This is a genomic window from Facklamia sp. P12955 (assembly GCF_050409565.1).
GTDB lineage: Bacteria > Bacillota > Bacilli > Lactobacillales > Aerococcaceae > Facklamia.
The window spans coordinates 57672-114252 of record NZ_JBNUPF010000001.1 but is presented as its reverse complement, the minus strand read 5'-3'; the positions used below and the strand labels follow the sequence as shown (position 1 = coordinate 114252).

At 35.4% G+C, this 56581-nt stretch carries 65 protein-coding genes and 2 pseudogenes (1 of these 67 running past the window's edge); 48 read left to right on the top strand and 19 right to left on the bottom strand.

The genetic code is table 11. From position 1 onward, the window contains the following. Nucleotides 1–93 precede the first annotated feature (93 nt). The 6 genes from ACQV2G_RS00625 (at nt 94) to ACQV2G_RS00600 (ending at nt 5358) form a co-directional block, all read left to right on the top strand. Nucleotides 94–1749, top strand: a complete 1656-nt coding sequence (locus ACQV2G_RS00625) for an ABC transporter substrate-binding protein/permease (protein WP_428875797.1) — start codon at nt 94–96, stop codon at nt 1747–1749. Then, nucleotides 1742–2494 carry an amino acid ABC transporter ATP-binding protein gene (locus tag ACQV2G_RS00620; RefSeq protein WP_428875796.1) on the top strand — a complete coding sequence of 251 codons (753 nt, stop codon included), beginning with the start codon at nt 1742–1744 and terminating at the stop codon, nt 2492–2494. Before ACQV2G_RS00625 ends, ACQV2G_RS00620 begins: the two co-directional genes overlap by 8 nt. 119 nt (nt 2495–2613) lie before the next feature. Next, entirely contained in the window at nt 2614–3354 is a 741-nt protein-coding gene (locus ACQV2G_RS00615) for a tRNA threonylcarbamoyladenosine dehydratase (RefSeq protein WP_428875795.1), read from the top strand. Nucleotides 3355–3381: 27 nt separating this feature from the next. Beyond that, complete coding sequence (locus ACQV2G_RS00610; protein ID WP_428875793.1) at nt 3382–4182, top strand: TatD family hydrolase; 801 nt, start codon at nt 3382–3384, stop codon at nt 4180–4182. 27 nt (nt 4183–4209) lie between these two features. Beyond that, the gene (locus tag ACQV2G_RS00605) at nt 4210–4746 is read left to right on the top strand and encodes a GNAT family N-acetyltransferase (protein ID WP_428875792.1); all 537 of its coding nucleotides are present in this window, start codon (nt 4210–4212) and stop codon (nt 4744–4746) included. Between the two features lie 168 nt (nt 4747–4914). Then, nucleotides 4915–5358 carry a hypothetical protein gene (locus tag ACQV2G_RS00600; protein ID WP_428875791.1) on the top strand — a complete coding sequence of 148 codons (444 nt, stop codon included), beginning with the start codon at nt 4915–4917 and terminating at the stop codon, nt 5356–5358. Nucleotides 5359–5419: 61 nt separating this feature from the next. On the opposite strand, the gene ACQV2G_RS00595 is transcribed toward ACQV2G_RS00600, so the two are convergent. From ACQV2G_RS00595 to ACQV2G_RS00585, 3 genes are all read right to left on the bottom strand, one after another. Further along, a complete protein-coding gene (locus tag ACQV2G_RS00595; RefSeq protein WP_428875790.1) occupies nt 5420–6496 on the bottom strand; it encodes a YeiH family protein in 1077 nt (358 codons plus the stop codon). Between the two features lie 105 nt (nt 6497–6601). Next, the gene (locus ACQV2G_RS00590; RefSeq protein ID WP_090289173.1) at nt 6602–6943 is read right to left on the bottom strand and encodes a hypothetical protein; all 342 of its coding nucleotides are present in this window, start codon (nt 6941–6943) and stop codon (nt 6602–6604) included. Nucleotides 6944–6954: 11 nt separating this feature from the next. After that, nucleotides 6955–7362 carry a helix-turn-helix domain-containing protein gene (locus tag ACQV2G_RS00585; RefSeq protein WP_428872707.1) on the bottom strand — a complete coding sequence of 136 codons (408 nt, stop codon included), beginning with the start codon at nt 7360–7362 and terminating at the stop codon, nt 6955–6957. A 242-nt stretch (nt 7363–7604) separates the two neighbouring features. On the opposite strand from ACQV2G_RS00585, the gene ACQV2G_RS00580 reads away from it, so the two are divergent. Both ACQV2G_RS00580 and ACQV2G_RS00575 read left to right on the top strand, forming a co-directional pair. After that, complete coding sequence (locus ACQV2G_RS00580; protein ID WP_428875789.1) at nt 7605–8423, top strand: class I SAM-dependent methyltransferase; 819 nt, start codon at nt 7605–7607, stop codon at nt 8421–8423. Between the two features lie 179 nt (nt 8424–8602). After that, the gene (locus ACQV2G_RS00575; protein WP_428872711.1) at nt 8603–9955 is read left to right on the top strand and encodes an MATE family efflux transporter; all 1353 of its coding nucleotides are present in this window, start codon (nt 8603–8605) and stop codon (nt 9953–9955) included. Between the two features lie 26 nt (nt 9956–9981). On the opposite strand, the gene ACQV2G_RS00570 is transcribed toward ACQV2G_RS00575, so the two are convergent. Genes ACQV2G_RS00570 through ACQV2G_RS00555 form a run of 4 tightly spaced genes read right to left on the bottom strand, consistent with a single transcriptional unit; the run spans nt 9982 to nt 13087 of the window. After that, entirely contained in the window at nt 9982–10590 is a 609-nt protein-coding gene (locus ACQV2G_RS00570) for an alpha/beta hydrolase (protein ID WP_428875788.1), read from the bottom strand. Nucleotides 10591–10599: 9 nt separating this feature from the next. Next, nucleotides 10600–11211, bottom strand: coding sequence for a flavin reductase family protein (locus ACQV2G_RS00565; RefSeq protein WP_428875787.1), 612 nt, complete (start codon nt 11209–11211; stop codon nt 10600–10602). Between the two features lie 13 nt (nt 11212–11224). Beyond that, nucleotides 11225–12124, bottom strand: coding sequence for a VOC family protein (locus ACQV2G_RS00560; protein ID WP_428872714.1), 900 nt, complete (start codon nt 12122–12124; stop codon nt 11225–11227). A gap of 3 nt (nt 12125–12127) precedes the next feature. Further along, nucleotides 12128–13087: a VOC family protein gene (locus ACQV2G_RS00555; RefSeq protein WP_428872715.1), complete on the bottom strand. Its 960-nt coding sequence runs from the start codon at nt 13085–13087 to the stop codon at nt 12128–12130. Between the two features lie 344 nt (nt 13088–13431). Between ACQV2G_RS00555 and ACQV2G_RS00550 the strand changes: the two genes are divergently transcribed. From ACQV2G_RS00550 to ACQV2G_RS00525, 6 genes and pseudogenes are all read left to right on the top strand, one after another. Further along, nucleotides 13432–13563, top strand: a complete 132-nt coding sequence (locus ACQV2G_RS00550; protein WP_428875800.1) for a FeoA family protein — start codon at nt 13432–13434, stop codon at nt 13561–13563. Between the two features lie 28 nt (nt 13564–13591). After that, nucleotides 13592–13813, top strand: coding sequence for a FeoB small GTPase domain-containing protein (locus tag ACQV2G_RS00545; RefSeq protein WP_428875786.1), 222 nt, complete (start codon nt 13592–13594; stop codon nt 13811–13813). A 588-nt stretch (nt 13814–14401) separates the two neighbouring features. Further along, a complete protein-coding gene (locus ACQV2G_RS00540; RefSeq protein WP_428874910.1) occupies nt 14402–15268 on the top strand; it encodes a D-alanyl-D-alanine carboxypeptidase family protein in 867 nt (288 codons plus the stop codon). A gap of 95 nt (nt 15269–15363) precedes the next feature. Continuing rightward, on the top strand, nt 15364–15510 hold the full coding sequence (locus tag ACQV2G_RS00535; protein WP_428875785.1) for a hypothetical protein: 147 nt from the start codon (nt 15364–15366) through the stop codon (nt 15508–15510). Nucleotides 15511–15570: 60 nt separating this feature from the next. Beyond that, nucleotides 15571–15801: pseudogene (locus ACQV2G_RS00530) on the top strand (hypothetical protein); the annotation flags it as partial. A 1851-nt stretch (nt 15802–17652) separates the two neighbouring features. Beyond that, nucleotides 17653–18591 carry a linear amide C-N hydrolase gene (locus ACQV2G_RS00525; protein WP_428872722.1) on the top strand — a complete coding sequence of 313 codons (939 nt, stop codon included), beginning with the start codon at nt 17653–17655 and terminating at the stop codon, nt 18589–18591. 102 nt (nt 18592–18693) lie between these two features. Here ACQV2G_RS00525 and ACQV2G_RS00520 read toward each other — a convergent pair whose 3' ends face one another. Next, nucleotides 18694–19347, bottom strand: coding sequence for a metal-dependent transcriptional regulator (locus tag ACQV2G_RS00520; protein WP_428872723.1), 654 nt, complete (start codon nt 19345–19347; stop codon nt 18694–18696). Nucleotides 19348–19576: 229 nt separating this feature from the next. On the opposite strand from ACQV2G_RS00520, the gene ACQV2G_RS00515 reads away from it, so the two are divergent. From ACQV2G_RS00515 to ACQV2G_RS00460, 12 genes are all read left to right on the top strand, one after another. Further along, entirely contained in the window at nt 19577–20308 is a 732-nt protein-coding gene (locus tag ACQV2G_RS00515) for a metal ABC transporter ATP-binding protein (RefSeq protein WP_428874908.1), read from the top strand. 1 nt (nt 20309) lies between these two features. After that, a complete protein-coding gene (locus tag ACQV2G_RS00510; RefSeq protein ID WP_428874907.1) occupies nt 20310–21149 on the top strand; it encodes an iron chelate uptake ABC transporter family permease subunit in 840 nt (279 codons plus the stop codon). Further along, complete coding sequence (locus tag ACQV2G_RS00505) at nt 21146–22078, top strand: metal ABC transporter solute-binding protein, Zn/Mn family (RefSeq protein WP_428874906.1); 933 nt, start codon at nt 21146–21148, stop codon at nt 22076–22078. The genes ACQV2G_RS00510 and ACQV2G_RS00505 overlap by 4 nt, the downstream gene beginning before the upstream one ends. 361 nt (nt 22079–22439) lie before the next feature. Beyond that, complete coding sequence (locus ACQV2G_RS00500) at nt 22440–22982, top strand: ribonuclease domain-containing protein (protein ID WP_428872726.1); 543 nt, start codon at nt 22440–22442, stop codon at nt 22980–22982. Nucleotides 22983–22995: 13 nt separating this feature from the next. Next, nucleotides 22996–23259 (top strand): barstar family protein, encoded by a 264-nt coding sequence (locus ACQV2G_RS00495; RefSeq protein WP_428872727.1) that lies wholly within the window; start codon nt 22996–22998, stop codon nt 23257–23259. 104 nt (nt 23260–23363) lie between these two features. Beyond that, nucleotides 23364–24491, top strand: a complete 1128-nt coding sequence (gene hemW / locus ACQV2G_RS00490) for a radical SAM family heme chaperone HemW (protein WP_428874905.1) — start codon at nt 23364–23366, stop codon at nt 24489–24491. Nucleotides 24492–24501: 10 nt separating this feature from the next. After that, a complete protein-coding gene (locus tag ACQV2G_RS00485; RefSeq protein WP_428872732.1) occupies nt 24502–24777 on the top strand; it encodes a hypothetical protein in 276 nt (91 codons plus the stop codon). Nucleotides 24778–24873: 96 nt separating this feature from the next. Further along, on the top strand, nt 24874–25110 hold the full coding sequence (locus tag ACQV2G_RS00480; protein ID WP_428875783.1) for a hypothetical protein: 237 nt from the start codon (nt 24874–24876) through the stop codon (nt 25108–25110). A 39-nt stretch (nt 25111–25149) separates the two neighbouring features. Beyond that, nucleotides 25150–25557: a GNAT family N-acetyltransferase gene (locus ACQV2G_RS00475; protein ID WP_428875782.1), complete on the top strand. Its 408-nt coding sequence runs from the start codon at nt 25150–25152 to the stop codon at nt 25555–25557. A 121-nt stretch (nt 25558–25678) separates the two neighbouring features. After that, nucleotides 25679–26056, top strand: a complete 378-nt coding sequence (locus ACQV2G_RS00470) for a GntR family transcriptional regulator (RefSeq protein ID WP_428872737.1) — start codon at nt 25679–25681, stop codon at nt 26054–26056. Next, entirely contained in the window at nt 26056–26919 is an 864-nt protein-coding gene (locus ACQV2G_RS00465; protein WP_428875780.1) for an ABC transporter ATP-binding protein, read from the top strand. The genes ACQV2G_RS00470 and ACQV2G_RS00465 overlap by 1 nt, the downstream gene beginning before the upstream one ends. A 1-nt stretch (nt 26920) precedes the next feature. Further along, nucleotides 26921–27544: an ABC-2 transporter permease gene (locus tag ACQV2G_RS00460; protein ID WP_428872739.1), complete on the top strand. Its 624-nt coding sequence runs from the start codon at nt 26921–26923 to the stop codon at nt 27542–27544. A 54-nt stretch (nt 27545–27598) separates the two neighbouring features. Here ACQV2G_RS00460 and ACQV2G_RS00455 read toward each other — a convergent pair whose 3' ends face one another. Next, nucleotides 27599–27994: a helix-turn-helix domain-containing protein gene (locus ACQV2G_RS00455; RefSeq protein ID WP_428875779.1), complete on the bottom strand. Its 396-nt coding sequence runs from the start codon at nt 27992–27994 to the stop codon at nt 27599–27601. A gap of 193 nt (nt 27995–28187) precedes the next feature. Between ACQV2G_RS00455 and ACQV2G_RS00450 the strand changes: the two genes are divergently transcribed. Beyond that, entirely contained in the window at nt 28188–28514 is a 327-nt protein-coding gene (locus ACQV2G_RS00450) for a hypothetical protein (RefSeq protein WP_428872741.1), read from the top strand. Nucleotides 28515–28603: 89 nt separating this feature from the next. Here ACQV2G_RS00450 and ACQV2G_RS00445 read toward each other — a convergent pair whose 3' ends face one another. Further along, the gene (locus ACQV2G_RS00445) at nt 28604–29911 is read right to left on the bottom strand and encodes a ClC family H(+)/Cl(-) exchange transporter (RefSeq protein ID WP_428875778.1); all 1308 of its coding nucleotides are present in this window, start codon (nt 29909–29911) and stop codon (nt 28604–28606) included. A gap of 223 nt (nt 29912–30134) precedes the next feature. On the opposite strand from ACQV2G_RS00445, the gene ACQV2G_RS00440 reads away from it, so the two are divergent. Then, nucleotides 30135–31034 carry a magnesium transporter CorA family protein gene (locus tag ACQV2G_RS00440; RefSeq protein ID WP_428874900.1) on the top strand — a complete coding sequence of 300 codons (900 nt, stop codon included), beginning with the start codon at nt 30135–30137 and terminating at the stop codon, nt 31032–31034. 42 nt (nt 31035–31076) lie between these two features. Here the strand turns inward: ACQV2G_RS00440 and ACQV2G_RS00435 are convergent, their stop codons facing one another. Then, nucleotides 31077–31559: a hypothetical protein gene (locus ACQV2G_RS00435; protein ID WP_428872744.1), complete on the bottom strand. Its 483-nt coding sequence runs from the start codon at nt 31557–31559 to the stop codon at nt 31077–31079. Between the two features lie 92 nt (nt 31560–31651). Between ACQV2G_RS00435 and ACQV2G_RS00430 the strand changes: the two genes are divergently transcribed. The 7 genes from ACQV2G_RS00430 to ACQV2G_RS00400 all read left to right on the top strand — a co-directional run bounded on the left by ACQV2G_RS00430 (nt 31652) and on the right by ACQV2G_RS00400 (nt 37934). Further along, entirely contained in the window at nt 31652–32170 is a 519-nt protein-coding gene (locus ACQV2G_RS00430; RefSeq protein WP_428872745.1) for a GNAT family N-acetyltransferase, read from the top strand. A gap of 108 nt (nt 32171–32278) precedes the next feature. Continuing rightward, nucleotides 32279–32776, top strand: a complete 498-nt coding sequence (locus ACQV2G_RS00425) for a methylated-DNA--[protein]-cysteine S-methyltransferase (protein ID WP_428874899.1) — start codon at nt 32279–32281, stop codon at nt 32774–32776. 14 nt (nt 32777–32790) lie between these two features. Beyond that, nucleotides 32791–33495, top strand: coding sequence for a hydroxyacylglutathione hydrolase (gloB, locus tag ACQV2G_RS00420; RefSeq protein ID WP_428872747.1), 705 nt, complete (start codon nt 32791–32793; stop codon nt 33493–33495). Nucleotides 33496–33509: 14 nt separating this feature from the next. After that, complete coding sequence (locus tag ACQV2G_RS00415) at nt 33510–34211, top strand: response regulator transcription factor (protein ID WP_428875777.1); 702 nt, start codon at nt 33510–33512, stop codon at nt 34209–34211. Beyond that, nucleotides 34195–35091: a sensor histidine kinase gene (locus ACQV2G_RS00410; protein ID WP_428872749.1), complete on the top strand. Its 897-nt coding sequence runs from the start codon at nt 34195–34197 to the stop codon at nt 35089–35091. The genes ACQV2G_RS00415 and ACQV2G_RS00410 overlap by 17 nt, the downstream gene beginning before the upstream one ends. A gap of 105 nt (nt 35092–35196) precedes the next feature. Then, nucleotides 35197–35955: an ABC transporter ATP-binding protein gene (locus tag ACQV2G_RS00405; protein WP_428872750.1), complete on the top strand. Its 759-nt coding sequence runs from the start codon at nt 35197–35199 to the stop codon at nt 35953–35955. Beyond that, nucleotides 35949–37934: an FtsX-like permease family protein gene (locus ACQV2G_RS00400; protein WP_428875776.1), complete on the top strand. Its 1986-nt coding sequence runs from the start codon at nt 35949–35951 to the stop codon at nt 37932–37934. The genes ACQV2G_RS00405 and ACQV2G_RS00400 overlap by 7 nt, the downstream gene beginning before the upstream one ends. Nucleotides 37935–37986: 52 nt before the next feature. On the opposite strand, the gene ACQV2G_RS00395 is transcribed toward ACQV2G_RS00400, so the two are convergent. Further along, on the bottom strand, nt 37987–39453 hold the full coding sequence (locus ACQV2G_RS00395) for an NCS2 family permease (RefSeq protein WP_428872752.1): 1467 nt from the start codon (nt 39451–39453) through the stop codon (nt 37987–37989). A gap of 191 nt (nt 39454–39644) precedes the next feature. Between ACQV2G_RS00395 and ACQV2G_RS00390 the strand changes: the two genes are divergently transcribed. The 8 genes from ACQV2G_RS00390 to ACQV2G_RS00355 all read left to right on the top strand — a co-directional run bounded on the left by ACQV2G_RS00390 (nt 39645) and on the right by ACQV2G_RS00355 (nt 45033). After that, nucleotides 39645–39974, top strand: a complete 330-nt coding sequence (locus ACQV2G_RS00390; RefSeq protein WP_428872753.1) for a hypothetical protein — start codon at nt 39645–39647, stop codon at nt 39972–39974. 65 nt (nt 39975–40039) lie between these two features. Then, nucleotides 40040–40867 (top strand): exodeoxyribonuclease III, encoded by an 828-nt coding sequence (locus ACQV2G_RS00385; protein WP_428872754.1) that lies wholly within the window; start codon nt 40040–40042, stop codon nt 40865–40867. 21 nt (nt 40868–40888) lie between these two features. Continuing rightward, a complete protein-coding gene (locus ACQV2G_RS00380; protein ID WP_428872755.1) occupies nt 40889–41620 on the top strand; it encodes a YebC/PmpR family DNA-binding transcriptional regulator in 732 nt (243 codons plus the stop codon). Between the two features lie 106 nt (nt 41621–41726). Next, nucleotides 41727–42260 (top strand): DUF1836 domain-containing protein, encoded by a 534-nt coding sequence (locus ACQV2G_RS00375; protein WP_428872756.1) that lies wholly within the window; start codon nt 41727–41729, stop codon nt 42258–42260. Then, nucleotides 42253–43104, top strand: coding sequence for a DegV family protein (locus ACQV2G_RS00370; RefSeq protein ID WP_428872757.1), 852 nt, complete (start codon nt 42253–42255; stop codon nt 43102–43104). Before ACQV2G_RS00375 ends, ACQV2G_RS00370 begins: the two co-directional genes overlap by 8 nt. A 126-nt stretch (nt 43105–43230) precedes the next feature. After that, the gene (locus ACQV2G_RS00365; protein ID WP_428875775.1) at nt 43231–44076 is read left to right on the top strand and encodes an NAD(P)H-hydrate dehydratase; all 846 of its coding nucleotides are present in this window, start codon (nt 43231–43233) and stop codon (nt 44074–44076) included. Further along, nucleotides 44060–44605: a hypothetical protein gene (locus ACQV2G_RS00360; protein WP_428875774.1), complete on the top strand. Its 546-nt coding sequence runs from the start codon at nt 44060–44062 to the stop codon at nt 44603–44605. Before ACQV2G_RS00365 ends, ACQV2G_RS00360 begins: the two co-directional genes overlap by 17 nt. A gap of 11 nt (nt 44606–44616) precedes the next feature. Continuing rightward, nucleotides 44617–45033 carry a hypothetical protein gene (locus tag ACQV2G_RS00355; protein WP_428872761.1) on the top strand — a complete coding sequence of 139 codons (417 nt, stop codon included), beginning with the start codon at nt 44617–44619 and terminating at the stop codon, nt 45031–45033. Nucleotides 45034–45081: 48 nt separating this feature from the next. Here the strand turns inward: ACQV2G_RS00355 and sdaAB are convergent, their stop codons facing one another. The 5 genes and pseudogenes from sdaAB to ACQV2G_RS00330 form a co-directional block, all read right to left on the bottom strand. After that, nucleotides 45082–45771, bottom strand: a complete 690-nt coding sequence (gene sdaAB, locus ACQV2G_RS00350; RefSeq protein ID WP_428874941.1) for an L-serine ammonia-lyase, iron-sulfur-dependent subunit beta — start codon at nt 45769–45771, stop codon at nt 45082–45084. A 57-nt stretch (nt 45772–45828) separates the two neighbouring features. Further along, nucleotides 45829–46698 (bottom strand): annotated as a pseudogene (gene sdaAA / locus ACQV2G_RS00345) (L-serine ammonia-lyase, iron-sulfur-dependent, subunit alpha); the annotation flags it as partial. Between the two features lie 113 nt (nt 46699–46811). Further along, nucleotides 46812–47768: a DUF697 domain-containing protein gene (locus ACQV2G_RS00340; RefSeq protein WP_428875773.1), complete on the bottom strand. Its 957-nt coding sequence runs from the start codon at nt 47766–47768 to the stop codon at nt 46812–46814. A gap of 83 nt (nt 47769–47851) precedes the next feature. Beyond that, on the bottom strand, nt 47852–48307 hold the full coding sequence (locus tag ACQV2G_RS00335; protein WP_428872763.1) for a threonine/serine exporter family protein: 456 nt from the start codon (nt 48305–48307) through the stop codon (nt 47852–47854). Beyond that, on the bottom strand, nt 48298–49089 hold the full coding sequence (locus ACQV2G_RS00330) for a threonine/serine ThrE exporter family protein (RefSeq protein WP_428872764.1): 792 nt from the start codon (nt 49087–49089) through the stop codon (nt 48298–48300). The genes ACQV2G_RS00335 and ACQV2G_RS00330 overlap by 10 nt, the downstream gene beginning before the upstream one ends. A 114-nt stretch (nt 49090–49203) precedes the next feature. Here ACQV2G_RS00330 and ACQV2G_RS00325 point away from each other — a divergent pair, with 114 nt between their 5' ends. Further along, complete coding sequence (locus tag ACQV2G_RS00325; protein WP_428875772.1) at nt 49204–50154, top strand: RecX family transcriptional regulator; 951 nt, start codon at nt 49204–49206, stop codon at nt 50152–50154. A 4-nt stretch (nt 50155–50158) separates the two neighbouring features. Further along, on the top strand, nt 50159–51358 hold the full coding sequence (gene mutY, locus ACQV2G_RS00320; RefSeq protein ID WP_428872766.1) for an A/G-specific adenine glycosylase: 1200 nt from the start codon (nt 50159–50161) through the stop codon (nt 51356–51358). 91 nt (nt 51359–51449) lie between these two features. Here mutY and ACQV2G_RS00315 read toward each other — a convergent pair whose 3' ends face one another. Continuing rightward, complete coding sequence (locus ACQV2G_RS00315) at nt 51450–52016, bottom strand: NADPH-dependent FMN reductase (RefSeq protein ID WP_428872767.1); 567 nt, start codon at nt 52014–52016, stop codon at nt 51450–51452. Continuing rightward, the gene (locus ACQV2G_RS00310) at nt 52016–53155 is read right to left on the bottom strand and encodes an LLM class flavin-dependent oxidoreductase (RefSeq protein ID WP_428875771.1); all 1140 of its coding nucleotides are present in this window, start codon (nt 53153–53155) and stop codon (nt 52016–52018) included. Before ACQV2G_RS00310 ends, ACQV2G_RS00315 begins: the two co-directional genes overlap by 1 nt. 205 nt (nt 53156–53360) lie before the next feature. Between ACQV2G_RS00310 and ntdP the strand changes: the two genes are divergently transcribed. From ntdP to glmS, 3 genes are all read left to right on the top strand, one after another. Next, nucleotides 53361–53906, top strand: a complete 546-nt coding sequence (gene ntdP, locus ACQV2G_RS00305) for a nucleoside tri-diphosphate phosphatase (protein WP_090289229.1) — start codon at nt 53361–53363, stop codon at nt 53904–53906. Between the two features lie 108 nt (nt 53907–54014). Further along, nucleotides 54015–55901: a type I pullulanase gene (gene pulA, locus ACQV2G_RS00300; RefSeq protein WP_428872769.1), complete on the top strand. Its 1887-nt coding sequence runs from the start codon at nt 54015–54017 to the stop codon at nt 55899–55901. A gap of 301 nt (nt 55902–56202) precedes the next feature. Further along, nucleotides 56203–56581 carry the start of a glutamine--fructose-6-phosphate transaminase (isomerizing) gene (gene glmS / locus ACQV2G_RS00295; RefSeq protein ID WP_428875769.1) on the top strand. The gene runs 1412 nt beyond the window's last position, so 379 of the gene's 1791 nt are visible here — the first part of the coding sequence; the start codon lies at nt 56203–56205; its stop codon lies off the right edge, out of view.

Genomic DNA, 56581 nt, shown 5'->3' with positions numbered 1-56581 from the left:
CATTTTAATAATAGTCTATACATTAAAACTTGACCAAATTTACTATAAAAGGTATATTTATTTTTTATAGTAAAAATTACGAGGAGGATCAGAATGGAACAGAATCAAGGACTGTTTAAAAAGCTCAGTGTCTTAATCTTAATGTTTATATTGCTTTTGCCTGTTAAAATGATTGTAGGTGCTGAAGACAAGAAGTTATCAACTATTAATAGTGAACAGATCCAAGAAGGACTTGAAGATCCTGGTGTTTTAAAAGTAGGAATGGAAGCTAATTATTCACCTTTTAACTGGTCGCAACCTTCTCTAGTAAATGGAGCGCTCCCTATTTCTAACTCTAAAGGAGAGTTTGGCAATGGCTATGATGTCCATATCGCACAAGAGTTAGCGCAACAGTTAGGTTTGGAATTAGAAATTGTAAAATTAGAGTGGGATGGTCTACCTCCAGCTTTAAATTCTGGTAAGGTAGATGCTATCATTGCTGGCATGTCGGTCACACCAGAGCGTAAGAAGGAAATTGACTTTTCTGATAATTATTATGAAAGTCAGATGGTCCTGGTAGTTCGCAAAGATTCTGATTTTGTCGATGCTCAATCCATCGAAGATTTTTCAAACGCTAAAGTAACCGCTCAGCTAAATACCTTCCATTATGGCTTAATCGATCAAATACCTAATGTCCAGAAAGGGACAGCTTTGGATTCTTTTCCAACCATGATTTCTTCCGTCTTATCAGGTAAAATTGATGCTTATTTATCGGAAGAACCAGGAGCCATGGCTGCTGTAGCTGCTAACACCGACTTAACTTATGTAAAATTTACTAAAGAGAATGGCTTTGATCTGAGTCAGGTAGATACAGGAATCGCGATTGGTTTACGTAAAGGAAGTCCTTTGGTGGAACCAATTAATCAAGTTTTAAGTCAGATTGATGAAGAGGAACGGATAGCATTGATGAAAGAAATGGTAGAACTCAATCAAAGTCAAGAAAACCTTAGCTTTTGGCAAGATGTTCAGGCTTTGTGGGCTAGTTACGGTAATCAATTTATTCGTGGTGCCTTGAACACTCTATTCATTGCGCTGTTTGCAACCATTGTGGGGTCCGTGATTGGACTCTTGATTGCAGTGATCCGTTCGATGAAGGACTTGTTCCAAAAAGGTCGCCCTTCTTATTATTTGTTTAAAGTAGTTGATTTTCTTTTAGTTACCTACATCGAAATTTTTAGAGGAACACCGATGATGGTTCAAGCCATGTTAATTTTTTATGGTCTAAAACTTTTCTTTGATATTGATCTTTCTTCAATGACAGCAGCTTTATTTATTGTTTCAATTAATACAGGTGCCTATCTATCTGAAGTCATGCGTGGAGGTATTCAAGGGGTGGATAAGGGACAATATGAAGGGGCCAAAGCAATTGGTATGACCCACGGACAAACCATGCGACATGTGGTATTACCGCAAGCTGTCTTATCGATTCTACCAACTTTAGGAAATGAGTTTGTGATTAATATCAAAGATACTTCCGTTTTAAATGTTATAGCAGTGACAGAATTGTTCTTTGTTTCCAAGTCTGTCGCAGGATCGACCTATCAGACTTTCCAGACCTTCTTGATTACCTCAGTGATTTATTTTGTTTTAACGTTTACGACCACTCGTATTTTAAATTTAATTGAGAGAAAGATGTCAGGTTCTCATTCTTATACAGTTGTTCAGTCTTCATCCACAGAAGCGGTCAAGGGGGTGAAAACACATGACTAATGAAAATAAAATCTTAGAGATTGCTCACTTATCTAAAAAATTTGGGGACAACTTAGTCTTAAAAGACATTGATTTTAGCGTGAAACAAGGAGAGGTCATCTCTATTATTGGCTCTTCAGGTTCAGGAAAATCAACCCTTCTGAGATGTCTCAATCTTCTAGAGCAACCGAGCGGAGGGGATATTCTTTATAAAGGCAAGTCAGTGATGACCAATCATTACCCTTTGAATCACTATCGAGCAGAAGTGGGAATGGTTTTCCAACAGTTTAACCTTTTTAATAATATGAATGTTTTGAAGAATTGTACCATTGGACAAGTTAAAATCTTGGGACGGACAAAAGAAGAAGCAGAGCAAATTGCTATGGCCAACTTGACTAAGGTGGGTATGGCTCCTTATGTCAATGCGCGTCCTAAACAATTGTCAGGTGGACAACAGCAAAGAGTTGCTATTGCTCGGGCTTTATCAATGGATCCAGAATTATTACTGTTTGATGAGCCGACTTCAGCGCTTGACCCAGAAATGGTAGGAGAGGTATTAGATACCATGACCCAATTAGCAAGAGAGGGTCTGACAATGATAGTAGTGACTCATGAAATGGCTTTTGCCCGTGATGTTTCTAGTCGGGTTGTTTTTATGGACAAAGGTGTAATTGTGGAAGATGGCTTAGCCCAGCAAGTGATTAATGAGCCCCAGCATGAGCGAACTAAATTGTTCCTAAGTCGTTTTCATAAAGAGCAAATGTAAAAATTAATAGACCTAAAAGAGGTGATCTTTATGACCACCTCTTTTAATAAGATCTAATTAGAGCGATGGTGTTATAATAAAAAAGCAGCTAATAAACTTAAAAGATTAAGGATGATGTTATGGAAGCAAAAATACCAACAAGACTCTCAAGGGTGAGCCTGCTCTTAAAAGAAGAGGGCCTAAGTCGGTTAGCTCAATCAAGAGTGGTAGTATTGGGGCTAGGCGGAGTAGGTTCTGCTTGTGCTGAGGCGTTAGCTCGAGGAGGAGTAGGCTATTTAACGATAATTGATGGAGATATTATTGAAGAAAGCAATATTAATCGTCAAGCTTTAGCCTTTTCATCAACCGTGGGTAAGGTTAAAGCAGATGTTATGAAAGCGATGATCGCTGAAATCAATCCGGACTGCCAAGTGGATGCCCGTCAAATATTTCTAACCAAAGAAAATATTGAGGAAATTTTAACTGATCTAGCAGGAGTGGATTATATAATTGATTGTATTGATACTATCTCTCAAAAATTAGAAATTGCAGCCTTTTGTCAAAAAGAAAAATTGCCCTTAATTTCATCTATGGGGGCAGCGAATAAATTAGATCCGACTTACTTAAACTTTAGTAAAATAGAAAAGACCTCTTATTGTCCCCTTTCAAAGATTATACGTCTAGAGTGCCGTAGAAGAGGCATTAAAAATTTAGAGGTTCTTTATTCTAATGAACAACCCTTCAAAGTTGAAAATCCTACTGGCAATACAAAATCACAAACCTTAGGTTCGATGAGTTATATGCCACCAATTATGGGAATGATGCTAGCAGGAAAAGTGATCCGACGTTTGGCAGGGAAGGAAGAATATAAAGTTTGGTAAATCGAAGTAAGAAGGAGAGGAGAGACTATGAATTTTTTAGATAGTCACTATCACTTTGATTTTATAAAAGACCAACAGGCTCGTCAGTTATTTTTAGAAACAATTGCTAAAGAAAAGCTTAAAATTGTGGCTCAAACTGTCACACCCTCAGGTTTTATTGAGTTAAAGGATAGCCTCAAAAAAATGGATTGTGATCAAAAGTTTCTGCCTTATTTATCTTTAGGTTTTCATCCTTGGTGGATTAAGTCTAAGGAACAAGCGAATAAGGAGTTAGCTATCTTTCAAGGGGAATTAGACCAATCTCTTTTAATAGGAGAAGTCGGTTTAGATTTTTCGACCAATGGATTGGAAAAAGCGGATGAGGACTTACAGATTTATGTTTTCTCAAACATTCTATCACTATTAGCTGAGCGTTTAAATAATCATTATGTGTTATCAATCCACGCAGTACAATCAGCTTCAAAAGTATTGGACTTAATAGAAAGTCATTCTGCTAAGAATATTACGGCAATTTTACACCGCTTTAATGGAACCAGTGATCAATTAACCAGACATCGAGATCAAGGAGGTTATCTATCTGTTCATCCGACGATGTTAAATACAAAAAAAGGACGCGCCTATGTTCAACAAATAGCTGGAGATCACATTTTACTTGAGAGTGATTGGCCAAGGGAGGATAAGATTATTTGTGATAGAAAAGAAGTTCAGCATATGGCTAAATCTTTAAAAGAACTTCTTAGGCAAACCGTCATAGATTTATCAGCCATCCGACAAGAAGAGATGGGACCAGTTATCGCTAGGACGCAAGCCAAAATTTATAAAGTATAAAATCACTCTGAAAGGGATAAGCCTAATATGAATATCGAACTTGTTAAGTTAGAGAAAAAACATCAGCTACTATTAATTGAGATGATCGAAGAATGGAAAGAAGATATAGAAAAAAATCAAACAGATGGTTCGCCATCGGCCATCTTTCGTCATGATCCACATGATTTTGGAGGATATATTAAGAGTATAGAAGGTAAAGAAGCTGTACACTCAGACCGTGTACCGGATTCGACCTTTTTTTGTCTCGACCGCAATCGGAATGTTTTGGTAGGGGCAGTGAATATTCGCCATTATTTAAATGATGGCCTTTTACTAAAGGGTGGACATATAGGAGACGGTATTCGACCGAGTGAGCGACGCAAAGGTTATGCCACAGCAATGATAGGTTTAGCACTAAAAGAGTGTAAACGAATCGGTATAAAAAGGGTTTTAATGATTTGTAATAAAGAAAATATTGGGTCCGCGAAATCCATTCAAAAAAATGGTGGCGTTTTAGAAAATGAAGTAGTTTATCCTGATGGCACTGTCGATCAAAGGTATTGGATAGAGCTAAGGGATGAATAATGAAGTATTATCTTTTCAAAAATTGTTCTATTTTTTGAGCATACTTAACTAGAAAATGATGAGTTAAAGACAAAGTATGTGGTGAATCGTTAAAAACAACTTGCAAAGGGCTTAAGGTATTTGTTAGAGTAAAAAAGTTAAAAACACAATTAGAAAGGTGACATTATTTTGCATTCGATAAACTTTGAAACATTTAAACGCTTTGCTTTTCCCGTTCATCTTGGAATTATCATGCCCTTAATTATGACTGCCATGCAGGGGCAAGTCGTATTCCCTGAAATGTTAGTTAAACTATCTGTTCTTTTACCCGTTTCAGTAATTCTTGGGGCTTATCTTCTTGATATACCAAAAATGTCTGAGCAATTCAATGAATTACTAGGTATCCAGCATCCAGAATGGTTAAAATTCGTAGTGGGACAATTCCCACCCGCCTTGATCTTTTCTTTTGTCATGGGCTTTCTTGGAGTATGGATGGAAGCGGGCATAAACGGCCAAGCTTTTTTGGGTGTTTTAAAGGGGCTTCCCTTAACAGTTTTTATCTCTATGATTATTCAAATGCTCGTGAGCCTATTGATTGATAAGGGCTATCAAAAATGGTTCTTTTCAAATTAAGCAGTTAATTAAATAGAAAAGAACGGTTAACTAGATAATTCTACTAGTTAACCGTTTTTGATTAAGGAAGATTACTATAAAAAGTAGCGGTTAGAGCTTGAACGGTTAGTGAAACGAGACTGATAGCTATCCAACAAGAGAGGCCAAGTAAAATGGGTTTCTTTCCTTCTCTAATTAGTTCACTTAATTGAGAGTTTAACCCGATAGCCGCCATAGCCATACTGATAAAAAATTTAGCGAGAGTTTTTATCAGGGGAATAAACTTTTCGACGTAACTATAGGTAAATGCATTTGTTGGAAGAAGGTCCACTATGGAAGTGACTAAGGCAGCTAAAATAAAATAGAGAATAAATGTAGGAAGTAAGTGAAAAATAGTGGCTTTTGCGTGTTCATTTTCCTTACGAGCTTGCATCAAAGATAGACCTATCGTAATGGGAATAATGGCTAGTGTTCGTGTTAATTTGACCGTTACTGCAGCAGATAGGATGCCTTCCACTTGATAGAAGCTTTCTGCTGTCGCTGCTGCGGCAGTCACTGAAGAAGTGTCATTAACTGCAGAACCTGCGAAGATAGCAAAACCTTCTGTTCCTAATCCTAAGTTATAACCTAAAGTAGGGAAAATCAAAGCAGCCAGTACATTAAAAATAAAAATAATTGAAATAGCCTGAGCAACTTGCTTATCATCTGCTTCAATAACTGGAGCAGTGGCTGCAATTGCAGAACCTCCACAAATAGCTGATCCGACCCCAATTAAAGTCGCTAATTTCGTTTCCATCTTAAATTGCTTATGAAAGAACCAAGCAACCAGTAGCGCAATCGAGATAGTAGCAACTATTACAGGTAAGCTTTTGCTGCCAACTTTAATAATCATTGAGAGGTTCAAGGAGAAACCTAATAAAACAACTGCCCATTGTAGGATATTTTTCGCTGAAAAGCGAACACCGAGATGAAAAATGGCATGATTAGCTAATTGGGGCTGAATGAGACTGATGATCATGCCTATTAAGATAGCAAAGACGGGTGCTCCAATAATCGCCAGTGAAAAGTTTCCAATCGATACACTAGCTAAAAGGCTAGCAAAAATAGCAATCAAGAAACATAAAAGAAGTCCTGGAAGTTTATTTTTTACTGAGTTCATGTAAAGAGATCTCCTTTAATTTTATATCACATCTATCCTACCAAACTTTATTAATTAATAAAATAACAAAAACCCTACTTTTTCTAATAAAGATAGGCGAACTAGTTAGGCATAGAAATAAACAATGCAGATAAGTAGGATAATCGTCCCACAAAGGTGGCAAATAAGAGATATACTAGCTTCTCTTTTATATTGCTTCATTAAGAGTTGATCATAGGAAGTGAGTTTATCTTTAGGAAATTTCCTTCTGCCGATAAGATAGAGTATGATATTTGAAGAGTTGTTTCCAGCGATATTAAAAATACCCCAAAATTTGGGATGTTTTAACCCTCGCGCCTTAGCATCAATAATAGTCATTTTATAGATGAAGTAAGCTAATAAGCTGCCAGAAGCTAGCGCAATGGTAGCGACAATTACAATTATAAATATTTTGATAGTTTCATTCATTTTTACGCCTCCTATATTCTTTGAATGATTTCATGAATAATGATTCCTGCCGTTATGGCCATTATAATAAAAATAGCAAGTAGCCATTCGACATGGTTAGGCATCAGGTGATGGAGTATGAATAGTGCTAAGATGATAGTTAAACTAATTAAAATAATCTTAAATAAATGTTTGTTACTACGAACTACATTTGAACTTTCTTGATAATGATTAATCAATTTTTCGTCTCCTTTCATCAATTGATCCAGACTGATTTGATAAAGATTGCTAAGGTCTATGACACTCCGAATATCAGGGTAATTTTTCTCGTTTTCCCAATTTGAAACGGATTGACGAGTAACCCCAATTTTTTCTGCAACTTCTTCTTGAGTTAAATTTGCATGCAAGCGTGCTGTTTTGAGTTGTTGGCCAAGACTCATAATGTCGCCTCCTTCTGTTTTAAATTTAGCATTTTCACTTGATATGTCTAGTGAAAGTCTTTTACATTCGTAAAATAATAGTGGAAAAGATGTTTTACATGACCCTATCATCCATTTTAAGACCTTGATGGGCAAATTTAATCAAAAATTACTAATAAATGATATAATAGGCTCTGTTAAAAAATCTGAAAACACAAAATATCATGTTTGAAGTTAGGTTGGAACGAAAAGAGGGTGATACAATGAACAGGTTAAATTTTTGGTCTAACCAAGTACAGGGAATTCAAACGCTCTATTCTAGTCGTAAACTACGTTTTAGTAAGGAAAATGCCAATGCTTATCAAACCATTTTTAATATCGATCAAAAACTTCCTCTTAGAATTTTAGAAATAGGTTGTGGGCCGGGTGCTTTATGTCAGGTATTAAAAGATTGGTACCCGAATGCCAATGTAATTGGATTAGACCGCGATCACAACTTCATAGAATTTGCTAAAGAAAACATTCCTGAAGTTGAATTTTTAGAGGGTGATATTTATAAGCTTCCTTTTGAGGAAAATAGTTTTGATGTTATTCTTTCGAATACAGTGGTTGAGCACATTGAAACAAACACTTTCTTTAAAACACAGTATCATTTATTAAAATCCGGAGGAGTCTGTCTTTGTCTCAGTCAAGCTCAAGGGGTCATTCACCAAGCACCGGCTTTGCTTTCTTTTAATGAAGATAAAAATACCTTTTGGCGGCAGATTGAAGTCTTAACAAACGGCCAAGATGATAGTATCCAAACTTTTCAACTAGGTAAGTATAAATTAAACGAGCAAGAATTGCCTCAAACAATGGAAAAGTTTGGTTTCCAAGACGTCTCAATGTCCTATGTTACGACTCATTTGACCCCGGATAATCCACAAGTAAGTGATCGCTTGGCTCATGCGATGATTGAGAGCGACCGTCTCGGTGATCTTGAAATATTGAACAGATTATTCAAGAATCCCCTTTTAAAAGAATTACAAAAAGACATTGAACAAATGATTGCAAAGACCAATCAAAAGTATGATAAAAGATAGGTGCTTTATCAAAAGGGCCAAAACAGTGGGATACGAAGATTTCTACTACCAACGTCCTTAGAGGAATAAAATGAAGCCATTAAAACTTATTGAAAGATCTTTTTTCTTTCACTAAGTTTTTGGTGATTGTAATTAGTGCTTCAACTTGTTACTATTTATTGAGATATGGAGGAGTAGCAATGAGAAATTTAGATTTATTAAACGGTAAGATATTCAAAACAATGTTGAAATTATCGACGCCTTTAATGTTAACTGCTTTTATTCAAATGACTTACACTTTAACCGATATTGCCTGGATTGGAAGACTCTCTACTGAGGCTGTAGCTGCAGCAGGACAAGTTGGCTTTGCTTTGTGGATTGCTTCGAGTTTGATGTTGATCCCTCGAATTGGAATGAGTGTCCTGACGGCACAAGCCTATGGGGCACGAGATGAAAAGACAGCACGCTCTTATATTAACAATGGTTTTTGGTTAGCCCTTATAATGGGACTTGCTTTTGGAGGCCTCTTAATTTTATTTAAAGATCCCTTTATTAATTTCTTCCAATTAGAAGATGACGTCAATCAACTGACTGAAGAATATTTGATTGTGATTGCTTCGGGTGTTTTTTTATTTTTTATTAACCCTGTTATATCTGGAGCCTATAATAGTTTAGGTAATAGTAAAACACCTTTTGCCGTCAATACTCTCGGACTGGTTATTAATATTATCTTAGATCCCATCTTAATTTTTGGCTTAGGGCCTCTTCCAGCCCTAGGGATTAAAGGGGCTGCTATGGCAACTATTTTTGCTCAGTTTATGGTATTTATTTTGTATCTTTATGCTATTTATCGCCAAGGAGATTTACTTTACCGCAGTCGCATCCACTTGTGGTCATTTAACAGTAAGAATCTAGGGCAAATCATTAAAGTAGGACTACCACCTTCTATTCAGTCGAATGCACACGCTTTAGTCAGTGTGTTACTAAATCGTTATGTTGCTTCCTATGGCGCTATGCCTTTAGCTGTTACCAGTGTGGGGTCAAACATTGAATCCATTTCATGGATGACCACTGAAGGTTTTGCAGTAGCGATTACGGCTATGGTAGGGCAGAATTATGGAGCTAAACTTTATGAACGAGTAGAAGGGATTTATCAAACGACCATTCGCTCCTTATTAGCCATTGGTTCATTTGCGACCTTAGTTCTTATCGTATTTAGAATGCAGTTCTTCAAGCTATTTATACCAGATGACCAGCAAGCTATCGCTTTAGGAGCTGTTTATTTACTTGTCTTTGGTTTAAGCCAATTATTTATGAGTTTTGAAATTGGTGGAAGTGGCTTCCTTAACGGTTTAGGAAATACTCAAGCCCCTGCAACTGTGAATACTGTTTGTAATTTGTTGAGAATCCCATTTGCTTGGCTGTTTATGCCTAATTATGGTGTGGTTGGAGTTTGGATTGCTATGTCTCTTTCCACTGCTTTAAAAGGAATAATTATTTACTTATTAGCCCGTAAGAATTGGAAAAAGCTCTACCTGTCTCATGCTAATTAGACATAAGAAAGTAGAGCTTAAATTAATTAATTATTCTCTTTTAAATTTGACACCCAATCTTTAGCATCTTGCACAATTTGAGGCGTAATTTGATGGGTATGTACCCATTCAATGGATAGGTCTGCTTGAACGTTTGTTAATTTTTTAATTAAGTCATTGTTTGCTTGCATACTACAGATTGGATCTGCCTCACCCATGGATAAGAAGAGTTGATGATTTGATAAATCTTTCTGCTGATCAATGTCCATAGGGTAGAGTGGGGCAAATAAAATTCCTTTATTAAAGCTTTCTGGATAGTGAATTAAGATATTTAAAGCAATATTAGATCCGTTTGAGAAGCCAATGAATATTACTTTACTTAAATCAAATCCTTTTTCACTACTCATCTTTTTGATGAATTCAACAAGCTCATCACTTCTTTCCGCTAGATCTTCTAAATCATAGAGACCTTCGGCCTTCCGTTTAAAATAACGGAGGGCTCCATTTTCGTTAACAGTTCCTCTTATAGAGAGAATATTAGCTGAAGATGAGATTTCTTTGGCTAAAGGAATAAGGTTAGTTTCGTCTCCTCCTGTACCGTGTAACAGGACAAAAGTGTATTCAGCATTATCAGCTGCGTGATAGATATATTCCATAATTACCTCCTACTTTGGTCTTTCAAGTTGAATGGTCTGTCCTAAAGTTGCATAATCATTACCCGCTAAACGACTGATCGGTTTTAATTGATCAGCAAGCACATAAGAATTCTGGTAAACTTCCTCAGAAAGATGGAAATGTACTACTCGCATCAAGAATAAGTCAGCTGAAACTTCTTTACCATTTGATGATGGGATCTTGATGTGTTGGTGTAATACTGTTTCATACCTTACTTTCATCTCAGCTATACCAGGCGTTTGAATTGTTTGACTGCTAGCAAGAGTGAATTGGGTTAAATCCAATTCACTCTTATTTTTTGGCAAATTGCTAGCTGTCAAATTGACTTCTTGTAAATTTTCTTGGTCTACGATGTGGAAAACGGCTTCTTTATTAGCTAGGATGTTTCGAGCGGTATCCTTCATCTTACCTTTTCTTTGAATGGACACCATGAGGATGGGTGGATTGTAAGCTACCATATTAAAGTAGGAAAAGGGTGCTAAATTTAAGCTTTGATCGTCATTTTGTGTGGCTATCATTGTAACAGGTCTAGGGATGACTGAACCAATTAAAACCTTATACTGATCTTTAGGTGATAAGTCTGTAACTTTATAAGATAACATATTATCTACTCGCCTAATCCACTATAAATTTAGGCAAAGATGACTCGATTTCTGAACGCTTAGACTCAAACTGTTCAGGTAGTTTTAATTGACTACCTAAATGATCGAAATCTTCATCTACTTGGAAGCCAGGTTCTTTAGTAGCAAATTCGAAAATGATGCCACCTTTTTCTCTTAAATAAATCGATTTAAAGTATTTACGATCTTTGACAGGAGTCAGATGATAATTCGCTTCTTTTAAATGGTCATGCCAAGCTTGAAGGTCAGTCAATCGATCAACTGACCAGGCTACATGATGAACAGTGCTTATGCCAAAACGTCCTAGTGGTTGTGCCTTTTTTAAAAGTAACACACGGTGTTTTTCAGGTCCACTTAATTCGATGTGTAGGTATTCGTCAGCTTCTTCAACCAATTTGGCCCCCATTTCACGTGTTAACAAGTCAAGAGTCCCTTGAGGGTTGGTAGATAGGAGTACCAAGCCATAGAAACCGATAATTTCATTATTGTCTGAGCTTGTCTCAGCTTCGACTAAAGCAATATCTAGATCATGAGGATCTGAAAATTCTAAAGTGGCTGCAGAGAACATATTACTCTTATGATAAGTAATCTCATGTTTTTCTAATTGATTTTGCCAAGCTGTGAGGCTGCCCTTAGGGATAGAAAAAGCAATTCTTCCGACTTGCCCCCCGCCTTTTGTCCCTTTATGGTCATTATCCCATGGGAAGAAGGTCATAATTGTTCCATTATCAACCTTCGAATTCGCAAAATAGGTATGATAAACAGAAGGGTCATCAAAATTGACAGTTTGCTTAACAAGTTTTAAACCGAGGACTTTTGTATAAAAATCGTAGTTTTCTTGCACATTACCCACTATGGCACTAATATGATGAATACTTTGAATTTTATCAACCATGATTTATTCCCCTTTCCAAACAGTATCAAATGGGCGAACTTGACTTTCGATTGATTCTCTTTGACCTTCTAAGAATGGTGGTAAAGATAAGATTTCACCCAGATTCTCATAAGATTCGTCTCCCATAAAGCCAGGTCCATCAGTAGAGATTTCAATTAAAATGTGACCGATGCGAGCGTATAAAGCCTTAAAGTAATAGCGATCAACCAAACCAGAATTTCCAATTTCTAATTTTTGGTAACGATCTGCCCAAGCTTGAATCGCTTCGTCATCGGCTACTCGGAAGGATACGTGGTGAACAAGTCCATAACCTTGCTGCACTTGTGGAGTTTCAACGTCTTTGCGTAGAATAACTTGACCACCGTGTCCGCCTTCACCAACTTCTAAGAGTGCAACATCGTCATGTTCTTCGACAATACGCATTTCATAGATAGTTGTTAAGGCAGCTTTGAATTCTTCAAAGTAACCGACAGTAATTTCAATAGGCCCAAGGCCGTAAATAGCAAATTCTTCAGGAATAGGACCGTTTTTCCAAGGAATTCCTCCAGGGATACCCTCATTATTTTCATCTGAGAAGATTTGATAGGCTTGGCCATCTTCTTCTTCAAAAGCTAATACTTTGCTACCGAATAATTCTTTAATACCTTCATGTTTAACATTTTTTTCTTCAAAACGTTTTAAGTAATATTCTAAAGCCTCATCAGATTTTACACGCAAACCAATACGGGAAATTGAGTTTGTTCCTTTAACGCCTTCTGGTAAGTTAGGAAAATCAAAGAAAGTTACATCCGTACCAGCATTTCCACGGTCATCAGCAAAAAAAGTGTGATAAGTATGGATATCATCTTGGTTAACTGTTTTCTTAACCAAACGTAAGCCTAAAGTTTTTGTCATAAAGTCATAGTTTCTTTCTGCGCTATTTGTCATAGCTGTCACGTGGTGGATTCCTAATAAGTTGTTCATAAAATTTCCTCCTTTAAATTTAGAGAGTCAAAGCATTTAATAAGATTCGATTTTGTTATCTCGAATTCGAATTAAATTTAACATGAATGAACAGAAAATGCAAGCATTTTGTCTCGAATTTTACATTTCGCATTGTTTTATTATTTATTGAATGGTTTTAGTATAAAATAAGAGTGTGATGTTGATAAGGAATGTGTCTTGCAGTCAGTCTGTAATTTGCTAAAAGTGTGACGATCGAAATGTTATCTTATGATAATGAAGATTTTGTAGCTTTTAGTCAGCTGAAAGTCAAATCGAGAGCGAAGCTTATAAAAGTAGAAAGTGAAACTTAATTTAGAAAGTGCATTAGGGATATGGGAATTGCAAAAAATGCAATCATTGAGCTTGTTAAATTGGCACCTTTAGGAGATCCACTCGAAATTCGAGTGAGAGGTCATCAACTTTCGATTCGTAAGAGTGAAGCTGAATTAATTTAAACAACTCTTTTATCGGGAGGAGCGAAGCATGCGTAAAATTACCTTATTAGCTAATCTTAATTGTGGGAAGACCACACTTTTTAATCTGCTCACCGGATCTAATCAAAAGGTCGGAAATTGGCCGGGCGTGACGATTGATAAAAAGAGGGCTAATTTTAAACGAATCCTACCACGGTCATTGTTGATTTACCAGGCATTTTTTACCTTCCTATATAAAAGAAACTTTATCACACGACTATCTATTAGATGAGCAGGCTGATATGATTTAAATGTAGTAGATGGGAATAGATTTGAAAGAAGTTTTTATTTAACTATCCTATTATTAGAGTTAGGAATCCCACTGGCTATTGTAGTGAATAGGGCAGCATAAGTTAAAAAAAGCATTGGATTAGATTCAATAGTTTTATCAGAATTCTTTCATTAAGTTGTTCTTTTCATTTCTGTTAATGAATTTTAAAACCCTTATGATTCTTTTCATAATTGTAGGAGGTTTAATTTATCTCCTAAAAAAGAATGGTAATCTTTTAAAGCCGGAAAGAACAAGTGGACATCTTGCACTGTAACGGATTGTCCTTTGGCCGGATTGAATGTTAAAACACCCACCAATATAGTAGGATGTTCCTGTGATAAAGTATCTGATGAAGAGCGACTAGTTATTCAAAGAGAAATTGCTCAGGCCAAAGTTAAATTTCAAAAAAATTAATAACTAACAGCTCTACTCTTTATATTGGTTTAGGCTGTTTTTGAATTAAAATAGAAATTTCCGTTCTTGACTTGACCGACTTTGAAAAGTATGAGACTCTAAAAAAGAAATAATAAAATAGAGAGGGCGTTTTGGATGCGAGATTTATCTTTTTTTAAAAAATCGATAATAATACTTACACTGATCAGTCTTGTAAATCTTTTGTATCCATATCAAGTCCTGGCTTTGGAGGCTTACTATTCTAAAAGTATTTATGTTTATAATTTAACAGAAGACAAAACCGAGTTGTCTTTAAAAGCCAACGTCTCTCGTAAACCTGCTTCCTTAGTAAAAATTATGACAACACTTGTTGCACTAGAACATATCGATAATCTATCAGCCTATGCTCCAGTGGATGAAGCCAGTTACTATCAGGCCATAGAAGAAGGCGCAGCTATGGCGGGTTATTATCCTTATGAGTCAACCACTTTTCGTGATTTGCTCTATGGCACCATGCTTCCTTCAGGAGCTGAAAGTGCAAATTCATTAGCACTTAATGTAGCCGGATCCAAAAAGACTTTTATTAAGTGGATGAATGAAAAAGCTGAAGAATTAAAATTAAAAAAAACTAAGTTTAAAAGCGTGGATGGCATGGATCAAGCAGGTCAAGTAACTACTGCTAAGGAAATCGCTATGTTATTGAAAGAAGCTTTAAAAAATGGTCATTTTGAAGCAATCTTTAAACGTAAAGACTATTTATCGACGGCAACTAATGCCCATCCCTCAGGTGTTTATATGGAAAGTACTGTTTTCAAAAAATTGCGGGAATTTTATCAAGACGGTTTTGAGATTACTGGTGGCAAATCTGGTACTACCTATGGAGCCGGTTTATGCTGGGCCACTTTAGCTGAAAAAGATGGTAAAGAATATATAGTGGTTGTCATGGGTTCAGAATTAAATGATCTTAATAACCGAGTAGAAGGACAAGTGCTGGATACACTTAAAATTCTTTCAGAACTATAGTAAAAAACGGAAGAAAACTTATAAATAATATTAAAAAGGACTCTCAAAGTGTACTGACCTCCTAAATCCGGATACGGAATTAGGAGGTCATATGTATGTCTAAAGATAATTTTGACTGGCGATTAAAGGTAGTAATAGAAAAGGAAAAGGGTGACAAGCGATGGAAGAAAAGAGCCATCGCGAAGATATGGATTGAGTTTTGCAAGCTTCAGGAATTAATTGTTTATCAGAAACTGCTTTAGAATCTTTTCTAAAGTGTGGGATAGCTTCAATGTTAATGAGGGTAAAATGTTCAAACTTATAACGCTATTCCATCGTTTTCAAGAGGTGAATTTATAGTAGATAATCCCGAAGACATAAAGAAAGTTCATGAGCTAGACTTAGAAACGGGGCAAAGGCTGTTCCCTGGTCGACAAGTTTTAGTAGTTACACAAGCAGACAACGAAAATGCATTCCTATATAATCACATTGTTATAAACAACCCGAATCCAATTGGTGTATCAAACTATCAAGATCTAATAATCGTTGGGTAAATATACAGCCTAAGCACGACGAAATACTAGGAGAATTTGGTGCGAATGTAATTACTTATCAAAAGATAAAGCGATTAATTGTAGAACGATTAGCGAAATTAAAACTGCTGACAAGGGTAAATGTGTTTGGAAAGACGATTTAAGAGAGAATCCTAGAATCCCTAACCAATTCTGAAGTTGTGACCATGAAGAAGTTTAAAGAGGATATATTATTAAATTATAAAGTAGATGCGAGGGAACGAAAGCATGGTAATTTATCCTATTAATTTATAGATGAAGATTTTATAGAGCAAAAAATAAGAGCTGATAAATTGGGAACTCTTTATGCTAAAGAAAAACTTCACTTAGCTATTGAATGAAATACGCAAGGTCAACCAAAGCCCGCAGGAAAGAAAACTGCACAAAAGAAATCGTCAGCAATAAAACGCTCACCAATCACACAAACGTCTCTAATAAACGTACAAGTGGTAGAAAACGACGGAAACAAAGATTATAGCGATCTGTTCAAAGAAGAACCTACACAAACAACAAAAAAGTTAAGAAGAAGGTTAAACCTAAAAAAGAAGATATACCAGCTTTTAAACCAGCAAATAATGAAGATTTTTACGATGTAAAGAGAAAGTCTGCTAAATCGATAGAAGACGTACAAAAAATAGTAAAAGAAAGATACGGGGAAGCTTTGATAGATAGCAAGTACAAAGAAACACTAGAATATAAGATAACTAAAGCCAAGGAGGAAGAAGCAAAAAAACAAGAACTACGTGATAGATAATTATTTACTTAATATCAAAAAATAAAAGTAGCTCTCAAAAGCTGAAAACTACTTTAAACAAATATTAACTTTATAACTTAAGACAGCTAACTAGCCTGAATACTCTGAGGACAGCCACCAAATAAAGGTAAATAAGTGAGTAAACTTATAACAGCCGTAAGAATACCAGCTATTTTATAAAACTTTTTTTTCATTCATCACTTTCCTTATACCAAAGAAAGACAAAAATACCTAATAATATAGAAGCTAACACTAAAATATTTTAAAATTAGAAAAAAAGAATTCATTAAAAGCTAGTTTTTAACTCTAACTTTTTGGAATCACCTTATAGCCACTTTGATGTGGCTGTTTTTATCTAGTTTAAAGCTTTTTTATAGATTGCTCTGGATACTTTCAACGTATGATTTTTGTGTTCACCAATTTTAGTAAATTTATTGGCCTCAAGTTAATTGACTAGATAGTTGATATATATCAATTTCTGTAAGCTAGCAGGCAATCCAATTGGCTGGAAGAAATTGCGTGTGGTTTCAATAGCTGTTTTTTCTTCTCGTCTGATCTTTTTTAACCGTTAAAACTTTACTAATGATGATTGAGAAGGTATCGATAGGATTACCATTAAAAGCAGCAGTCATAAATTACTCCCACCAATGACTGCCCCCCTCCTGTGGTTAAAATAAAGTTCAAGCTTTCAGATTTTATTTTATCTACTGTTTTCAGAAGTTTTTCATAATATGAGATTGCACACAATCTCATAGACTTCACTCCAGTGACTTTGCCTCAGAATGATTACTATTTTATCGAAGCTAGCAACTTTTAGACAGTTTCTCAGCCAAAAATGATTAATACTCTGCTATTATTGGGAATTGACTGGACAATAATGTGTCCTAATTAAATGAGAAATGTGATGGATTATAAAATATGAAGTTTCTAAACGTCATAGCTAAGCCTTCTGTTATTTAATTTTTAAAGTAACAATCTTTTAAAAGCACTTTTAACGCTTATCGGATCTAATAATGCTATACTGAGAATTCGAGCTGATCATTTAGTCGGTTGATACTAAAGATAGAAAGGAAATATCTATGTGTACAGGAATTAAAATTAATTACCCCGGCGGACATGTTGCAGGACGAACAATGGATCTGGAAGCACCCGTTGACTACAATATACTTTACTTGCCTAAGGGGTATCCGGTAGCTGAAAATTTGCTAGGCGGCTTTCACCATTCTCAATATAAGATGCTTGGAGTTGGTTTTCGAAATATGGACCCTTTAAAGGATGGGGTCAATGAGCATGGTCTGATTGGAATCACCAATGATTTTGGAGGATTTGGCTTATATGATAATCAAGTAGATAAAAAGAAGAACAATGTTTCTGCTTTTTATTTTATGAATTATATCTTAGGTAATTGTCGCAATGTTGATGAAGTCTTAGCGATTTTACCGACCGTTCACATCTCAAGTCATGATATGAATGGAAATAAAGTCATCACACCAATTTTCCACTTTATGTTTTCAGACAGTCAGCAAAACTGCATTGTGGTTGAGCCTGAAAAGAAAAAACTAAAAGTCTACCAAAATCCTTATGGTGTCATGACCAATGCACCAAAATTTCCTTCTCATCAAAAACTCTTGCAAACTACTTTTAATCAAGAAAATTTGAACCAATTTAATGCTGCTAAAGACCTACCTGGTGGATATGATCCAAAATCACGTTTTTTAAAAGCTTATTATCTAGCACAACAAACACTTGATAATCATGACAGTCAGTCTGCCTTTGGCAATCTTTACCGCGTCTTATCTTCTGTTGCTTTACCTAAAGGCTTTATCCCTAACAAAAAATATCATTCTTACACACATACTGTTTATTTATCTGCTTATGATAGTCCATCAAGAAGGTTGACCATTCAATCCGCTCAAAATCAAATGGTTTATTCAATAGTTTTTGATGACATCGAAGATTTAAATCGAAGACAGGCTATATTCTTGCCGGCTGGATTTACTTATCAAACACTTAAATAAATTAAAAACGCTGGAAGTTATCCAGCGTTTTTTTATGGTGATAGGATGCGAAAGTGGGTATATTTTATTTGCCAATAGACTCATCTTTAATAGTCTTAGAAATTAAATTTTTTCGCAGAAAATCAATTCTGCCATATCGAAACTAAAATAGGCTGTTTGATCATCGTTATATGAAAAAATAAAAATACGATTTGTGTCATCAATCTTATCTAGGTGAATTCTTTGATTTAATTCAAGATTAATTTGTTGTAAGTATTCTAGTAGTTCATGTTTATCGATACAGCGACGAAACACTAGGTGGTCACCTTCACTAAATGATGATAGAGGTGTCCGATAAACTTCTTGATAATTATCAATTGTGGGAATAATACTTCCATGAGGACAAAATTTTGGATAATCTAGCAGTTTTTCTAATTTCTCAAAAAAATAGTCACTTTCTAAATGTTCAATAGTTTCAGCATCGTTGTGAACTTGCGTGATGTCATATTTTAAGATTTTCATTAAAAAAAGTTCGGCAATGCGATGTTTACGCACAACCTTAATCGCACTTTCTAATCCTTGTCTGGTTAAACGCACTCCTTTATAGGCGATAGATTCAACAAGATTGTCTTCAACTAATCGGCTAATCATATCGGTTACAGACGGAGCTGAAATATTTAAGCTGTCCGCAATTAATTTATTTGAAACATATTCTTCACTACCGTTCAAACTGAAAATCGCTTTAAGATAGTTTTCTTTGACATTGGATCGTTTCATTATCTCTCCCTCTTTCATAAGCTTTTAATACCTTAGTCTTTCTTAGTGAATTTTCTTAGTAAATTTAGTATAACACAACTACAATTAACTAGACTAAAATAGTTTTTCACCAAACAAAATTATGATATAGCAATCACAAAACAAAAACATTAGACCCTCCTAAATAATTTATTGCTTAAAGTTAAAAAATAGTGTACACTCTTACTAGTGAAGAAAGGAGTATATATATATGATTCAAATTAAACATTTGAATGTTGATTATTTTGGGCACAAAGCACTAGTCGATGTGAACCTTGATATCCCATTTGGATACAGTGAGGGTATTATAGGGCCGAATGGCGCTGGAAAATCAACCTTAATGAAAGCAATGTTAGGAATTATTCCTAGCAGTGGAAAAGTGACTTATAATGGCGAGGACATTAAAAATAAATTAAGAAAAATTGCCTATGTTCCTCAAAAAAGTGACTTAGACTTAACTTTTCCCATTACAGTTGAAGATACTGTTTTAACAGGAACTTACCCTAATTTACCATTATTTAAAAGACCAGGTAAGAAGGAAAGAGAAATTGTGGATTACTGTTTGGAGCAAGTAGTGATTGAGGATATTCGAAAAAAACAAATTAGTAATCTATCTGGTGGTCAGCTACAAAGGGTGTTTATTGCTCGAGCACTGGCTCAACAAGCAGAAGTTTTCTTTTTAGATGAGCCTTTTGTTGGGATTGATCTCAAAAGTGAGAATATTATTGTGGATATCTTGAGGCAATTGCGCAGTGATGGAAAATCGGTATTAGTGGTCCATCACGATCTTCATGAGGTGCAATCATACTTTGATCGACTTTTAATTTTAAATAAATCAGTCATCGCTGAGGGAGCAGTTAAAGAAGTGTTTACTAATGCGAATATTCAAGCAGCCTACGGAGGCTCATTAGGAAATGTTCAAATAAAAGGGTTAGGTGATTAAAATGACAGAAGTGTTTTCTCAACTCTTTGACCTACCTTCCTATGTTATTAATGCAGGTTTATCCGCAATTTTTTTAGGGGTAGTGTCTGGAATTATAGGTAGCTTTATTGTTTTAAGAAAGATGGCCTTGATGGGAGACGCATTATCGCATGCGGTATTACCTGGGGTAGCTCTTTCCTATATGTTTGGTATTAATATGTTGTTTGGAGCATCGCTTTTTGGGATTTTTGCTGCTGTTCTCATTCAATATATTTCAAAAAAATCTAACATTAAAAGTGATACTGCGATTGGCATCATTTTAAGTTCATTTTTTGCTTTAGGAATTATCTTAATTAGTCAAGCACGAAGTGGAATCGATTTAAATCACGTCTTGTTCGGTAATATTTTAGCGGTTCCGAATTCTGAGTTAGAACAATCTTTTTGGGTACTCGTTGCTGTGATTATTATTGTAAGTCTCTTTTATAAAGAGTTATTAATTTCATCCTTCGATCCTGTTGTTTCGAAAGCATATGGACTCAATACGGATTTCTATCATTATTTATTAATGCTTATGTTGTCCGTTGTAACTGTCTCCTCACTCTCCCAAGTAGGAATTGTGTTGGTTATTGCTATGTTAGTTATACCAGCTGCGACTTCCTATTTATGGACAAATAAACTAATCCATATGATTCTATTAGCCTCAATAATTGGAGCTTCAATGGGACTAATCGGAACATATATAAGTTTCCAAAATAATCTGCCTACGAGTTCAGCAATTGTCTTGTTGGGTTCACTAGTTTTCTTAATTTCATTTTTTGCTTCACCAAAAAACAATTTTTTTAGAAAGGAAAAAGTATCATGAAAATATTTAAAAAATTTATTGCATTGACTCTATTATTATCTACTATCTTATCAGGAATTGGAGGGGGGGTAAAAGCCCAAGCCGCTGAAGATAAAAGCCTAAAAATCGTAGCAAGTTATTCAATCATCGCTGATATGGTTAAGAATATCGTTGGAGAACATGGAGAAGTCTATAGTTTAGTGCCAATTGGAACAGACCCTCATAGCTATGAGCCGTTACCAGGAGATGCTCAAGAAGTATCTGAAGCTGATCTCGTTTTTTATAACGGATTTAACCTCGAAACAGGAAAAGGTTGGTTTGATGATTTACTTGATGTAACTGATAAAAAAGATGTAGCTTTTGCGGTGACTGAAGAAGTAGAACCTATGCATTTAACAGCTGAAGGTAAAGAAAATGAGCAAGATCCTCATGCTTGGCTAGACGTACAAAATGGCATTAAATATGTTGATCTTATTGCTGAAAAAATAATTGAAGCTGATCCAGAGCATAAAGAAGAGTATCTAAAAAATAAAGAAGCTTATACCAAAGAATTAGAAGATCTAGACCAATATGCAAAAGATGAAATTGCTAAAATTCCAGAAGATCAACGAATCTTAGTTACTTCAGAAGGAGCTTTTAAATACTTTTCTAAGGCCTATGGCTTTGAAGCAGCTTATATTTGGGAAATCAATACAGATAATCAAGGAACACCTGACCAAATGAAGCGTATCTTAGATATTATTAATGAGCGTGATGTGAAAGCCTTATTTGTTGAAACATCAATCAATCCTAAAACAATGGAGACAGTTTCTCAAGAAACAGGAATTCCTGTTAAATCGAAAATCTTTACAGATTCATTAGCAAATGAAGGCGAAGAAGGAGATACATACATCACAATGATCAAATGGAATGTTGACCATATTGTGAGTGGTATTCTTGAAACGGAATAATTATAAGATTTGCTAAAAGAACTAACTACATTTATCTTAGGGAGAGCTTAGGATATATTAGAAATTAAGAAACATTCTACTTATACACGTTCATCGGATGCATGAGGTGTTCGGTAGATTATATTATAGGGAGAATAAAATGCGGTTGAGTATTTATACTCGACCGTTTTTTATATGGTAATTGGATATGAGTAGCAAATATATCCTGTCTTGCAAAAATCAAGATCTATGTGGTGGTGTTTGCTGAAAGTAATCCAGAATCTACCGATAATTAAAAAACTTTAACTCTTAAATAAAAAGAATAAATATGCGAAAAGTATGCTAGTATCTATATGTTGCTGAAATATTTTTGGAGGAATGCATGAAAACGAAATGTAACTATTTATTAAGCTTATTAATACTTTTTCTAGCCATCTCTTTAAGTGGCTGCTTACAAGTTGAAGAGTTTTTGCAAGAATTCACTGAAGAACCAGTCAGTGAACAGTTAGCAAGTGATTCCAGTAAAACAAGCCGAGAGGGTTTTACAGAATTAAAAGTTGAAACAGATCCATGGCTTAACCAAGAAAACACGAGCGAGGTCGTTCAAGAAGAAGCGTTTTATTATAATCTAGAACAAGTCGCTGCCTATATTCATCAATATAATCGATTGCCAGCTAATTATATAACTAAGGAAGAGGCAACTAAGCAAAACTGGTCAACTGCTGATCCGATTTATGTGATTGGTGGCAATCGATTTGGCAATCGAGAGGGTAAATTACCTAAGAAAAAAGGAAGGCAATACTATGAAGCTGATATTCAAGCAGGGTACAGTCACCATCGTGGATCTGAACGAATCGTGTATTCTAATGATGGGCTGATTTATTACACTGACGATCATTATGATAGTTTTAAGCAGCTTTATTGAAAGGATGAAGAGTATGAAAATTATATTAGATGGCCAAGCCTTTACAGACAAGGAGACGACTTATTGCTATTTGATTGATCGATTAAATTTGCCCCACTACACGGGTCATAATTTAGATGCTTTATGGGATGTCCTAGGAGATAGCCGTCCTTTAGAGATTGAAATATACCGTGCGCGTTTAATTTTGGACCAACTCAATGATTATGGCCGTTGGTTGCTCGATTTGTTTGGGGATGCTTCAATTGAAATGGAACATCAAGTGACTCTTCATTGGTAGAGTATTTGGGAAGGCAATCGTCTTCTCTTTTTTAAGAATAAGTACTATTAAATTTAAATCAAACTCGTTATAGTAGAATGAGAGAATTAAAGGTGGGAGAAGCTATGCAAGAAACAATTGGACTCTATATACATATCCCTTTCTGTCAAAAGAAATGCCATTATTGCGACTTTTTAACCTTTGTGGATATGGAAGAGAGAATGGATGAATACGTTACCTACTTAATTAAAGAAATGGCTCTTTATAGTGGAAACTATCAATTAGACACAATTTATTTTGGTGGCGGAACACCTTCTTATTTAGAAGCTGAACAGATGGTTAAGATTATGGAAGCCATCCAGAGTCATTTTGTGATTCTTTCAGATTGTGAGATTTCGATTGAAATGAATCCCGAATCTGTCACGGAAGAAAAAGTAAAAACCTATTTAAAATATGGGTTTAATCGCTTTTCTATGGGAGTCCAGTCCTTTGATGATGCAACCTTAAGAATGATGGGGCGTTTACATGATCGTGAAACAGTCTATCAAAAGATTGCTTTATTAAAAGACTTAGGTGTTAAGAAATTGGGAATTGATTTGATGTTTGCTAACCCTAAACAGGACATGGATGTTTTAAAAAGGGACATAGAATTAGCTATGCAATTACCGCTTAATCATATTTCTTATTACTCCCTAATGATTAAAGAGAACACACCTTTTCAGCGTTGGGTGTTAACTGGACAGATGCGCGTTTTAGACGATGAAATTGAAAGAGAAATGTACCATTATATCCAATCAGAACTGACAAAACATGGTTTCCACCAATATGAAATTTCCAACTTTGCCAAAGGTGATGTTGAAAGTCGCCATAATAAAAAATACTGGCAGTTGAAGAATTATTTAGGAATTGGTTTAGGAGCTTCTTCTAATATTGATTTCGTGCGTTTTGTTAATCATAGACGTTTTGATGATTACTACGGCATGATTGATCAAGGCGAATATCCTATTCAGATCAGTGAAAAGCTTTCTTTGGAAGATCGCGAAAAGGAATATATTATGTTGAACCTACGTTTATTAAAAGGGTTTGAATTTAGTGAAATTAATCAGCGCTTTGGTATTGATTTTTTAACCAAGTACCAAGCAGTCCTGTCTAAACATAAAAAGTTAGGCTTGATAGATTACGATAACCAGGGTATCTGGTTTACTGAGAAAGGCTTAGATATTGGGAATCAATTTTATTTGGATATTTTATAGGAGGGGTATATTGGAAGTTAAACGGGTCAATCATTATCTAGATGACCGCTTTAATGAGGAAGTCTTAAGTCAGCACGGAGCCTTTTTGATTGATAACCAGCCCTATAGTGTCCATATTATCAATGGACATACGGCCCGAGTGCTAGGAAAAGAGGCCAATCATTTTCCAGCTTTAATTGAAGCTTTTCGCTTTTATGCTGAGCCTATTGATACATTTATTGACCTGAATGATAAGATTATCAAACAATATCCTCCGCAGAAATTGTTTCAACTTGAACTTCGTTAAATTCAGCCTTCGCAGTTCTATGTAGATAAGGACAAATTGCAGGCTATTTCATCTTTTATCAGAAAACAGACAGATATCATCATACCAGTTACAAAAATGAACAAGAGATGGGTCTCTTTAGACGGGCATAGCCGTTTGGCTTATGCTGTAGAAAATGGCTTTAAAACGATTCAAGTTTATGAAACAGCTGCTGATGAGGGTTTGGAATATTTTGTCAAAGAGGCAATAGCTCGTGACATATTATCACCTTATGATTTAAAAGTTTTGACACATGATGAATATCAAGTCCAATGGAATCAGTTTTGTGAGGACTATTTTTCGTTGTTAAATTAAATTACTTTCTCAAGTTTAATAATTTAAAGGAGGGTTTTAATGAATAAAATAGAAATTAAAGAAGATGTTCAGCTTCCATTTGAGCAAATTTTAGCTCTTTATGAAAATGTTCGTTGGACAGCCTATACTAAAGAACCAGAGCTTTTAGAAAAAGCTATCCAAAACAGCTTAAAAGTTTGGACAGCTTGGGAGGGTGATCAACTAATTGGCCTAGCACGTGTAGTAGGGGATGGGCTAACCATTATCTATATTCAAGATATTTTAGTACTTGAAGATTATCAAGGACAAGGTATTGGTAGTCAGTTATTGCAGAAGATATTAAAAGAATACCAAGCGGTGCGGCAAATTATATTGATGACTGACGATACTGATAAAACACAAAGTTTTTATAAGAAAAATGGTTTATTTAGAACAGACGAGTATCAGTTAGTAACCTATATGAAATAAAAGTCTAAGTCTCCAATTCTTTATTATAAGAATGGAGGCTTTTTTTATGGAAAAAACTTGTCAAAAACAACCGTTGTGTATATACTGTATATATACACAACAACTAAGGTGAGGTGAATCAATGAACATTTTAATATCTAAGTTAAATCCCAAGCCTATTTATGAACAGATAAAAGAACAGATTATCCAAGCCATTTTAAATGGGGATGTGGAAGAAGGAGACTTACTTCCTTCGGTAAGGGGCTTAGCAAAAGACTTAAAAGTCAGTGTAATAACGACCAAAAGAGCTTATGAAGACCTTGAAAGAGAAGGTTATGTAACTTCAGTGGTCGGGAAAGGTACCTATATAGCTGAGCAAGACCATGATTTCATTAGAAGGAAATACTTAAAAAGAATGGAAGCATTAATTAAAAATCTGATTGAAGAAAGTGCGATGATTGACCTCAGTTTGGAAGAAATAAAAGTATTGGTGGAAAGGATCTATAAGGAGGGTAAATAATGGGAGAATTTGTGATTGAAATGAATCAAGTATCAAAAACATTTACTGATTTCTCAATTAACAACTTAGATTTAAAGATTCGTAAAGGTTATGTGACTGGTTTTGTGGGACCGAATGGATCTGGAAAAACCACGATCATAAAATTAATTATGGGACTTATGAAAGCAGAAAGTGGATCGATTAAAGTTTTTGGTAAGGATCTTAAAAAGCATGTGGTAGCTATTAAGGAAGAGATAGGCTTTGTTTATGCGGAAAATTATTTCTATGATCACTTAACAGTCGAAGAAACGGGAAAAATGATCGCCCCTTTTTATAAAAAATGGGATTGGGAAACCTACTGGTCTTACACCCAATCATTTGGATTATCAAAAGCTAAAAAAATAGAAGAACTCTCAACGGGTATGAAAGTAGCGCTTTCTTTAGCCATTGCCTTATCACATGATCCTATGTTGATTATTCTTGATGAGCCAACTTCTGGGCTGGATCCTATCGTAAGAAATAGAGTTTTAGATATTTTGTTTGACTATATCCAAGACTCTGAAAAGTCTGTTTTTTTCTCAAGTCATATTATGACAGATATAGAAAAAACAGCTGATCATATTGCAATGATTCATTATGGAGAACTGATTATTAATAAAGAAAAAGATTATCTCCTCAACCAATACAGGTTAGTGAAGGGACCTAAAGAAATTTTAGACGACGAGCTCAGGAGCCAATTAATTAATTGCCGAGAAACATCAGTCGGATTTGAGGGCCTTTCGTCAAACTATGAGCTATTTAAAGAATTATTTGGAGAACAAGTGATTATTGATCCGGCTAATCTTGAAGAGATAATGGTTAATTTATTTGATGAAAGGAGATAGTATGAAGGCTTTAATCCATAAAGAATTTATTTTAAATTCTAAAAAAAATTTACTGATTTTTATGGCTATATTTTTTGTGGGATGTGTTCTATCCGATTCATTTCAAATTCCAATCATTTGTCCCGTTGTTTTGACAGTTTGGTACCCACTAATTATGAATGAAAAGGAAAATTTTAAGAAATCGGGAGTGCTTTTAAATAGTTTACCTATTGAGGCTGAAAAAATCGTCTTAGCTAAATATGTTTACACTATTTTGATGGGGACGCTATTTTTTATTAGTTTTATTTTACCAAATTATCTTTTACCCGAATTCAAGGCCTACTCTCCTAATGAAGTTTTAATTGCCTTTACTTATTCAATAGGTTCGATCTCATTTTCATACTTTGCATATTATGTTATTGGTAAATTTTTTTACCAAATATGTAGTTTAATGTCTTTCTATTTTTTCTTTTTTTTAGCTAAAAGTGAAGGAACTCTAAATGAACCATTATTTGCTCCATTTACCAATTTTTCCAATCAATTTTCTTTTCAAGAACTACTCATGCCATTGTCTGTTTATATCATTCTATCACTCAGTCTTTCTTACATATTAGCTGCTCGATCTTATAGCAAAAAAGATTTTTAAAGCGAGTTTCATTAAGAAAGATAACATTAAAGATTTTTCTTAAATGTTGTCTTTCTATTGATTTTTACGATTCTTGTGTACAATATACCCTAAACTTCCCCCAGCTATAGCAGACAAGAAAGCCATCCAAAAGATCTCATCCTCACGAAAACGGTTCGCTGAATAAGCCCAAACGCCAACTAAAATGAAAAAAGTTAAGGCAAAGGCTAGAATAAAGAGTGGATTGTTACTTTGAAAAGCTTGAAAATCGCCTAGACTATCTTTTAGGATGGAGTCTGTTGAAGTTTTAAAAACTTCACTCAAAGCTACAATGTTTTTGAGATCTGGATTACTTTGATTACTTTCCCATTTAGAAATAGCTTGTCGCGAGCCATCAATTTTATTTGCCAGTTCTTCTTGAGACAAGCCTTGCTTCTTCCTTAAAGTTTGAATACGCTCACCAATAGTCATAATAAATTCCTCCTATTTAAACTTTCCTTAATTTTATCAAAAGACTTAGCTGCTTATCTAGCAACTATAGTTGGCAAAGTCGCAAGGAGTGGTTGAATAAAAAAAATAATGGCTTCTTTTTCTTTTAGGTCCTAAGTCTGATTAGCTTGAAAGCTTAAAATAGTATAATTAAACCATAGAAAGGAAGATGAATATGATCCCACTAAATATATATGTGCAAAGTGTTGAAAAGAATTTTTGGATTTATAATTTTGTTGCTTCTTTTATTTATTTTGCTATTAATGGCTTTGATGCTTTAAGTAATTTCATTCTATTTCCACTAGCTATTATGTTAATTATTTATATTTTAAAAGAACGTTTGAGGTCAACCGCAGATACCCAATTTTTAGGATTTTACCCTCTAGGTAAAGATTTTGGTAAATTAGTTATTGCTTCAATTATGAACTATGTTATATGGCAGGTATCAGGCTTACTCTTCTTTGTTGCCTTAGTTTATTTATTGTGGAAAGAGTATCACTAATCCATTAAAACGAATAGTTCGTTTAAACTGAGCAAACATAGTGGGGTCCCCTTAAATGTACCATGTAATATAAAAAGTCTGTTTTCTCTTTATTGAGGAACAGACTTTTTTGTATGATTGAAGTGAGTTTGATTAAGTAATATCAGATCAAGTAGGCTTTCACAAATGGGAGGACTTGCTAGTAACTCAGCGACTAAGTAGCTAAGATAAGTAACCAAGGTGATAGGAAATAACCATGGGAGAGAAACACCTGTCATTTCAAGAATTAAAAAAATACCAGAAAGGGGTGCTCTGACAATTGCAGCAAAATGTCCACTCATTGCAAATAAAGAAAGATAGATGATAAGGTCAGAGGGAATCAATCCTAAATTGTATAATAAACTGCCATAGAGATTACCTAATATAGCTCCAATAGATAATAATGGAAAAAAGATACCACCGGGTATGCCTGAACAAAAAGCGAATGCTAATAATAATATCTTCATTGAATATAAATAAGATAGGTAGTTAGGATTAGGGTTCGCGCCGATTGGGAAACTTATTAAATTAGCTCCAGAACCAAATAAATTACGGTCAAAATAGAGTATAATAGCGGTTAATATAAAAGGTAGGATTGATTTTAGCCATTGAGGAATTGCTAAAACCTGTGAAAGACCTTTTCCCTGGATTATTATCCAATTAAACAATACACCAGAAAGACCCGTAATAAGCCCTAAACCAAGACAAGTTATCAATAAATTATCTGGAAGTTCTGCTTGTCTAAGCAGAATAATAGAAGGTTGATTTCCTAAAATACTATTAGCTGTCTGATTAGCAAGCAGCACGATTATACCGGCATAAATAAATAATTGCCTACTTGTTTTATAGAATAAACCTTCTAAGATAAAAGATAGCCCTGATAAAGGTGCATTGAAAGTAGCCGCCATTCCTCCTCCTGCTGCACCAGCTATTAGGTAACGACTGATAGAAGAATCGCTATGAAAAAACTTACTCACAACTTGCCCGATAGTAGAGCCGATTTGAATAGATGGGCCTCCTCTTCCTAGAGTTAAGCCGGAGCCAATAGCAGCAATTCCACCAAAAAATTTGTAAATTAAAACGGTGAGCCCATTTTGATTTAAATGCTTGTGAAGAAGGCCATTTATTCGTGGGACACCTGACCCTCCGATAGCTGGTTCCATTTTTAAGCTAAAGGCGGTAAAAAATCCCAGACCTAGCATAAACAAAGCATAAATAATAAGATTTGTTATATTTTGATGCGAGAGTGATAAGAAGGAGTATGAAAAATTTGCAAGATGATTGATAAGAAGATTAAAAGCTGCTATTACACAGCCAGTTATTAATCCGGTAAGGGCGCAGAGCAAGAGCGTTTTGATTGAAGTATAAGTGTTTTTCATAAAAAACCTCCTTTTTTATTCTAGGGCATCTTATTTTTTTTGACAAGTGCTTGTTAATTGAAGGTTATACATTTAGCGAGTGATATAATAGTATTTGAAGTGAAAATTCACTTATAATAAAGTGGGGTCAACGATTAAATAGTTTGAATATAAAAAAGAGCATTCTTGAGCAATTTAAACCAAGTAAATGAAATTTCTAAACAATTTAAAGGAGACTGAATAGATGGTGAAAGATGTTCATTGGCAATTATTTCAAGGGTTAGCCGAGCAAGAGTTGGAGAATATCTGTGGAAAGTTAAAAATTCCTAACGACTACCTTACAAGCGTCAACGATCCTTTTGAAATAGCGCGTATAGAAGATGGGGTTAATATCAAAGGGCATTCGACTTACCTAGTCGTTTTACAGTACCTACTACCACAATCTAATAATTTGGAAGAATGCGAATACAAGACACGAGCTATTTCGCTAGTAAAAGTGGAAGACCAGCTTTTTGTGAGTCTCAATGAAGATCCTCAGTATTTTTCAGATCTTTTTAAACAATTTGATCGAAATATTCAATTAAGCTATGAAGAGATGATAATGAAAGTTTTTTGGAAAATTCAAAACGAAACCATTAAAGTTTTAGCTTGGGTGCATGAAGAAATTGAAGACATGCAAAAAGATATTGAGTATTCTTCTCAAAATAAAGAACTTTACCGTCTTATGAGACTTGATAAAAGCTTGGCATATATAAAAACAGCCGTGCATAATAATCGAATAATTCTGGAAAAAATTAGTCAGGATGAAAGATTTCAGTCTGTGCCTGCTTTGAAGTCTTTAATGCATGATGTCTTGATTGAGTCGTATCAGGCCGAATCAATGGTTAATGAAGGGATGCGAATCACCGGTCAATTAAGTGATCTATTCTCGAATGTAATTTCCAATAATTTGAATAATGTAATGAAAGTTTTGACCTCGATTACGATTATTCTTACGATTCCGACAATTATTGGAGGACTGTGGGGAATGAATGTACCACTTCCGTTTGCAAATAGCGAAGCGGGATTTTTTATGACAATTCTATTAAGCTTAATAATCAGTATCGTTGTTGTGTTTTGGTTAAAATCTAAAGATTATTTATAATTAAGCTTCCAAAAAGCCAGACAATGATTGTCTGACTTTACTTTAAGGACGTGTAACATCTTGAACATCTACTTCAATATTTGCTTCTTTTAAATGGGCGATTAGTTTGCCTTCATCATTTAAAGGAAAAGATTGGGCAAAATACTGCTTATTGGCTTTTCCTAATAAATTGATACGGTTTTTTTTAAGATCTCTAGTTAAAACAACACGATCGACCTTTGCAAAAGAAATTGGAATCATTACGGATAAAGTTCCTCTGAAAATAGAAAAATCATTTTTTGAGATACCTCTAGCTAATGGGCCCGAGATAAAATAAAGAATGGCTGAAGCAATCAATAAATAATGCCACCTACTAGTTGCAAATTGAAAACCAATCCAAACTAACAAACCGATGGTTATTAATTGAGTCCAAATCCAGTAGCTTTGAGTTACTTCTACAAAAAGATTGCGACTTCTTTTATAAAAATGATAACTACTACCAGCGATTAAAGCGATAGTCAAGAGTATGGATACAATGTCTTTCAAAAGATCACTCCTTAAATTTTGCCTTAAAATAACTATACCATTCTTGAAAGCAATAAGCTATTAACATTTATAAGAAAAGGAACGATAATCAAATGTTTTTAAAACAACCTGATTTAAAAGATATAGATAGAATTGAAGCATTTTTAGACAGTTATCCTGAATCTGATCAATGGATTGCTGGGACTTCTAGTCTTCACCGATATCATGGAAAATTAGACCAGTGGATTAATTTAATGAAGAATTGGTCTCAAGGGAAGGAACTACCTGTCGGTAGAGTACCCGTGATTCAATGGCTATGTCTTGATGAAAAAGGAACAATGATCGGTGCCATTAATTTACGTCCTCATCTGAATGACTATTTACTTCATTCTGGGGGTCAGATTGGTTATGTGGTTCATCCAGACTATCGGTTTAAAGGTGTAGCAAGTTGGATGCTAGGTGAGGCCTTGAAGAAAGCCCATGAACTAGGAAATGAACGCATTCTAATTACTTGTAGAGCCAGTAATAAAGCCTCTCAAGCGACCATTAAAAAGTGGAAGGGTGTATTGGAAGACCAAAGAATAGAAAAGGGTGTAAGGGTAAATCGTTATTGGATTGACTTACCGAGTTAACTTAGAAGGTTTAAAGGATGTCAGTATCTTCAATTAAGATTCGGTTTTTATTCATTTGTAGATGTTAATTTGTTAGGATAAATTGAATGAAAGATCAGGGGAGTTTTGTTGATCTCTACGATTTATGATAGTCCGATTGGACGATTACAACTTTTAGTAGACCAAGAAGCGCTCATTGGCCGATGGTTCAAGAACAAAGGAAGGGTGGAAGAAAATTTACCGGACAATGTGCACTTTATTTCCTGGTCGAGACCTGAATTTAAACCCTATATCAATTGGTTAGAAAGCTATTTCCGCGGACAAACTAACTCTGCCATTATTTTTTCCTCTCAATCCAATGAACCAGACTGTTTTTGGCAAAACGTTTGGCGAATATTAAAGAAAATTCCTTACGGAAAGACAATGACTTATAAAGAGATAGCGAAAACTATTGAAGCCGAAACTAAGCAAAAGGTATCTGCTCAAGCAGTAGGAGGGGCAGTGGGAGCCAATCCTATTTTGTTGCTCATTTTTTGTCATCGAGTGATCTCAGCAACAAATGCTTTGACTGCTTATAGTGCAGGGACTGATAGGAAGATTTGGTTATTAAATTACGAAAAAGTTTAGAAAGGATGAGACTGATGCAAATAAAAGCAATTCCTGCTTTAGAAGATAATTATATTTGGGTAATTGAAAAAGAAGATGAAGTTATTGTCGTGGACCCAGGAGAAAGTGAACCTTTAATAAATTACTTAAAAACATTAGGCTTAAAAGTCAAAGCGATTCTCTTAACGCATTTTCATGAGGACCACGTCGGTGGATTGAGCGAATTGTTAGCCAGTCAAAAGCATGCGGTGACCGTTTACGGACCGATTGAAGTTGAAGAAAGAGTTAATCAAGTGGTCAAAGGGAGTGACCGGTTGGAGATAAGTGGTTTAGAGTTTGAGGTGCTTAAAACACCAGGGCACAGTGCTGAGCATGTGTCATATTTACTGGGGAAGCATCTTTTCTGTGGTGATGTTTTATTCTCAGCGGGTTGTGGGCGTGTATTTACTAATGATTATCAAGCGCAATATGACAGTCTTCAAAAAATAAAAGACTTGCCTGATGAAACGCAACTTTATGCTGGACACGAATACACTTTAACCAACTTGGCCTTTGCTTTAACCATCGAACCTGACAACCAAAACTTAATGAACCAGCAACAAGCTGTCAAAGTTTTAAGGTCCAAAGGCTTACCGAGCCTCCCGACTAGTTTAGCTGTTGAAAAGGAAATTAATCTGTTCCTACAAGCTGAAAGCTTGAAAGATTTCATCCAATTAAGAAAAGCGCGTGATCAATTTTAGAAAGGAAGAAGGGTATGCGAGTATTTATCGTTGAAGATGACCCGATTATTGCTGAGGGTTTAGCGAATACACTAATTAAGCATCGGTTTGAAGTTAGAAAGTGTCTAGACTTTGAAAATGTTGTCGAAGAATGCCTCTCTTGGCAAGCCCATCTGGTCCTCTTAGATATTAATTTACCTTATCAAAATGGCTATTATTGGTGTAGTCAGTTGCGGGCTCAATCACAAATTCCAATTATTTTTATTTCTTCTTTATCTGAAAGTATGGACCAGCTAGTAGCCTTACAGATGGGGGGAGATGATTATCTAGTCAAGCCAATTGATCGTCAGCTGACTGTTGCAAAAATCCAGGCTCTTTTAAGAAGAAGTTATAACTATCAACCAGATAAAAGTCTTAATCTTAGTTTTGATGGGATGACTTTAAATACACAAGCTTTAAGCCTTGGATACCAAGAAGAAATTATTGACTTAACCGCCACTGAATACCAAATATTAGCAGTCTTATTTAAGAAAAAGGGGAATTATGCAAGAAGGGATGAAATACTTGATGCCTGCTGGCAAGAAAACCAATTTATTGATGATAATACATTAGCGGTCAATATTTCACGCTTAAGAAAAAAATTGATAGCATTTAATCGTGGGCCGGTAATTGGTACTAAAAAAGGAGTCGGTTATTGTCTTTTAAAGAAAGAGGCAAAAAATGAAAGCTTTCATTAATGAATATCGCGGTCTGATATTATTTGTTCTCTTTATCTTAGCTCTTTTTGCTCTTGTTTTTTACTTATTTCATCTAAACTGGATGCATTACCTCATCCCTTCTTTACTGATTGTGCTTATTTTAGTCTTATATTTAGGGAGGCAATGGTTTTATTTTCAAATGGAAGTAAGTTACCAAGTAAAATTTCAAACTTTATTGGAGAGTTCACTTGTTGAGAAGAATATTCAATTAAATAGGGAGAAAGATTTGGAAGACTATTTCTTATTATGGGTCCATCAAATTAAAACACCGATTGCGGCAAGTAAAATGCTCTTAGAAGAAAGCGATGATCCGTCGAAAGGGCTACTTAATCAAGAGTTAGTCAAAATTGAATCTTATTCTAATTTAGCTTTAAATTATCTTAAAGTAACTAACCCTAAAAGAGACATGGTCTTTAGCCGGGTTCAATTGAATGAGATTATCCAACCGCTCTTAAAACGTTACCGCCATCAGTTCATCAATCAGGAGATTACTTTACACTATCAACCGATCGATCAAGCAATTTTAACGGAGGCTAATCTGTGTCAGATTATGATCGAACAAATCTTATCCAATGCTTTAAAATACAGCCCCAAAGGGAATATATGGATTAAATGGAGACAAGCTAGTTATGACTTGGTCATTGAAGATGATGGAAGAGGTATTCATTCTCAAGACTTACCTAAGATTTTTGATAAGGGTTATTCGGGCCATAATGGTTTACTGAACGAGCAATCTTCTGGTATTGGTTTATACATGGTGCAGTTAATTAGTAAGCGTCTCAACCAAGCCGTAAGTGTTCAGTCAAAAAAGGGTGAAGGAAGCCGTTTTATCATACAATTTAATCAAGAGATGAGTTAACCTTACAAAAATGTAAGGTTCTTTTACAATTTGTAAGTTTTGATAAAGGCCGATAATTAAATATTCCTATAGACTTGATTTAAGAAATAGAGGGGGGACTAGTTTATGTTATTAAGTGTAGAACATGTTGAAAAAATATACAGTGGGAGAGGCAATAAGACTATCGCCTTAAGAGATGTTAATTTTGCTATTAATGAAGGGGAATATGTAGCTATTATGGGAGAGTCAGGGTCGGGGAAATCAACTTTACTGAATATTTTAGCGACTTTTGATCAACCGACTGCCGGTCGTGTCTTGATAAATGATTTTGATTTGTCGGGGCTTAAAGAAGAGCAAATTGCCAGTTTTCGCCGTGAGAAGCTAGGGTTTGTTTTTCAAGATTTTAATTTATTAGATGGATTTACCAACCGAGACAATATCCTCTTACCAATGGTTTTATCACAGAAATCAGTGGTTGAAATGGAAGAACAACTTAAAAGGGTAGCTAGTTTGGTGGGGGTAGAGGCACTATTAGATAAATATCCCTATGAAATATCAGGAGGCCAAGCGCAACGGATTGCAATTTCTCGTGCTCTAATCAATCAACCGGATATTATTCTAGCTGATGAACCCACTGGGGCCTTAGATTCAAAGACTTCTGAACAGATTATGCAAATTTTTGTAAAATTAAATCAAGCAAGTAATACGATTTTGATGGTCACTCACTCGATAAAGGCAGCGTCTTCTGCTAACCGAGTTTTGTTTATCAAAGATGGCGTCATTTATCATGAAATATATCGAGGCCAACAATCATCACTTGATTTTCAAGATGCAATTGCTGACGCCTTAGCGATGTTGAATGGACGGAGGGAAGCAAAATGCTAAGTATGTCGATTGTTATCCGTAAGTCAGCTATAAAATCAATGAAGTCGAACAAAGAACTTTTTTTACCTTTCAGTCTTGCTTCCATTATTCTGTTTGCTTTAGAATATATTATTTTATCGCTCACTGGCAATCAATATATTATCGAACGGTCAGCCAGTTTAAATTCTATATTGATGATTGGTGTTTTCTTTGCGACTCTTTTGAATATTATTATTGTTTTGTACGCTTCTAGCTTTATACGAAAAAAGTTAACGCAAGAATTTGGTCTCTATTCCATTCTAGGATTAGCCAAAAAGCATGTAGATCGTATTTCGTTCATTCAATTTACGATTGTCCTCTTAGTTAATGCTTTATTTAGTGTTTTAATAGGTTATTTAAGTGGTAATTTTTTGTTTGTCTTATTTAATCGTTTAATGAAGGATACCGGAGCCGGATTTATGGATTATCCTTTTGATCCTAAAGCGGCCCTAGAAACCTTAGTATTGATGGTGGGAACTTACGCTATTATCTATCTCTTATCCACCTTAAAAATTCATCGTTTACAGTCGCTGGATTTGATGAAGGATAGCCGTAAGGGACAAGGGCGAGTTAAGAACCGTTGGATTATTTTGGCGATATGTTTAATCACCTTAGCGGCTGGCTATTATATTGCCCTTACTACTCAAGGTGTTTTAGATTCACTGTCTATGATTTTTATCGCTATTTTCTTAGTGATGATCGGAACATATTCTTTTTTCATGGCTTTTATGGTGTTTGTGTTGAAATTGATGCAAAAAAATAAGCGCTATTATTATCAACCCACTCATTTCTTAAGTACTTCAGGCATGTTGCAGAGAATAAGTAAAAATGCCACATCATTAGCCTCGATAACCATTTTAGCCACTGGTATTATGATGGTCTTGGCAATGACCTTAACCACCTATCGCAATATGGAAGCAGCTGCTGAAGGTTCCATGCCAAGAGAGTATGAAATAACTTTTGCTCCTTCTCAAGCCTATGAAAAAACAACAGAGGAACAATTAGAATTGTTACGAAATTTTCAAGCAGAACTTCAATCAACTGATTTGATTTCGAACAATTTAATTGAGACAAATGCGATGGAGGCTGTCTTGATTAAAGAAGATCATATTTATCCTTTGTTAGAGCCTGGTCAAAAGCAAAAAGTGGAAGAAGGAGAGCATAGCTTTGTTATTCTCGGGTTAAAGGCAGATTATCTAGCTAGATATCCCGATGAATCTGTTCCAGAAGATCAGTGGGTTCTTGCTTCTAATTTAAAGGATGTATCACATTGGGAAAAAATTTATTGGAAAGATGGATTAGAACGCGCGGTCTATATTGGTAAAGGTGAAATTATTCCTTATACCATTGGTGTTGATGCACTGTATTTTGGTGTCAATTCTTTAGCAGAGTTACAAGCGATGCAAAGGTATTCATTAGATAAGTCCGATATAGAATTATCCACTGTAAGCTCTTTATATTTTGATTTGAAAGAGCCTCAGTTTGAAAAAACAGTTCAAAAATTGGTTGATGAGCAAGGCTTTTTCATGGAGAGTAAGGCCTATAAAAAGGAGTTGCTCTATCAGCTTAATGGTGGCTTATTATTTATCGGTCTTATCGTTTCAAGTGTACTGATAATAGGAATGATCTTGATGCTTTACTTCAAGCAAGTATCAGAAGGTTATGCAGATAAAAAGAATTATCAAATTATGAAACAAGTGGGCTTACCTTTACAATTAATTAAGAAAACCATCCGCTCTCAAGTACTTTGGTTTTTCTTCTTACCTTTAATCATTGCAGTTGTTCATAATCTGTTTGCGAGTCAAATTATATTCAAACTGTTAGGTTTATTAGGTGTTAATAATTTTAATGATTATTTGTTTAGCTTCAGTATGGTCCTATCGGGATTTATTCTATTCTATCTGATTTTCTACCATCTAACTTCTCGGTCATACTACCGCATTATCAATCAAGAAGATTAAATAAAAACACCTGCTTTTTTTAAAAAGAAAGCAGGTGTTTTAAGTATTATTCTTAAATAATAGCTAGCACGATGAAGTTGATGATAAAGAGAACAATCGATACCCAAATAATTGGATGAACTTCTTTAGTTTGTCCTTTAGCTGTTTTAATGATTCCATAGAGAATGAATCCTGCTGCAATTCCGTTGGAAATGGAGTAGGTTAAACCCATAAAAACAGATGCGAAGAATGCCGGCACAGCATCTTCAAAATTCGACCAGTCAATATCGGATAGAGAGCTAACCATCAAAATCCCGACAATAATCAAGGCTGGTGCTGTTGCTTGTGCAGGAATTAAAGAGATGATTGGCGATAAGAAAGCAGAAAGAACAAAGCAAAGCGCTGTTACCACTGAAGTAAAGCCTGTACGACCTCCAGCTCCAATCCCAGCAGATGACTCGACAAAGGTTGTAGTATTGGAAGTACCTAGAATTGCTCCGAAAATTGTCCCTACAGAGTCGCCGAACAAGGCTTTATCCATCTTAGAAGTGAATCCTGAACCGGATTCTAAAGCTAATTGATCGGCTTTTGAAAAGATACCTGAGCGTAAACCAGTACCAATAAAGGTACCAATTGTATCAAAAACATCAGAAAGTGAAAAAGCAAAGATTGTCATTAAAACAATTGGTAAGCGAGTAAGATCGCCAAATAGAGAAGGGATTCCTGCACTGGTGAAAATTACGCCAAAAATTTGCCCAAGGTCAGCAAAAGCAGAAGAGAGAGAATTATCGGCGAATGAAACTTGTCCTAAGTCAACCACATTGGTTAGGAAAGCTAATACAGTTGTAACAGCGATACCAATTAAAATGGCTCCTTTAGACTTTCTCATCATTAGGATAATGGTGACAATTATACCAACAACTGCAATTAAGGCACCTGGTTGGGTGAAATTAACCAATTCTGGGACAATACCACCATCAGTTACAACGCTGAATACTCCACCAGAGATTGTTTCCGCCATAGGATCTCCATTATTGACAGAGATAATATTCCCGGCACCTGAGGTGAATTGTAAAAGACCAGCATTTTTTAAACCGATATAGCCGATGAAAATACCGATACCAGCAGAAATAGCATGTTGTAAAAATGCAGGAATTGAAACGATTAATAATTTACGAATTTTAGTGATAGTGATTAAAACGTTCAAGATTCCACAAATGAATACCATGGATAGTGCCTCTTGCCAAGTGAATCCTAAGGCAAAAACAACCGTATAGGTAAAGAATGCATTTAATCCCATCCCGGGAGCTAAGGCGTAAGGAACATTAGCAAATATTCCAATGAATAAAGTTGAAATAGCAGCAGCAAAAATAGTAGCTAGAAATACTCCTTGTGCCGGCATACCTGCTTGTGACAAAATGGCTGGATTGACGAACATGATATAAGACATAGCAAGAAAGGTAGTGATTCCTGCTTGTATCTCTGTTCCTAGGTCCGTATTGTTCTCAGAAAACTTAAAATAATTGCGAATGGCTTCCATTGAATTCCTCCTCAAATTGATGAAATGATTGTAACAAAGATAGTTGTCTTTCGGAAGAGCATAAAAATATATAATCTTTTGTTAAATTTAAATGTTCGGCTTTTTTTACTAAAGAATGTGTTTTCATTTCATTGAAGCAATCTTTAGTTTTTCCTATACTGAGTAGGTATTTAAACTTAGGAGGTAGGCCATTGAATGATATGACAACCGGATCCTCCATTAAAAAGATTATTCGTTTTTCGATTCCTTTAATAATGGGGAATTTATTCCAATTATTTTACAATATGGTAGACACTTTTATAGTGGGGCGAAGTATTGGTTTAAATGCTTTAGCAGGAGTTGGATTAGCTGGTATTGCGGAATTAGTCATGAGGGTTATTGCCGCTTTTGTATTAACTCCTATGATTGGATTTTCTGGAACGGTCTTATCTAATCCGATGGCTTGGTTAGGTTCATTAATTATTTTAATACTAGCATTCTATCGTAAACACTATGAGTTGAAACAGTTGAGAGATTTATAGACCATTCGAGAAGCAAGGCTAAATATGATAAAATAAAGAGGCTAATATTTAAAAAGGAGAATGAAATGAAAATTATATCTTGGAATATTGATTCACTAAACGCTGCATTGACCAGTGATTCTAATCGAGCCATCCTGTCTCGAGAAGTTTTGATTAAACTCAACGCTTTGCAAGCAGATGTAATAGCTATTCAAGAGACTAAGTTATCTGCTAAGGGACCAACCAAAAAACATAAAAAGGTTATAGAGGAACTATTCCCTAATTATCAAATAGCTTGGCGTTCTTCTCAAGAACCAGCTCGTAAGGGATATGCTGGAACGATGTTTATGTATAAGAAAGACTTAAAAGCTGAAGTTTCTTATCCAGAAATTTCTTGTCCTCATCCAATGGATTATGAAGGTAGAATAATGACATTGGAATTTGCTGATTTTTACCTTACTAATGTATATACTCCAAATGCTGGAAGCGAGTTAAAGAGACTAGAGGATCGTCAGATTTGGGATGAAAAGTATGCTGATTATTTAGTATGTTTAGACCAAGTAAAGCCTGTGATTGCGACAGGTGATTTTAATGTAGCTCATAAAGAAATTGACTTGGCTCATCCAGACAGAAATCACTTTTCTGCAGGCTTTACAGATGAAGAGCGTCAAGGATTTACTAATCTTTTAAACAAAGGTTTCACGGATACTTTTCGTCATTTACATGGTCCAGTAGAAGGCGTTTATACTTGGTGGGCCCAAAGGGTTCGAACAAGTAAACAGAATAATTCAGGCTGGAGAATTGATTATTTCTTAGTGAGTGATCGAATCGCTGATAAAGTTCAAAGATCTGAAATGATCGATTCAGGCGAGCGTCAAGATCATACCCCCATCTTATTAGAAATAGATTTATAAAAGTGAAAGGAGTCGATAACATTGGCAGGACATTCTAAGTGGAATAATATAAAAAATCGTAAGGGTGCCCAGGATGCTAAAAGAGGGAAACTCTTCCAAAAATTATCACGGGAAATTTATATGGCAGCTAAACAGAGCGGAGGGGATCCGGACACTAATCCCGCTTTGCGTTTAGCTATGGACAAGGCTAAAGCCAATAATATGCCAAATGATAATGTCGATCGAGCCATTAAAAAGGCGACGACCTCCTCTGAAGGAGAGAATTATGATGAAGTGATATATGAGGGCTTTGGCCCTCAAGGGGTAGCTATTTTGACCGAAGCATTGACTGATAATCGTAACCGAACTATGACCAATGTCAGGATTGCTTATAATAAAAATGGTGGTAATATTGGAGAATCCGGAACGGTTAATTACCTGTTTGATCGCAAAGGCTATATTGTTTTAGAAAGAGAAAAGAACAATCTAGATGAAGATGAAATGTTGATGCTTGTTCTAGAAGTGGGCGGCGAAGACTTAGAAAGTTCTGAAGAAGTTTTTGAGATTTATACGGATCCCAGTGAATTAGCCAAGGTAAGAGATAAATTGTTGCAAGAAGGGCTAGTGATTTATACAGCTGAATTAACCTTAATACCCAAAACTTTTGTCAATCTATCAAAAAAAGATTATGAGGTACTGACAACCATTGTTGATGCTCTAGAAGATGATGACGATGTGTCTGAAGTGTTTCATAATGGTCAACTTGATGAATAAAAAACTCGAGATATTTTCTCGAGTTTTTTTAATATGTTTTTTTGCTTGACAGAATGTATTTAGATGGTAACATATAGTGGTGATAACTAGATAAAAGGGGTGCTAAGTGACGATAAAAATTGAGAAGATATTAGCTTTCCATTGTCCTTCATGGGATGAATTACCTAAACAGTCCATGTTCAACCAAGAAGTGGTTGAATATATTCAAGATTGTTTGGGCCCAATCATGAATGACGAAGTAGCAATGACTTCCACGATGATTCAAAATTATTCTAAATGGGGTGTCATCCCTAAAATCAAGGGTAGGAAGTATGGACGTCAACAGATAGCCTTTCTTTTAATTATTGCTATCTATAAACGTATTTTGCCTATTGAAACCGTTCGAAGGGGCATTGAACTCCAAACGAAGAGGGTAACGATCGAAGAAGGGTTTGATTTGTTTTCAGAGTCAATTAACAATGCTGTTCAACGTGTTTTTAAAACGGTAGGTCAAAATCGTCCCTTTGTTGTTGAAGGAATTGAAATAAGTAAAAAAACCGAAGGTATTAATGCAGTATCACATGCATTTGCTACTAAATTACTAGCCGAATTGATTATTGAATCAGGTGGTTATGACCAGATAGGAGATTATAATGAATAAATTAGCTATTATTGCAGATACTTCACAAGACTTAAAGGCAGATCTTGCTGAACATTACGGTATTGAAATCATTCACTATATGTTGCAAATGGGAGATAAACACTATCGTGACTTGATTGATATTGATTCTAGGGAATTCTACGAACAGATGCAACATCATGACGTCTTATCGACGGGTATTCCGCCTATCCAAGAAATTATAGATCTTTTGGATCGTTTAGTAGAGAAGGGTTATACTCAAGCAGTAGTAATTACAGCATCTTTAAAATTAACCGGTATGCGTCAATTATATGAAGTAGTTAAAGAACAGTATAAAAACTTAGAAATCTTCATTTATGAATCCAATTATATTGCTTCAATCACTGGTTTACTTTCAATCTATGCTGCTGAACTCAGAGAAGATGGTAAGTCAGCTGAGGAAATTTTAGCTGAATTAGAAAGAGTGGAAAATAAAGCTGGTATTTACGCTCTGTTTAGAACGTTGAAATATGTTATTAAGGGTGGGAGGTTTAATAAGTATGCTGGTATGATTGGTACTTTCTTTAATATTAATCCATTATTAACTATTCATAACGGTGAAATTGAAATCATTAATAAGGCAAGAGGGAAGAAAAGATCTTATGCAACCCTTTTAGCAGCAGCTAAAGAAAAATTGCAAGGAGCTAAACGCTACAAAATCGCTCTTTTTGCCGGCAATAATAACGAAGAAATCTCTCAATTACAAAAAGATTTGGCTGAAGAAATTGCTAATGCTGAAACATCCATTGTGACTGAATTAACTCCCGTTTTAGGAGTACATGCCGGACCTCAGTCAGTAGGTATTTCAATTCTTGTTATTGATTAAAAAAAATAAAAAATGATGAGAAATTCCTAGCCTCATCGTTTTTACTTTGTAAGCGTATTATTTTGACTTGCTTGTTATTAGATTTCAGCTTAATATAATACTATATTCAAGGAAATGAGGAAAACGATGATTGAATTAAGCTTGACTAAAATAAGATCACTTATAGATCCTCGTCCATTTGATAGTTACAAAGGGAACTACGGACATAGTTTGATTATAGCAGGTAATGAACAGATGGCGGGGGCTGCAATATTAGCTGCTAGCGCCTGTGTTCATGTTGGTTCGGGCTTAACGAGTTTGCTAACTGCAAAGACTAATATAAATGTTTGTCATTTGCATACTCCAGAGATGATGGTTGGGAATTGGGCAGATCAAAATTTGAGGAAACAGTGGATTTCTAAAGCAAATCACATGTTAATTGGTCCGGGCCTTGGTAGGAGTCAAGAAAGTATTGAGATATTAAGTGAAACGCTATCAAGTATCCAACCTAATCAAGTGTTAATTCTTGATGGAGACGCCATTAGCCTGTGGGCGAAAGAAGGTCCATTTTCTTGTAAAGGCCAATTAATCTTTACCCCTCACTTGGGTGAATGGCTAAAAATGCAAGAAGCGAACAATATCAATGATCCTCAGGAATTTTCAGATTCATATCAAGCTATCCTCGTATTAAAATCGCATCAAACTGTGATTTATCAGCCTTCCGGCTTATCTTATAGCAATATCCCGGGCAATGCAGGCATGGCAATAGGGGGAATGGGCGATACCTTAGCTGGTATGATATCTGGATTGATGGGACAGTCTTCATCCCCTTTGGGTGCTGTATTGATAGCTGCTTATATGCACACAGCGATTGCTAATCAAATTAATCAAAAAGAATTTATTGTGTTACCATCCAGATTAATAAAGCAAATTCCTGAATTTATGAAAGATTTATTTGAATTGAAAGGTAATCGATTTGAACGAAGAATTTAAAGCCCAAAAACTAACTTTAAGCCCAAATAGTGATGAAAAAATGTGGATAGCTGAGATTGTGGGAGAAGATCCAGTCTATCGACTGAAAAGAGTATTTCTTCCTGAGTTTAAAAAGGGAACGTATCATTTATACGATGGTATTTATCAAATTCATGGAATCTATCCTGGAATCAGTCCTTTTAGTAAAGAATATTGTATCGTCAAGCACGGACATATGCAAAGAAAAATTCCACTCGAGACAATTTATCAACTCCTACCTCAAATAGAATCACAAGAGAGTAGACGGAAAAAACGGCTCAAGCATCAAATTATTGAGAAGTTAAACGTAATAGGGAAAAAGTTGGAACATGAATTAGTCTGGCGAGACATTGATTATCAGAAGGATCAATTAGATAGTTTAGAGAACTCTCAACAATTAACTTTAACTTTAGGACAGTTAATTAAACAAGAAGAGAAGATTGTTGATTCATATAAAAAAGCAATTGAACGTGGTATTGATGGCAAAGCGTTCAGATTAAAGATTATATAGGGAGCGAAAAAATGAAATTTAATATTGATAGATTAAAACAGACTCTCGAAGAATATTCTCGTTTACTTGAAATGGTAATAGTTATAGCTATTACTTTAAGTGTCGCTGTAGGAATGATTGACTTATTTAAATACGGTTATTTAGTTTTACAAGCAGATGTTATAGAAACCTATTCTGTTTTTCAAAATTTTTTAGGTTATGCTTTGTTGCTTTTAGTGGGAATTGAGTTAATTTTTATGTTGCTTTTTCACTCTCCTAAAGCAGTTTTAGAACTGATCTTATTTGTAATTGCTAGAAAAATGCTGATTTATGCGCAAACAATGGAAGATTTGGTATTAGGATCCATAGCTATCTTTATTGTCTTTGCTACTGTTCACTTTTTGGTCAAGAACGAAGATGGCCATTTATTACGAAATGACGAGGAGTAAAAATACTATGAGAAAAGCCTATCCCCATGACTGGGAATAGGTTTTAATTTATTTTACATAGATAGCCTTTAAATCATCAATAAAGCTAAAGCGAAGAAGAAGCTCATCTGTATCTTCTTGGTTAAGCTCTTGGTCCATTTCAAAGATAGTAATAGCGGGGCCATTAATTTTAGCTCTTTGGTGTGTCATGTATGAGATGTTTATATCATGATCTTGTAGGAAGGTTGAAAGGCGACCGATTGTTCCAATTTTATCTTTATGACGGATAATTAAAGTAGGGCGTTCGCCAGAAAAGCGAACATCATATTCATCATATTTGTTGATTTCGATTTTTCCACCACCTACTGATGAGCCAATGATGGTGACGTGGTTATTTGGACCGAAGATATGAATACGAGCAGTATTAGGGTGATAGTTTCCTAGATTACGCTCGAGGAAATTAATCTTTAATCCACGTTCTTCAGCAATATCACGTATATCAGCTATTTCTGAATCACGAGTCGTATAGCCTAAAACGCCGGCTATTAATGCTAGGTCAGTGCCATGACCTTGATAAGTTTTAGCAAAAGAATCCATTAGGGTGAATACGACTTCCTCAGGTTCTTCTCCTAGAAGTTGACGAGCAACATTACCGAGGCGAACGGCACCGGCAGTATGAGAAGATGAAGGACCGACCATTACTGGACCAATAATTTCGAAACCAGATTGGTAAGACGCGCTAACTCCATCCTCTAAAATCTTTTCACCTGTTCCAGATAACTCAACCTCAACATCAGCTACTAATTCATCTGAATTACCAAAGACCTGTTCTTTGATACGACGGGCAGTAGGAGTACCCGCTACACCACCAATGCCTGTTTCTCTTAATGATTCAGGGAGTTCATTACCAATAGCATCCATAGCGTCAATAACTTCATCCGAAGGAATAATGGATACCACATCAGCTAATGCCATATCAGCAGCAGCCATTGCAGTCAGTGCATGAAGTCCATTCCGAATGATACAAGGGATTTCTACTAAACCTGCAACAGGATCGCAAACAAGTCCGAGTGAGTTTTTAAGTGCTAATCCCACTGCATTACCAACTTGCTCAGGTGTTCCACCTTTCAATTCAACTAGGGCCCCAGCTGCCATAGAAGTGGCAGAACCCACTTCGGCTTGGCAACCTCCTTGGGCGCCGGAAATAGAAGCACGGTTAGCAATAACTAAGCCTAAAGCAGAAGCGGTAAACATCGCACGGACTAATTGTTCCTTTTCAAAATTTCCAGTATCAAGCATATGAACTAAACAAGCAGGTAAAATACCGGCAGAACCTGCCGTAGGGGTCGCAACAATTCTTCCCATTGAAGCATTCACTTCATTGACTGCCATCGCATTTGCGACAACTCTTAATGTGAAGGAATCGATTAAAGAGTCATCCTTTTGGGTATATTCAAAGACACGATGACCATCTCCACCAGTCACACCTGTATGACTCATAACAGACTCCAAAGTACCTTTTCTTACTGAATTGACCATGACATCAAACTGTTCTTCCATAGCAACTAACATTTCTTCCTCAGTAATTCCTCGTAATTCCATTTCATTTTGAATCATTACTTGAGAAATGGTTAGTTTTCTTTCATTAGCTTCATCAATTAAACCTTTTAAACTTGTAAATGACATAAAATCAACCCCAATCCAGATACTTATTTTTACTTAGTGCATTATAGCACAGCCTTACTTGTAATTTAACCTTTTTCAGAAAAATATGCTAGCGTAAATCGCTAGCATTGTTATTATATCTTTGTAAACGGATTCCATTTCTTACTATTTTCGATACCTGTTTTTTTAACAGATTTAACGATGGTTTGGATAACTTTTAAACTGCCATCTTTAATAATTTGACCGAGCAATTTTGTGCTTTCAATGGTTGCAGACCGTTTGATAACTTGATTATCAGCATCTTTCAAGCTGCCCAAATAATCCATAGTAACAATTCCCACTCTTAAGGTTAGTAGGGCATTAATGGATCCTTCTAAAATCGAGTTGGCTATTAAATTAGTAATCGAAACAGAGCCTGGAATCATGGATAATAGACTGCCTCCAAGGATGGAAGAGATGAAAGGTTCCATTTGAGCTTCAATAAGATCTAAGTCTTCAATCCCTCTAGCCATTAAAATTGTGGTTGCAACATTAGTGTATATGGAAAGAACTTTTCCGAAACTCGGACGCGTATCATACACTTTGATCAAATGCCAAACCATTTTCATTAAAACAACTAGAACTGTAAGGGCATCTAAGGAACCATTTTGTGAGATAGCAGTTGTTAAGAAAACCATTTGAGCTTGTTTTTTGATTTCAATTAAGCCATGTTCTCTTAAAGAATGATGGGCCAAGTGAATTTGTTCTTCTGTGGATAAGTTTTCGTGAGCAAGCCAATCGTAATTCAGCTCTTTTAAAGTAGGGTTCTTAATTAGTTTGACTAAACTATCTTTTACATACTGATCGTATTCTTCTGGACCTGCTCCATCTGCTAAATCTATTTCTTTAGGCAACTTCATTAGTTCTCTCACAGTTAGGAATGTAAAATAAATTAACATAACAGCTAGAATAAAAATGACTGTGAGTGCTAAGAGAGGATGGATATAAGCTAAATTACGGTATAATTGCATAAATTGATTGAAAATAAAAATAATGGTTATAATTAAAAAAGTTGAGGCTACTACTTTCAGCCATTGGCGCCAATTATTCAAAAAATCACCCCTCGATTTTATAAGTTTAACATTTTAAATAGAAAGATTACTCCGACCATAGACTGACCGATTGAGCATAAAATTTAATCGGCTTGTGACCTTTTATTAAGGTGATATTTATAAGTATCCATAGCTGAATCCACGACAAAGACCGCTAAACCAATGGCAAGAGCAGTCACCAAGGCTTGATAAAAGGACTGACTAGCTGCAATCAAATTGTTTTGCATAAAGTATTCTGCAGTCTCGTAAATGGCAATTCCCGGTACATAAAGAAAGAAAGCAGGAATGTAAAAAACATTAACGACGGTTTTAAACTTACGTGACATCCACTGGCCCATAATACTTACAATAAGACTACCAATAAAAGTAGCGATAAAGGTATTGGTGTGACTTAGAACAAATAAATAAACAGCATATGAAATGATTCCCGGTATACCTGACCAATAAATGAATTTACGTGGAGCATTGACATTGATAGCTGCTGCTACAGTTGCTAGATAACTAGCAACGAGTCTTAATATTAAATGATTTAATTCCATAAGTTAATCACTCCATATGAGATAGCTAAGCCAATTCCGACACCCAAAGCAAGGCTCAATCCTTCCTTAAAAGCATCTATTAAACGAGTTATACCAGTAGAGTAATCCCCGTGAAGCAAATCACGGATTCCATTGGTAAAAGCCGTTCCGGGATAAAGTGGCATTAAAGTGGCACCAATAACAATATTTAGGTTAAAGCGGGTGGTTACATACCAATGGATAATGGGTAAAACAAAGGCTAGTGAACTTGTCATTAAGACATTGACAGCAAAACGGTTGAGACCAAAGTTATCTTCTGATAGTTTAAAAAATAGAATCATGATGGTTGGAATTAGAGCAATCACCAAATCGCCTAAACCACCTTCTAATAAGATAACATAGGACATGATCAAAAGAATTGTCCAAACAAATTGGTTATGGGTGGTATATTCCTGGTCTTGAATGCTGTTTAGTTTCAAATAGGCTTCTTGTGGACTAATACTTTTGTCTAATAATTGACCAATGATTTCATTGACTTGATGGATGATGCGCATGTGATTTTTGCGGTTTTTCACCCTTACAATAATTGTGCTTCCCACCGGGCTTTCTTCTTTAAACTGACTATTTTGTAAAGCTAAAAATAGGCCAGAAGCAGATGAAAAGACAGCGGGTTGGTCAAAGTTACTTAATGAGAGAATTTGGTTAACTGTTCGCTCAACTCGATAACCTTCAGCTTCTGATTGAATCAAGAGGGTCCCAGCAAGAGTGGCTAGTTGAAGAATTGACTGTTCTCTTTTATCCATGAGCAAGCCCCTTTAGTTTTTTTGTCTATTATAGCATATTCTCGATAACAGAATAGAAGTCTGAATCAGAGAAGTTGGATAAATCGTGTTACAATAATAAATAGAGGTGATGATTTGAAAATATCAAAAATTCAGGTTCAAAAAAAGAATAAGCAACGCTATTCTATTTTTATAGATAATCAGTTTGCTTTTGGAATCGATGAGGCAATTTTAATTAAGTTTGCTATCAGAAAAGGTTTAGCAGTCGATCAAGAGTTAATTAGAAAAATTTTAGAAGCTGAATTTCATTATCGTTTTTATCAAAAAACGCTAAACTATCTGTCTTATGGTTTGAAATCTGAACAAGAAGTACGTGATTATCTTGATAAAATGATAAAAGAGTCACAAAGTGAGAAGATGGAAGAAAGGCAGGATTTTTCTAAGGAAATGGAATCTAGTAACTGCAAAACGCCACTAGCTAATCCCAGTAAACAACAAAGGAATGTTGACTATGCATCTTTTGACATTTCAGAAAGTTTGATTGATCAAATTATTGACAAACTAAAAGAACAAAACTTAATTAATGATCTTATTTATGGCCAAGCCTATGTACGCACTCAAGCCAATATCAACCGTAAAGGGCCAAGAAACATTTCTTATGAGCTGAAAATGAAAGGTTTAAATGATCTATTAATTGAAGAAGCTTTAATGGAGTATCCAGAAAATTTGCAACGAGAAAACTTAAAAATGTTAGCGGATAAGTTTATTAAAAGTAAAAAACGATTGTCTTTAGCCATGCAAAAAACAAAGTTATACCAACACCTTAACCAAAAGGGCTATGATCGAACACTCATTCAAACCTTTCTAGATAATTATAAAATGGAAGTCGATCCTGAACTTCAGGAGGATCTGCTGGATAAAGAGGGGCAAAAAATTTTCCGCAAAAGATCCAAAAAACATGAAGGCTACGAACTTAAGCAGCGTCTAATTGTCGACTTGCGACAAAAGGGATTTGAATATCAAGACATTCAAAATTGGCTAGAGGATAATGAAAGTGTGATGAATATGAAAGGGGAGAATGAGTAGTTAAATGAGTAAATTTATAAGTAGTTATCTTGATTGGTCTCCTCAAAAAATTCAGAAGTTTCGCAAAACAGTATTAACTTGGTACGATGAAGAAGGGCGAGACTTACCATGGCGCCACAGCAAAGATCCCTATCAAATTTGGGTCAGTGAGATTATGCTGCAACAAACGCAAGTGAATACGGTTATCCCTTACTATGAGCGTTTTATAGACGAGTTACCAACTATTCAAGCTTTAGCTCAAAGTTCTGAAGAACAACTGCATCAGCTATGGCAAGGCTTAGGCTATTATTCAAGGGTAAGAAATATGCAATTTGCTGCTAAACAAATTATGAATGATTATGATGGCATCATGCCAAAAACCATGAAGGAGCTATTAAGTTTAAAAGGTATTGGACCTTATACAGCAGCAGCTATCGGATCGATTGCCTTTGGTTTAGTTGAGCCTGCCATTGATGGCAATTTAATGCGTATTATCGCTCGCTTATTTGAAGTAGAGGAAGATATTGGTCAAGCAAAAAACCGTAAAGTTTTTAAAGCCATATTAGACCCTCTGATTGACCCCAAACGACCGGGTGACTTTAATCAAGCTTTGATGGATATTGGAGCTACCGTTATGACACCAAGCAATTACCGGCCTGAAAACCATATCTTAGAAGAATTTGATCAATCTTATCAAAATGGAACGAGTCATCTTTATCCAGTTAAACATAAGAAGACTAAGCAGATAAGACAAGAATGGCTTGCTTATAAAATTATAAATAAAGAAGGGAAAGTTTTAATGCGTCAGCATCAAACCGGAGAATTATTGTTCGGCTTATGGCACTATCCTTTAGTAGAAGTCGATTTGCTAGCTTTAAAAGATGCAAATGAAGTTAAAGAGGCATTCTTTTATACTTATCTCAAGCCAGATGAAATGGTAATGGAATCTGTTGTAGAAGAAATTCAGCAATACTTTAAAGTCAAGATAGAAAAGCTTACTCCAGCAATAAAACATGTTTTTAGCCATCGAATTTGGCAAGTTGGCATTTTAGCGGTCAATTTTGAAAGTAGTGGACAGCAATTACTTGATCAGCTTCATCTAAATGATAGTAGCTTTCGGTGGGTAGCAGAGAGTGATATAAGTCAATTGGCCTTGTCCTCACTGCAGATAAAATTATTAGATAGTAATAAAGCATCTTCTAATGATGACTTACGACTTTTTTAAATGATGCATCAAACAAATAAGTTTTAAAAAATTTAGACCCCTAGCAAAAAGAGCTAGAGGTCTTTTGATTACAAACGATATATTTTAATTATTAAAAGTCATAGGCTTCTTCTTCTTTTTGTCGTTTTAATTCCATAGCTTGGCTAAATAATAAAGTATCTTTAATTAAACCATCTAAACGGTAATGGATGTTTTGATTAATTATTTCACCTTGATGATAGTCAGCTTCTTCAATAAAGACATAAGAAGGAATAACCATAGCTTTCATATATGAAAGTATAGGCTTCAATTGATATTCGGCAATTAAGTAGTGTTTAGGACTACCTGCTGTAATCACCATTCCAACTGTCTTGTCTCTTAAAGCATTTTGTGGTAAAAGATCGAAAATATTTTTAAGTGTGGCTGGGATGGAGGCTTGGAAGATTGGACTACCAATTATGATAGCATCAGCTTCCATGATTGCTTTTGTAACATAAGCACTATCGCCAGTAAGTTCAACATAGTGATGACCATCCGCGAATTCAATATCTTTTTCAGCTAGATCAATCAACTCCACATCAAAGTCTGAATAGTTTGTTTGAATAATCTCTTTAGTGAGGTTCATAGCAATGCGAGTTTTACTACCCATCTTCGAACCAGAAAGTAAAATTAATCTCATTATTCCACTTCCTTTTCCTTGGTCAATTCTTGGACCGTCTCTCTAAATTTAGCGTGATCGGTTGGCTCAGCTTGATCGGCAGCTTTTTGACCAGTATAGCGGCGAACAGCGGGTAAAACTTTAGCCTCTAAAAGTTCTAAGTTCTTCATTAGATGTTCGAAAGGAATTCCACCAAAATCAATTTGAGCCACATAACGGCTGATACCGAAAGTTTCATATTGATAGAGAATTTTCTCAACGATTTCTTGCGGACTTCCAACGTTAAGAATATCATTAAGGTTTTCTGATTGGGCAAAAGCTCGCTTAGGAAATTCTTGACCATTTGAGAAGGTAAAGCCTTTAGAAATGAAAGTATAGGCTTCTTGTCTGGCTTTTTGTGAAGTTTCAGCTACGTATAGCATTCCAGCAGTTGCCACAGGGAAATCTTGGCTTTGATAGCCACTTTCTTCTAAGGCTTCCCGATAAGACTGAATATTAGCTAAATGAATATCGACTGGTCCAGTTAAATGTGCTAAGAAGATAGGGGCTCCTTGACGTCCGGCTTGAATAGCAGATGTGCGATGGCCACCAACTGCGCGCCAAATTGTCAGTTTACGATTTTGATAAGGTCGAGGTAGAATGGAAGCATTCTTCAAAGGTGCTCTAAATTCTCCCTCCCAATTTATAATTAAATCTTCATTAATCTGACGTAAAAGTTCAAATTTTTCTTCGAATAAGGCTTCATAATCGCGCATATTATAGCCTAATAAATCAAAAAGACCTACACGTGAAGCGCGTCCTGCAATGATCTCCATTCTTCCTTTTGAAATAAGATCCAGGGTAGCAAAATCTTCAAAGATGCGAACGGGATCTGAAGTTGAAACGATGGTTGCAGCAGAAGAAAGTTTAATTTTAGAAGTTGCTTGAGCAATAGCTGCTAAGATAACTGTATGCGCTTGGCTAGTAAAATAAGGTTGGTGACTTTCACCGACACTAAAAAGATCTAAGCCAGCCGCTTCTGCTTCAATACCATAACGAATAATTTCATTGACTCTTTGTTCTTGTGAAATACGGTCGCCAGTAATTGGATGAGGTACATGATCACCTAAAGTATATATACCAAATTCTAGTGGTTTTTTGGGGGAAGTGCTTGAATTCATAATAAGCTTCCTTTCTTTTTTTTTATTGAACAAATTATAGCATAAATCTCGAATTTTAGGAAATAATTTATTTTAAGGAGAGAATAAGCTTTCTCTTATAAAATGAAATTTGCTCCCATAAAGACAAGCGAGTATGATATAATATTCAAGGAAAAGTTGATAGCCGAATGGCTAATTATTTACACAATAGAAAGTAGGTTCAGTGATGAAGCAGCCCAGAGAAGGTGAATTCATTACTGTTAAAAGTTATAAACACGATGGTTCTTTGCATCGAACATGGCGCGATACGATGGTTTTAAAGACCAGTGAGCAGTCTATTATTGGGTGCAATGATCATACTTTAGTGATCGAATCAGATGGTCGTCGATGGGTGACACGAGAAGCTGCAATTGTATATTACCATCAACATTTTTGGTTTAATATTGTAGCGATGATTCGTAAAAGAGGTGTCACTTATTATTGTAATCTTGCCTCTCCATATGTTATGGACAAGGAAGCGTTAAAATATATTGATTATGATCTTGATATAAAAATGTTTCCAGATGGTGAGAAGCGATTGTTGGATTTAGATGAGTATGAAGTACATAGTCGACGTTATAATTATCCAGTCGAAATTGATCGCATTTTGAAATATAACATTCAAGAGCTGGTCCGTTGGATTGAGGAAAAAAAAGGTCCTTTTAATCCGGCCTTTATCGATATTTGGTATGAACGTTATTGTCAATTGTCACATCGCAAACGTTATAAATAGTTAATAGTAGAATTCACTGAGAGAGATTTTGTGTAAAACGCAATAGAAGCGATAGTAAATCGTTATTCTATTGCTTTTTTTTAAAATAAAGGATGAGAGAGTGAAGGTATGTATACAAAAGAGAGGATTAAAGAATTAGATCAAATGGCATATTTAGGTGCATTAGGAGCTATCTATTCACCTGATAAAACAGTATTTAAAGTATGGGCACCAACTGCTCGCTCCATCCAATTAATTGTTTTTGAAGGTTATTATGGTCAAGTTAAAGATGAACACCTCATGGTTAAGCAAGGCCCTGTATTCCAAATAGAATTAGCAGGGGACCATCATCAAACAACCTACCGCTTTCGTATTGATTTCAAAGACGGGAGCCAAAAGGAAACAATCGATCCATACGCTCGAGCATGTACAGTTAATGGTAGGAGATCAGTCGTAGTTGATTTGAAAAAAACCAATCCAGCAGGCTGGTCGAAAAGGATGCCGTCTTTTCCTCGAGACGAAGCTATGGTTATTTATGAAGTGAATGTACGCGACTTAACGATTCAAGGCGAATCTGGCATTACTGATAGAGGAAAGTATCTAGGATTGACTCAAACCGACACACGAAATCCTGAAGGGGATTCCACAGGGTTAGACTATCTAAGTGAGTTGGGAGTGACCCATTTAGAATTTTTACCTCTTTTCGATTTTGACTCTATCGATGAAACCTTTGAGCAACCAAATGAATATAATTGGGGTTACGATCCTTATAACTACAATATTCCAGAAGGCTCTTATGCAACAGATCCTTATGATCCTATTGTTAGAATTAAAGAATTAAAACAAATGATTCATGCTATTCATCAAAAAGGGATGCGTGTCATTATGGATGTTGTTTATAATCATGTCTACCAAGTTGAAAACCATCCTCTCCACTTAACAGTCCCGCACTATTATTTTCGCTATGACCAATCTGGACAGTTAACTAATGGCAGTGGCGTGGGAAATGATACAGCATCTGAACGTGTGATGATGCAAAAGTTCATCGTAGACTCTGTTCAATACTGGGCAAGTGAATTTCATATCGATGGATTTCGCTTTGATTTAATGGGTTTGCATGATATTGAGAGTTTAAAAGCTGTTCGAGAAGCTCTTGATGCAATTGACCCTAGTATAATTATTTTAGGTGAGGGTTGGGATATGGCTAGTCCCATTCCACCAGATCAAAAAGCTAATTTAAATAATGCTTATAAAATGCCTAGAATAGCTCAATTTAATGATGGGATCCGAGAGGCTATAAAAGGGAATGATTTTAATCCTGAGGCAAGGGGGTTTATTAATGGTGCTTGGTACATGGAAGAACCACTAGTTAATAATTTTCTAGCTCGCTATGATTCTGAAAAATTTAATAATCCCATGCAAGTGATTCAATATTGTGAAGCACACGATAATTATACACTCTATGATCGGTTAATGATGGCTGACCCTTATCATCTACCGGAAATTATTATAAAAAAACAGCAATTAGGATTGGCTTTAGTCTTGCTAGCCCAAGGGATTCCATTTATTCATGCTGGTCAAGAATTTTTAAGAAGCAAGCAAGGAGTCAGAGATTCTTATAACCGACCAGATGCTATTAATCAAATCGATTGGTCTCTAATGACTCAACATTGTAAAACGGTGGAATTCGTAAAGGGTTTAATTCAATTAAGAAAAGAAGAGCCTCTTCTACGCCAAACTAGCTATGAGAGCTTACGCTGTTCGACAGAAGTAATTCAAGCTTCAGACCAAATCATGGCGGTTCGTTATGCCGGTAAAAGCTATGATCTCTTGTTAATGTTTAATGGTGGTGAAGAATATGCGCACTTTAATGTTCCTTTAGGCAATTATACGATGTTAGTTTACGATGATGTTGTTGATCTTGAAGAAAATGAATATCTTAATCAAATTAAATCGATTAATTTGCTTCCATATTCAACGACGGTTATTAAACGTTTAAAAAAGAGAACAAAATAAATATAATTCAAAAGAGCGTGAAGATTCCTTTTAATCCTTACGCTTTTTTGTGTGAAGTTTTTGACATTTAGTCGTGCTTAGTGTAAGTTTAATAGGCTTTCAGAAAATATAAAAGGAGACTAAAATTGGATAGCGCCAGACCTATTGAAATAGGTGACGAGGATGAGTTTATCGAATTTTCGGCGGATGACTCAAGGCTGTGCAGTCTTTAAGAATAGTTAAAACAAGATCGCGAGAACTTGGACAGAGTCTATTCTATGCACCGAAAGCATAAAATATTGAAAGAAATGAGGCGTATTTTATGTGCGGAATTGTTGGATTTATTGGTGAAGGAAATGTACAAAGAATTATACTTGATGGATTGGCAAAATTAGAATACCGTGGTTATGATTCGGCCGGACTTTATCTTTTAGATCAAGAAGGTAGGGGTCATCTTTTTAAAGAGAAAGGTAGAATTGCCGACCTTGAAAGGGCGGTAAATCAAGAATTTAACTCTAGTATTGGTATTGGTCACACACGGTGGGCAACCCACGGTCCTGCTAATAGAGAAAATGCTCACCCCCATCAATCTAATTCTGATCGCTTTACTTTAGTCCATAATGGTGTGATTGAAAACTATTTAGACTTAAAGAAAACTTACTTAAGTGAAGTATCATTAAAGTCACAAACAGACACAGAAG

Bases quoted from the DNA above. Each gene is read 5' to 3' on its own strand.
- ACQV2G_RS00625 (WP_428875797.1), top strand. From the start codon at position 94: ATGGAACAGAATCAAGGACTGTTTAAAAAGCTCAGTGTCTTAATCTTA.
- ACQV2G_RS00620 (WP_428875796.1), top strand. From the start codon at position 1,742: ATGACTAATGAAAATAAAATCTTAGAGATTGCTCACTTATCTAAAAAA.
- ACQV2G_RS00615 (WP_428875795.1), top strand. From the start codon at position 2,614: ATGGAAGCAAAAATACCAACAAGACTCTCAAGGGTGAGCCTGCTCTTA.
- ACQV2G_RS00610 (WP_428875793.1), top strand. From the start codon at position 3,382: ATGAATTTTTTAGATAGTCACTATCACTTTGATTTTATAAAAGACCAA.
- ACQV2G_RS00605 (WP_428875792.1), top strand. From the start codon at position 4,210: ATGAATATCGAACTTGTTAAGTTAGAGAAAAAACATCAGCTACTATTA.
- ACQV2G_RS00595 (WP_428875790.1), bottom strand. From the start codon at position 6,496: ATGAACTCAGTAAAAAATAAACTTCCAGGACTTCTTTTATGTTTCTTG.
- ACQV2G_RS00590 (WP_090289173.1), bottom strand. From the start codon at position 6,943: ATGAATGAAACTATCAAAATATTTATAATTGTAATTGTCGCTACCATT.
- ACQV2G_RS00585 (WP_428872707.1), bottom strand. From the start codon at position 7,362: ATGAGTCTTGGCCAACAACTCAAAACAGCACGCTTGCATGCAAATTTA.
- ACQV2G_RS00580 (WP_428875789.1), top strand. From the start codon at position 7,605: ATGAACAGGTTAAATTTTTGGTCTAACCAAGTACAGGGAATTCAAACG.
- ACQV2G_RS00575 (WP_428872711.1), top strand. From the start codon at position 8,603: ATGAGAAATTTAGATTTATTAAACGGTAAGATATTCAAAACAATGTTG.
- ACQV2G_RS00570 (WP_428875788.1), bottom strand. From the start codon at position 10,590: ATGGAATATATCTATCACGCAGCTGATAATGCTGAATACACTTTTGTC.
- ACQV2G_RS00565 (WP_428875787.1), bottom strand. From the start codon at position 11,211: ATGTTATCTTATAAAGTTACAGACTTATCACCTAAAGATCAGTATAAG.
- ACQV2G_RS00560 (WP_428872714.1), bottom strand. From the start codon at position 12,124: ATGGTTGATAAAATTCAAAGTATTCATCATATTAGTGCCATAGTGGGT.
- ACQV2G_RS00555 (WP_428872715.1), bottom strand. From the start codon at position 13,087: ATGAACAACTTATTAGGAATCCACCACGTGACAGCTATGACAAATAGC.
- ACQV2G_RS00545 (WP_428875786.1), top strand. From the start codon at position 13,592: ATGCGTAAAATTACCTTATTAGCTAATCTTAATTGTGGGAAGACCACA.
- ACQV2G_RS00540 (WP_428874910.1), top strand. From the start codon at position 14,402: ATGCGAGATTTATCTTTTTTTAAAAAATCGATAATAATACTTACACTG.
- ACQV2G_RS00535 (WP_428875785.1), top strand. From the start codon at position 15,364: ATGTCTAAAGATAATTTTGACTGGCGATTAAAGGTAGTAATAGAAAAG.
- ACQV2G_RS00525 (WP_428872722.1), top strand. From the start codon at position 17,653: ATGTGTACAGGAATTAAAATTAATTACCCCGGCGGACATGTTGCAGGA.
- ACQV2G_RS00520 (WP_428872723.1), bottom strand. From the start codon at position 19,347: ATGAAACGATCCAATGTCAAAGAAAACTATCTTAAAGCGATTTTCAGT.
- ACQV2G_RS00515 (WP_428874908.1), top strand. From the start codon at position 19,577: ATGATTCAAATTAAACATTTGAATGTTGATTATTTTGGGCACAAAGCA.
- ACQV2G_RS00510 (WP_428874907.1), top strand. From the start codon at position 20,310: ATGACAGAAGTGTTTTCTCAACTCTTTGACCTACCTTCCTATGTTATT.
- ACQV2G_RS00505 (WP_428874906.1), top strand. From the start codon at position 21,146: ATGAAAATATTTAAAAAATTTATTGCATTGACTCTATTATTATCTACT.
- ACQV2G_RS00500 (WP_428872726.1), top strand. From the start codon at position 22,440: ATGAAAACGAAATGTAACTATTTATTAAGCTTATTAATACTTTTTCTA.
- ACQV2G_RS00495 (WP_428872727.1), top strand. From the start codon at position 22,996: ATGAAAATTATATTAGATGGCCAAGCCTTTACAGACAAGGAGACGACT.
- hemW (WP_428874905.1), top strand. From the start codon at position 23,364: ATGCAAGAAACAATTGGACTCTATATACATATCCCTTTCTGTCAAAAG.
- ACQV2G_RS00480 (WP_428875783.1), top strand. From the start codon at position 24,874: ATGAACAAGAGATGGGTCTCTTTAGACGGGCATAGCCGTTTGGCTTAT.
- ACQV2G_RS00475 (WP_428875782.1), top strand. From the start codon at position 25,150: ATGAATAAAATAGAAATTAAAGAAGATGTTCAGCTTCCATTTGAGCAA.
- ACQV2G_RS00470 (WP_428872737.1), top strand. From the start codon at position 25,679: ATGAACATTTTAATATCTAAGTTAAATCCCAAGCCTATTTATGAACAG.
- ACQV2G_RS00465 (WP_428875780.1), top strand. From the start codon at position 26,056: ATGGGAGAATTTGTGATTGAAATGAATCAAGTATCAAAAACATTTACT.
- ACQV2G_RS00460 (WP_428872739.1), top strand. From the start codon at position 26,921: ATGAAGGCTTTAATCCATAAAGAATTTATTTTAAATTCTAAAAAAAAT.
- ACQV2G_RS00455 (WP_428875779.1), bottom strand. From the start codon at position 27,994: ATGACTATTGGTGAGCGTATTCAAACTTTAAGGAAGAAGCAAGGCTTG.
- ACQV2G_RS00450 (WP_428872741.1), top strand. From the start codon at position 28,188: ATGATCCCACTAAATATATATGTGCAAAGTGTTGAAAAGAATTTTTGG.
- ACQV2G_RS00445 (WP_428875778.1), bottom strand. From the start codon at position 29,911: ATGAAAAACACTTATACTTCAATCAAAACGCTCTTGCTCTGCGCCCTT.
- ACQV2G_RS00440 (WP_428874900.1), top strand. From the start codon at position 30,135: ATGGTGAAAGATGTTCATTGGCAATTATTTCAAGGGTTAGCCGAGCAA.
- ACQV2G_RS00430 (WP_428872745.1), top strand. From the start codon at position 31,652: ATGTTTTTAAAACAACCTGATTTAAAAGATATAGATAGAATTGAAGCA.
- gloB (WP_428872747.1), top strand. From the start codon at position 32,791: ATGCAAATAAAAGCAATTCCTGCTTTAGAAGATAATTATATTTGGGTA.
- ACQV2G_RS00415 (WP_428875777.1), top strand. From the start codon at position 33,510: ATGCGAGTATTTATCGTTGAAGATGACCCGATTATTGCTGAGGGTTTA.
- ACQV2G_RS00410 (WP_428872749.1), top strand. From the start codon at position 34,195: ATGAAAGCTTTCATTAATGAATATCGCGGTCTGATATTATTTGTTCTC.
- ACQV2G_RS00405 (WP_428872750.1), top strand. From the start codon at position 35,197: ATGTTATTAAGTGTAGAACATGTTGAAAAAATATACAGTGGGAGAGGC.
- ACQV2G_RS00400 (WP_428875776.1), top strand. From the start codon at position 35,949: ATGCTAAGTATGTCGATTGTTATCCGTAAGTCAGCTATAAAATCAATG.
- ACQV2G_RS00395 (WP_428872752.1), bottom strand. From the start codon at position 39,453: ATGGAAGCCATTCGCAATTATTTTAAGTTTTCTGAGAACAATACGGAC.
- ACQV2G_RS00385 (WP_428872754.1), top strand. From the start codon at position 40,040: ATGAAAATTATATCTTGGAATATTGATTCACTAAACGCTGCATTGACC.
- ACQV2G_RS00370 (WP_428872757.1), top strand. From the start codon at position 42,253: ATGAATAAATTAGCTATTATTGCAGATACTTCACAAGACTTAAAGGCA.
- ACQV2G_RS00365 (WP_428875775.1), top strand. From the start codon at position 43,231: ATGATTGAATTAAGCTTGACTAAAATAAGATCACTTATAGATCCTCGT.
- ACQV2G_RS00355 (WP_428872761.1), top strand. From the start codon at position 44,617: ATGAAATTTAATATTGATAGATTAAAACAGACTCTCGAAGAATATTCT.
- ACQV2G_RS00335 (WP_428872763.1), bottom strand. From the start codon at position 48,307: ATGGAATTAAATCATTTAATATTAAGACTCGTTGCTAGTTATCTAGCA.
- ACQV2G_RS00330 (WP_428872764.1), bottom strand. From the start codon at position 49,089: ATGGATAAAAGAGAACAGTCAATTCTTCAACTAGCCACTCTTGCTGGG.
- mutY (WP_428872766.1), top strand. From the start codon at position 50,159: ATGAGTAAATTTATAAGTAGTTATCTTGATTGGTCTCCTCAAAAAATT.
- ACQV2G_RS00315 (WP_428872767.1), bottom strand. From the start codon at position 52,016: ATGAGATTAATTTTACTTTCTGGTTCGAAGATGGGTAGTAAAACTCGC.
- ACQV2G_RS00310 (WP_428875771.1), bottom strand. From the start codon at position 53,155: ATGAATTCAAGCACTTCCCCCAAAAAACCACTAGAATTTGGTATATAT.
- ntdP (WP_090289229.1), top strand. From the start codon at position 53,361: ATGAAGCAGCCCAGAGAAGGTGAATTCATTACTGTTAAAAGTTATAAA.
- pulA (WP_428872769.1), top strand. From the start codon at position 54,015: ATGTATACAAAAGAGAGGATTAAAGAATTAGATCAAATGGCATATTTA.